At 66.3% G+C, this 55,003-nt stretch carries 56 protein-coding genes, 3 pseudogenes and 1 riboswitch (1 of these 60 cut by a window edge); of the genes and pseudogenes, 41 read left to right on the top strand and 18 right to left on the bottom strand.

The features are described from left to right. Positions 1-115 precede the first annotated feature (115 nt). The 28 genes from ACK8CO_RS00005 to ACK8CO_RS00140 all read left to right on the top strand — a co-directional run bounded on the left by ACK8CO_RS00005 (position 116) and on the right by ACK8CO_RS00140 (position 22,565). Positions 116-499, top strand: a complete 384-nt coding sequence (locus ACK8CO_RS00005; protein WP_414897696.1) for an HNH endonuclease — start codon at positions 116-118, stop codon at positions 497-499. Between the two features lie 119 nt (positions 500-618). Continuing rightward, positions 619-1,056: a P27 family phage terminase small subunit gene (locus tag ACK8CO_RS00010; protein WP_414896837.1), complete on the top strand. Its 438-nt coding sequence runs from the start codon at positions 619-621 to the stop codon at positions 1,054-1,056. Further along, complete coding sequence (locus ACK8CO_RS00015; RefSeq protein ID WP_414896838.1) at positions 1,043-2,704, top strand: terminase large subunit; 1,662 nt, start codon at positions 1,043-1,045, stop codon at positions 2,702-2,704. The genes ACK8CO_RS00010 and ACK8CO_RS00015 overlap by 14 nt, the downstream gene beginning before the upstream one ends. Then, positions 2,701-3,993, top strand: coding sequence for a phage portal protein (locus ACK8CO_RS00020; protein ID WP_414897697.1), 1,293 nt, complete (start codon positions 2,701-2,703; stop codon positions 3,991-3,993). The genes ACK8CO_RS00015 and ACK8CO_RS00020 overlap by 4 nt, the downstream gene beginning before the upstream one ends. Next, positions 3,993-4,913: a S49 family peptidase gene (locus ACK8CO_RS00025; RefSeq protein WP_414897698.1), complete on the top strand. Its 921-nt coding sequence runs from the start codon at positions 3,993-3,995 to the stop codon at positions 4,911-4,913. Before ACK8CO_RS00020 ends, ACK8CO_RS00025 begins: the two co-directional genes overlap by 1 nt. Before the next feature lie 83 nt (positions 4,914-4,996). Then, a complete protein-coding gene (locus tag ACK8CO_RS00030) occupies positions 4,997-6,325 on the top strand; it encodes a phage major capsid protein (RefSeq protein WP_414897699.1) in 1,329 nt (442 codons plus the stop codon). Positions 6,326-6,348: 23 nt separating this feature from the next. Next, the gene (locus tag ACK8CO_RS00035) at positions 6,349-6,681 is read left to right on the top strand and encodes a hypothetical protein (RefSeq protein WP_414896842.1); all 333 of its coding nucleotides are present in this window, start codon (positions 6,349-6,351) and stop codon (positions 6,679-6,681) included. Next, entirely contained in the window at positions 6,678-7,238 is a 561-nt protein-coding gene (locus tag ACK8CO_RS00040; RefSeq protein ID WP_414897700.1) for a hypothetical protein, read from the top strand. Before ACK8CO_RS00035 ends, ACK8CO_RS00040 begins: the two co-directional genes overlap by 4 nt. A 28-nt stretch (positions 7,239-7,266) precedes the next feature. Further along, positions 7,267-7,596, top strand: coding sequence for a phage head closure protein (locus tag ACK8CO_RS00045; RefSeq protein WP_414897701.1), 330 nt, complete (start codon positions 7,267-7,269; stop codon positions 7,594-7,596). Beyond that, a complete protein-coding gene (locus ACK8CO_RS00050; protein WP_414897702.1) occupies positions 7,593-8,102 on the top strand; it encodes an HK97-gp10 family putative phage morphogenesis protein in 510 nt (169 codons plus the stop codon). Before ACK8CO_RS00045 ends, ACK8CO_RS00050 begins: the two co-directional genes overlap by 4 nt. Next, complete coding sequence (gene gp17, locus ACK8CO_RS00055) at positions 8,099-8,518, top strand: tail completion protein gp17 (RefSeq protein WP_414897703.1); 420 nt, start codon at positions 8,099-8,101, stop codon at positions 8,516-8,518. Before ACK8CO_RS00050 ends, gp17 begins: the two co-directional genes overlap by 4 nt. Continuing rightward, positions 8,515-8,943, top strand: coding sequence for a phage tail tube protein (locus ACK8CO_RS00060; protein WP_414897704.1), 429 nt, complete (start codon positions 8,515-8,517; stop codon positions 8,941-8,943). Before gp17 ends, ACK8CO_RS00060 begins: the two co-directional genes overlap by 4 nt. 3 nt (positions 8,944-8,946) lie before the next feature. Then, on the top strand, positions 8,947-9,303 hold the full coding sequence (locus ACK8CO_RS00065) for a hypothetical protein (RefSeq protein ID WP_414896848.1): 357 nt from the start codon (positions 8,947-8,949) through the stop codon (positions 9,301-9,303). 98 nt (positions 9,304-9,401) lie between these two features. Beyond that, on the top strand, positions 9,402-9,611 hold the full coding sequence (locus ACK8CO_RS00070; protein WP_414897705.1) for a hypothetical protein: 210 nt from the start codon (positions 9,402-9,404) through the stop codon (positions 9,609-9,611). 3 nt (positions 9,612-9,614) lie between these two features. Then, positions 9,615-11,666, top strand: a complete 2,052-nt coding sequence (locus ACK8CO_RS00075) for a phage tail tape measure protein (RefSeq protein ID WP_414897706.1) — start codon at positions 9,615-9,617, stop codon at positions 11,664-11,666. Then, positions 11,666-12,262 carry a hypothetical protein gene (locus ACK8CO_RS00080; protein WP_414897707.1) on the top strand — a complete coding sequence of 199 codons (597 nt, stop codon included), beginning with the start codon at positions 11,666-11,668 and terminating at the stop codon, positions 12,260-12,262. The genes ACK8CO_RS00075 and ACK8CO_RS00080 overlap by 1 nt, the downstream gene beginning before the upstream one ends. Further along, a complete protein-coding gene (locus ACK8CO_RS00085; protein ID WP_414897708.1) occupies positions 12,262-12,786 on the top strand; it encodes a hypothetical protein in 525 nt (174 codons plus the stop codon). Before ACK8CO_RS00080 ends, ACK8CO_RS00085 begins: the two co-directional genes overlap by 1 nt. After that, entirely contained in the window at positions 12,786-13,196 is a 411-nt protein-coding gene (locus ACK8CO_RS00090; protein WP_414897709.1) for a DUF6950 family protein, read from the top strand. The genes ACK8CO_RS00085 and ACK8CO_RS00090 overlap by 1 nt, the downstream gene beginning before the upstream one ends. Beyond that, positions 13,181-16,339 carry a hypothetical protein gene (locus ACK8CO_RS00095; RefSeq protein WP_414897710.1) on the top strand — a complete coding sequence of 1,053 codons (3,159 nt, stop codon included), beginning with the start codon at positions 13,181-13,183 and terminating at the stop codon, positions 16,337-16,339. Before ACK8CO_RS00090 ends, ACK8CO_RS00095 begins: the two co-directional genes overlap by 16 nt. A gap of 7 nt (positions 16,340-16,346) precedes the next feature. Further along, the gene (locus ACK8CO_RS00100) at positions 16,347-17,171 is read left to right on the top strand and encodes a hypothetical protein (protein ID WP_414897711.1); all 825 of its coding nucleotides are present in this window, start codon (positions 16,347-16,349) and stop codon (positions 17,169-17,171) included. Positions 17,172-17,220: 49 nt separating this feature from the next. After that, complete coding sequence (locus tag ACK8CO_RS00105; protein WP_414897712.1) at positions 17,221-17,508, top strand: hypothetical protein; 288 nt, start codon at positions 17,221-17,223, stop codon at positions 17,506-17,508. Between the two features lie 25 nt (positions 17,509-17,533). Further along, on the top strand, positions 17,534-17,746 hold the full coding sequence (locus ACK8CO_RS00110; RefSeq protein ID WP_414897713.1) for a hypothetical protein: 213 nt from the start codon (positions 17,534-17,536) through the stop codon (positions 17,744-17,746). 4 nt (positions 17,747-17,750) lie between these two features. Next, positions 17,751-18,260: a lysozyme gene (locus ACK8CO_RS00115; protein ID WP_414897714.1), complete on the top strand. Its 510-nt coding sequence runs from the start codon at positions 17,751-17,753 to the stop codon at positions 18,258-18,260. Then, on the top strand, positions 18,257-18,583 hold the full coding sequence (locus tag ACK8CO_RS00120; RefSeq protein WP_414897715.1) for a bacteriophage spanin2 family protein: 327 nt from the start codon (positions 18,257-18,259) through the stop codon (positions 18,581-18,583). The genes ACK8CO_RS00115 and ACK8CO_RS00120 overlap by 4 nt, the downstream gene beginning before the upstream one ends. A 374-nt stretch (positions 18,584-18,957) precedes the next feature. Then, positions 18,958-19,764: a DNA adenine methylase gene (locus ACK8CO_RS00125; protein ID WP_414897716.1), complete on the top strand. Its 807-nt coding sequence runs from the start codon at positions 18,958-18,960 to the stop codon at positions 19,762-19,764. Beyond that, positions 19,761-20,018: a hypothetical protein gene (locus ACK8CO_RS00130; protein ID WP_414897717.1), complete on the top strand. Its 258-nt coding sequence runs from the start codon at positions 19,761-19,763 to the stop codon at positions 20,016-20,018. The genes ACK8CO_RS00125 and ACK8CO_RS00130 overlap by 4 nt, the downstream gene beginning before the upstream one ends. Before the next feature lie 607 nt (positions 20,019-20,625). Beyond that, positions 20,626-21,222, top strand: coding sequence for an SLATT domain-containing protein (locus ACK8CO_RS00135; RefSeq protein ID WP_414897718.1), 597 nt, complete (start codon positions 20,626-20,628; stop codon positions 21,220-21,222). A 182-nt stretch (positions 21,223-21,404) separates the two neighbouring features. Beyond that, on the top strand, positions 21,405-22,565 hold the full coding sequence (locus tag ACK8CO_RS00140; protein ID WP_414899052.1) for a reverse transcriptase domain-containing protein: 1,161 nt from the start codon (positions 21,405-21,407) through the stop codon (positions 22,563-22,565). Positions 22,566-22,636: 71 nt separating this feature from the next. On the opposite strand, the pseudogene ACK8CO_RS00145 reads toward ACK8CO_RS00140, so the two are convergent. Together ACK8CO_RS00145 and ACK8CO_RS00150 are read right to left on the bottom strand one after the other, a co-directional pair. Further along, a pseudogene (locus ACK8CO_RS00145) lies at positions 22,637-23,636 on the bottom strand (IS481 family transposase). A gap of 140 nt (positions 23,637-23,776) precedes the next feature. Further along, positions 23,777-25,213: a P-loop ATPase, Sll1717 family gene (locus tag ACK8CO_RS00150; RefSeq protein ID WP_414897719.1), complete on the bottom strand. Its 1,437-nt coding sequence runs from the start codon at positions 25,211-25,213 to the stop codon at positions 23,777-23,779. A gap of 284 nt (positions 25,214-25,497) precedes the next feature. Here ACK8CO_RS00150 and ACK8CO_RS00155 point away from each other — a divergent pair. Then, positions 25,498-25,937 (top strand): annotated as a pseudogene (locus ACK8CO_RS00155) (ParB/RepB/Spo0J family partition protein); the annotation flags it as partial. Positions 25,938-26,183: 246 nt separating this feature from the next. Here the strand turns inward: ACK8CO_RS00155 and ACK8CO_RS00160 are convergent. The 4 genes and pseudogenes from ACK8CO_RS00160 to ACK8CO_RS00175 all read right to left on the bottom strand — a co-directional run bounded on the left by ACK8CO_RS00160 (position 26,184) and on the right by ACK8CO_RS00175 (position 30,732). Continuing rightward, complete coding sequence (locus ACK8CO_RS00160) at positions 26,184-26,741, bottom strand: manganese efflux pump MntP family protein (RefSeq protein WP_414897720.1); 558 nt, start codon at positions 26,739-26,741, stop codon at positions 26,184-26,186. A 4-nt stretch (positions 26,742-26,745) separates the two neighbouring features. Next, positions 26,746-26,908, bottom strand: a riboswitch (yybP-ykoY riboswitch). A 346-nt stretch (positions 26,909-27,254) separates the two neighbouring features. Beyond that, positions 27,255-28,011 (bottom strand): annotated as a pseudogene (locus ACK8CO_RS00165) (IS5 family transposase). A gap of 349 nt (positions 28,012-28,360) precedes the next feature. Further along, positions 28,361-29,521, bottom strand: coding sequence for an acetylornithine deacetylase (gene argE / locus ACK8CO_RS00170; protein WP_414897721.1), 1,161 nt, complete (start codon positions 29,519-29,521; stop codon positions 28,361-28,363). Further along, complete coding sequence (locus ACK8CO_RS00175; protein ID WP_414897722.1) at positions 29,521-30,732, bottom strand: M24 family metallopeptidase; 1,212 nt, start codon at positions 30,730-30,732, stop codon at positions 29,521-29,523. Before ACK8CO_RS00175 ends, argE begins: the two co-directional genes overlap by 1 nt. Before the next feature lie 320 nt (positions 30,733-31,052). Between ACK8CO_RS00175 and ACK8CO_RS00180 the strand changes: the two genes are divergently transcribed. Then, entirely contained in the window at positions 31,053-32,423 is a 1,371-nt protein-coding gene (locus ACK8CO_RS00180) for an aspartate aminotransferase family protein (protein WP_414897723.1), read from the top strand. Positions 32,424-32,460: 37 nt separating this feature from the next. Here ACK8CO_RS00180 and ACK8CO_RS00185 read toward each other — a convergent pair whose 3' ends face one another. Further along, entirely contained in the window at positions 32,461-33,195 is a 735-nt protein-coding gene (locus tag ACK8CO_RS00185; protein WP_414897724.1) for a YrbL family protein, read from the bottom strand. A gap of 148 nt (positions 33,196-33,343) precedes the next feature. Beyond that, on the bottom strand, positions 33,344-34,351 hold the full coding sequence (moaA, locus tag ACK8CO_RS00190) for a GTP 3',8-cyclase MoaA (protein WP_414898980.1): 1,008 nt from the start codon (positions 34,349-34,351) through the stop codon (positions 33,344-33,346). 393 nt (positions 34,352-34,744) lie between these two features. Between moaA and ACK8CO_RS00195 the strand changes: the two genes are divergently transcribed. Continuing rightward, positions 34,745-35,113 (top strand): D-galactarate dehydratase, encoded by a 369-nt coding sequence (locus tag ACK8CO_RS00195; protein WP_414897725.1) that lies wholly within the window; start codon positions 34,745-34,747, stop codon positions 35,111-35,113. Positions 35,114-35,485: 372 nt separating this feature from the next. Next, complete coding sequence (locus ACK8CO_RS00200; RefSeq protein WP_080616370.1) at positions 35,486-35,917, top strand: hypothetical protein; 432 nt, start codon at positions 35,486-35,488, stop codon at positions 35,915-35,917. Positions 35,918-36,144: 227 nt separating this feature from the next. On the opposite strand, the gene ACK8CO_RS00205 is transcribed toward ACK8CO_RS00200, so the two are convergent. From ACK8CO_RS00205 to ACK8CO_RS00240, 8 genes are all read right to left on the bottom strand, one after another. Beyond that, entirely contained in the window at positions 36,145-36,747 is a 603-nt protein-coding gene (locus ACK8CO_RS00205) for a nucleotidyltransferase family protein (protein ID WP_414897726.1), read from the bottom strand. Positions 36,748-37,178: 431 nt separating this feature from the next. Beyond that, the gene (locus tag ACK8CO_RS00210; protein WP_414897727.1) at positions 37,179-38,477 is read right to left on the bottom strand and encodes a branched-chain amino acid ABC transporter permease; all 1,299 of its coding nucleotides are present in this window, start codon (positions 38,475-38,477) and stop codon (positions 37,179-37,181) included. Next, on the bottom strand, positions 38,474-39,484 hold the full coding sequence (locus ACK8CO_RS00215) for a branched-chain amino acid ABC transporter permease (RefSeq protein WP_414897728.1): 1,011 nt from the start codon (positions 39,482-39,484) through the stop codon (positions 38,474-38,476). The genes ACK8CO_RS00210 and ACK8CO_RS00215 overlap by 4 nt, the downstream gene beginning before the upstream one ends. A 208-nt stretch (positions 39,485-39,692) precedes the next feature. Further along, a complete protein-coding gene (locus ACK8CO_RS00220) occupies positions 39,693-40,130 on the bottom strand; it encodes a hypothetical protein (RefSeq protein WP_080616366.1) in 438 nt (145 codons plus the stop codon). 2 nt (positions 40,131-40,132) lie between these two features. Then, positions 40,133-40,843 carry an ABC transporter ATP-binding protein gene (locus tag ACK8CO_RS00225; RefSeq protein ID WP_414897729.1) on the bottom strand — a complete coding sequence of 237 codons (711 nt, stop codon included), beginning with the start codon at positions 40,841-40,843 and terminating at the stop codon, positions 40,133-40,135. 103 nt (positions 40,844-40,946) lie between these two features. Then, a complete protein-coding gene (locus tag ACK8CO_RS00230; protein WP_080616364.1) occupies positions 40,947-41,747 on the bottom strand; it encodes an ABC transporter ATP-binding protein in 801 nt (266 codons plus the stop codon). Positions 41,748-41,876: 129 nt separating this feature from the next. After that, positions 41,877-43,058 carry an ABC transporter substrate-binding protein gene (locus ACK8CO_RS00235; RefSeq protein WP_080616363.1) on the bottom strand — a complete coding sequence of 394 codons (1,182 nt, stop codon included), beginning with the start codon at positions 43,056-43,058 and terminating at the stop codon, positions 41,877-41,879. 150 nt (positions 43,059-43,208) lie between these two features. Then, positions 43,209-44,189, bottom strand: a complete 981-nt coding sequence (locus ACK8CO_RS00240) for a GlxA family transcriptional regulator (RefSeq protein ID WP_414897730.1) — start codon at positions 44,187-44,189, stop codon at positions 43,209-43,211. Positions 44,190-44,439: 250 nt separating this feature from the next. Here ACK8CO_RS00240 and ACK8CO_RS00245 point away from each other — a divergent pair, with 250 nt between their 5' ends. After that, positions 44,440-45,810, top strand: coding sequence for a class II 3-deoxy-7-phosphoheptulonate synthase (locus ACK8CO_RS00245; RefSeq protein WP_080616362.1), 1,371 nt, complete (start codon positions 44,440-44,442; stop codon positions 45,808-45,810). A gap of 185 nt (positions 45,811-45,995) precedes the next feature. Here the strand turns inward: ACK8CO_RS00245 and ACK8CO_RS00250 are convergent, their stop codons facing one another. Beyond that, positions 45,996-46,634 (bottom strand): PAS domain-containing protein, encoded by a 639-nt coding sequence (locus ACK8CO_RS00250; RefSeq protein ID WP_196774226.1) that lies wholly within the window; start codon positions 46,632-46,634, stop codon positions 45,996-45,998. 158 nt (positions 46,635-46,792) lie between these two features. Here ACK8CO_RS00250 and ACK8CO_RS00255 point away from each other — a divergent pair, with 158 nt between their 5' ends. From ACK8CO_RS00255 to ACK8CO_RS00265, 3 genes are read left to right on the top strand one after another with little or no spacing between them, the layout of a single operon-like run. Next, entirely contained in the window at positions 46,793-47,686 is an 894-nt protein-coding gene (locus ACK8CO_RS00255) for a YicC/YloC family endoribonuclease (protein WP_414897731.1), read from the top strand. A gap of 6 nt (positions 47,687-47,692) precedes the next feature. Then, a complete protein-coding gene (gmk, locus tag ACK8CO_RS00260) occupies positions 47,693-48,334 on the top strand; it encodes a guanylate kinase (protein ID WP_155774004.1) in 642 nt (213 codons plus the stop codon). Further along, positions 48,331-48,858 carry a gamma carbonic anhydrase family protein gene (locus ACK8CO_RS00265; protein ID WP_414897732.1) on the top strand — a complete coding sequence of 176 codons (528 nt, stop codon included), beginning with the start codon at positions 48,331-48,333 and terminating at the stop codon, positions 48,856-48,858. Before gmk ends, ACK8CO_RS00265 begins: the two co-directional genes overlap by 4 nt. 67 nt (positions 48,859-48,925) lie before the next feature. Here ACK8CO_RS00265 and ACK8CO_RS00270 read toward each other — a convergent pair whose 3' ends face one another. Then, a complete protein-coding gene (locus tag ACK8CO_RS00270) occupies positions 48,926-49,306 on the bottom strand; it encodes a hypothetical protein (protein ID WP_080616359.1) in 381 nt (126 codons plus the stop codon). Between the two features lie 208 nt (positions 49,307-49,514). Between ACK8CO_RS00270 and ACK8CO_RS00275 the strand changes: the two genes are divergently transcribed. From ACK8CO_RS00275 to pstB, 5 genes are all read left to right on the top strand, one after another. Then, the gene (locus ACK8CO_RS00275) at positions 49,515-50,555 is read left to right on the top strand and encodes an ATP-binding protein (protein WP_414897733.1); all 1,041 of its coding nucleotides are present in this window, start codon (positions 49,515-49,517) and stop codon (positions 50,553-50,555) included. 164 nt (positions 50,556-50,719) lie between these two features. Then, complete coding sequence (locus ACK8CO_RS00280) at positions 50,720-51,754, top strand: PstS family phosphate ABC transporter substrate-binding protein (protein WP_080618002.1); 1,035 nt, start codon at positions 50,720-50,722, stop codon at positions 51,752-51,754. A gap of 78 nt (positions 51,755-51,832) precedes the next feature. After that, positions 51,833-53,296, top strand: a complete 1,464-nt coding sequence (gene pstC / locus ACK8CO_RS00285; protein WP_414897734.1) for a phosphate ABC transporter permease subunit PstC — start codon at positions 51,833-51,835, stop codon at positions 53,294-53,296. Then, positions 53,293-54,678: a phosphate ABC transporter permease PstA gene (pstA, locus tag ACK8CO_RS00290; protein ID WP_414897735.1), complete on the top strand. Its 1,386-nt coding sequence runs from the start codon at positions 53,293-53,295 to the stop codon at positions 54,676-54,678. Before pstC ends, pstA begins: the two co-directional genes overlap by 4 nt. A gap of 23 nt (positions 54,679-54,701) precedes the next feature. Next, on the top strand, positions 54,702-55,003 hold the start of the coding sequence (gene pstB / locus ACK8CO_RS00295; RefSeq protein ID WP_080616356.1) for a phosphate ABC transporter ATP-binding protein PstB. 496 nt of this gene lie beyond the right edge of the window; 302 of the gene's 798 nt are visible here — the first part of the coding sequence; the start codon lies at positions 54,702-54,704; its stop codon lies beyond the right edge, outside the window.

Raw genomic sequence — 55,003 nt, forward strand, 5'->3', positions numbered from 1 at the left:
TCCGGAAACTTTTTTCTTGACGTTTCTCTAGCCCGGTTGACATAGTGCCGTCACCCAAGCTGCGCCCGGAGCGGACCCCCGCTGCGGGCGCTTTGCGTTCCGGGAGGCCTCACCCATGACGATCCGCAAGCTCTGCGCGGCCTCTGGCTGCGACGACCTCGCTGTGCCTGGCGCCGCGCTCTGCGAAGAGCATGAGGCGGAACGGATCGACCGGGGTCGCGCGCGGCGGGCGAAGGTGAAGGCGGCCGAGGAGATCCGGCGCCGCTCGAAGCTCTATGCCAGCCCCGCCTGGAAGAGAGCGCGGGCGGCCTTCCTCGAGGCCCATCCGCTCTGCACCGATTGCGCGGGGCTCGGGCTGGTGACCCCGGCGACCGAGGTCGATCACATCGCCCGGCACGAGGGCGACCGCGCAAAGTTCTGGGACCGCTCGAACTGGCAGGCGCTCTGCAAGAGCTGCCACAGCCGCAAGACCGCCCGCGAGGTGCTCGGGCGCAACTGACACCGGGGGGTGTCCAAAAATCGACGGCCCCCCTCGGGAACCGCGCATGGGAGCTTTCCTGTTGCGCGGGCCGAATTGGCAAAAAAAGCCCACGAACATAAGCCCCTGATGGAGGTCCGATGCGCGGTCAGAAGCCGAAGCTCGACAATGTCGTGCCGATGAAGGCCGACCAGACAGCGCCCGTGCCCGAGGCGCCCGACTGGATGAGCGCCGAGGGCCGCGACGCCTGGGACCGGCTCGCGCCGGTGCTGGCGGGCAAGCGGCGGCTCGATCCGGCCTATCACGATCCCTTTGCCGTCTATTGCGAGGCGGTGGCCGATGTCATCCGCTTCACCGGCGACATCGCGGCCTTCGGCAGCTGGTACGAGGTCGAGACCCGGAACGGGCGGCAGCAGAAGAAGCGCGCGGTCTGGGGCCAGCGCCAGGACGCGATTGCCACCATGAACCAGCTCGCCGCGCGCTTCGGGATGACGCCGGTCGACGAGGCGCGGATGAGCGCGGGCGGGCAGGGCGATCTCTTCGGCGAGATCATGAGGACACTCGATGGACCCGATTGACCACCCGGTCTCGCGCTATGCGCTCGATGTGATCGAGGGGCGCGAGGTGGCGGGCGCGCTGGTGCGGCTCGCCTGCGAACGCCATCTGATGGATCTGGAGACGGGCCGCGACCGCGGGCTCTGGTTCGACTGCAAGCTGGCAAGCCGCGTGCTGAACTTCGCGCGGCTGATCCAGCACACCACGGGTCCGGCGGCGGGCCGCCCGCTGGAGCTGACGCCCTGGCAGGCCTTCCGCCATGGCTCGGTCTTCGGCTGGAAGCAGGCCGATGGGTTGCGCCGCTTCCGCACCACCTATCATCAGGTCGCGAAGAAGAACGGCAAGACCACCGACACGGCGGTGCCGATGCTCTTCACCCAGCTCTTCGACGGCGAGGCCGCACCCCAGGGCTTCTGCACCGCGACGACGCGCGATCAGGCGGGGCTTCTGTTCCGCGAGCTCCGGCGGATGATCAAGGCCGCGCCCGCGCTCTCGGCCTTCATGGATACGGGCAACAAGCACCTGATCTCGACCGCGATCACCAATGGCACGATCCGGACGCTCAGCCGCGACGGCAACTCGGCCGATGGCATCAATCCGAGCTTCGTCGCCCGCGACGAGGTGCACCGCTGGACCGACCGCGAACTGGCCGAGGTGGTGGTCAATTCGATGATCGCCCGCGCCCAGCCCATCGACTGGGCGATCACCACGGCGGGCGCCGACATGGCCTCGATCTGCGGCGAGCTTCGCGCCTATTCCGAGACCGTGCTGCGCGGCGATGTCGCCGATGACAGCTTCTTTGCCTATGTCGCCGAGCCGCCGGCCGACTGCGATCCGGGCGATCCGGTGGCCTGGAAGATGGCCAATCCGAACCTCGGCGTGGCCTTCAGCGAGGAGCGCTTTGCCGAGCTTTACCGCGAGGCCACGGTGATCTCGGGCAAGATGCCGAACTTCCGGCGGCTGCACATGAACCTCTGGACCGAGGGCGCGCAGTCCTGGATCGGGCGCGAGATCTGGGACACGGGCGCCGAGCCCTTCGCGCTTGAGGCGCTCTATGGCCGCCCCGCCTGGGTCGGGCTGGACCTCTCGAAGACCACCGACCTGACCTCGATCTGCGTCGCGATCCCGAAGGACGGGCTGGTCTATCTGATCAGCTATTCCTTCCTGCCCTCGGGGCCGAAGGGCTTCATCGCGCGGGCGCAGAGCGAGAAGCGGGAATATGTGGCCTGGCGCGACGAGGGCTGGCTGGAGGTGCATGGCGGTGGCGTGATCGACGAGGACCGGGTGATCGAGCGGCTGGAATGGATCCGGGGCCACTTCGATCTGCGCGAGCTCTCCTATGACCGCTGGGGCATGAAGTATGTGGCGAAGGAGCTGGTGAAGCGGCGCTTTCCGCTGGTCGAGCATGGCCAGGGCTATGCCTCGATGTCCTCGCCGATGAAGCGCTTCGAGCGCGCGGTGGCACAGGGGCGGATCCGGCATGGCGGCAATCCGGTGCTGGCCTGGGCGGTCGGCAATGTCCATCGCGACGAGGATGCGGCCGAGAACATCAAGCCCAACAAGGCGCGCTCGAAGGGGCGGATCGATCCGGCGGTGGCCGCGATCATGGCGCTCGGCCGCGCCGAGGCCGAGGCGGGCAAACGCAGGGCACGGGACGTGGCAACGGTATGATCGGACTTCCTTTCCTCACGCGCGGCCGGAGGGCCGATGTCTCCGAACCCGTCCCCCGGCGCGAGCCGCCGGTCACGGCCGCCATGGCTTCGGTCGAGCCCTCGGGCACGCGCGCGCCGTCACCCTGGTTCGGCGATCTCTGGGCGGGCGGGCAGTCCCGCGTGCGCTCGCTGCCGGTGGTGACGCCGCTGGCGGCACAGCGTCATGCCACGGTCTTTGCCTGCTGCAACGTGATCGCGGGCGATCTCGCCAAGGTGCCGCTCCGGCTCTACCAGCGGATGGGGCCGAGCCGCGCCGAGCCGGTGGTCGAGCATGCCGCGACCTATCTGCTGAACACCGAATCCGCGCCGGGGGTGGCGGCCCGGGTCGCGCGCTTTGCGCTGGTCTATGCCTTCGCGCTGCGCGGCCGGGGCTATGCCTATGCGCCGCGCGACGGGGCGGGCGAACTGACGCTTCTGGATGTGATCCGCCCCGATCTCTGCGCCGAGCTGCGCGACGGCCGGGCGCGCTTCTATGCCTTCGAGGACGGGGCAGGGGTGCAGCGCCGGGCGCCGTCCCGGGCCATGGTGCATCTGCGCTACATGGCCGAGGATGGCTGGACCGGCCGCAGCCCGCTTCAGGTCGCGGCGGAATCCGTGGGCCTGGCGCTCGCCGGTCAGGAGGCCGCGGCGCGGGCGGCTTCGGGCGTGCAGATGCGCGCGGTCCTGAAGATGGAGGATGTCTACGAGGATGACGAGGCCTGGCATCGCAATGCCCGCCGCGTGCGCAATGCGCTGACCGATCCCGAGGCCAACGGCATCCCGATCATCGGCGCGACCGAAGACATCAAGTCGCTCGATCTCTCGGCCGCCGATCAGCAGCTCCTGGAAAGCCGCAAGTTCGACCGCGAGCAGATCGCCGCGATCTACCGGGTGCCGCCCTCCAAGCTGCAGATGCTGGAACACGGGGTGAAGGCCAACGGCCAGCAGCAGGCCATCGATTACAAGACCGACTGCCTGCTGCACTGGGGCGGCTTCGTCGAGGCGCAGCTGGCGCTCGGCGTGCTGACCGAGGCCGAGCGTCGCGCCGGGCTCTTCTTCCGGCATGACTATGACGCGCTGATGCAGGCGACGACGAAGGAGCGTTACGACGCGCTGAAGGCGGCGGTGGGCGGCCCGTTCCTGACCGCCAACGAGGCCCGGGCCGAGGATGGCCGCGCGCCGGTCGCGGACGGCGACCGCCTCAACCCCGCCGCCAACATGACCCGCGATGACGACAGCAAGACCGGGACCGAAGAGGACGACGACTGATGGAGATGACGATTGCGAGCCTTCTGGGCGCCGCCCCCCTGGCGCTCGACCGCGCCTTCGGCGCGGGGCTTCTGGGCCTGCCGCTGCCCGCCGCGCCTGCTGCCGGTCCCGCGCTTTCCGGGCCGGTCGAGGTGGCCCGCGGCGAGCGCTTCGCGGTGGCGCGCGGCGTGGCGGTGATGCCGGTGCGGGGCGTGCTGACGCCCAATACCGAGATCCTCGAACGCTTCCTCGGCTGGGCGACCTTCGCGGGGATCGAGGCGTCCTGTGCCACGCTGGCCGCCCAGGACGATGTGGCGGCGGTGGTGATCGAGTTCGACACGCCCGGCGGGCTGGTGCTGGGGGGCGCGGCCGCGGCGGGCGCCATCGCGGCGCTGGCGGCGGTCAAGCCGGTTCATGCGCTGGTCAATCCGTTGGCGGCCTCGATGGGCTATCACCTGGCCAGCCAGTGTTCCGACATCGCGATGACGCCCGGCAGCCTTGCGGGCTCGATTGGCGTCATGCGCCAGGCGGGCTGGCCGGTCGGCCCCGATGGGGCGGGCAACCAGTGGCAGATCTTCACCTCGACCCATGCCCGCGCCAAGCTGCCGAACCCCGAGACCGAGGCGGGCCGGGCCGAGATCCAGCGCGATCTCGATGCCCATGAGGCGGCCTTCCATGCCGATGTCGCCCGCGGCCGGGGCATCGCGCCCGGGGATCTGGCCGCGCGGCTTTCCGTGACCGACGACCCGGCCGATGGCGGTGCGACCTTCGGGCCGGAGGCGGCCATCGCCCGCGGCCTTGCCGACCGGGCCGAGACCCGCGCGGCCTTCTATGATAGGATCTTTGCCGCGCACTCGCCGCGGCCTGCCGCGCCCCGCCGCAATTCCGGGCGGGGGTCTCTGGCGCGCGCTGCGGCCGCGCAGGCCCGCGCGGCTCTCTGACCGATCACTCACTGAACCCAACCCACCGCCCCGTCCGGATCGCTCCGGGCGGGGCTTCTGCTTTTGCCAATCAGGAGAATGACATGCCCAAGGATCTGAACGACCTGCGCCGGGAGCGCCGCGCGGCGGCCGCGCAGATGCAGGAGCGCGCCGATGCGCTGGCTGCGCTCGAAGGCGCCGAGACCCCCGATGCCGAGGCCATCGCCGCTGCCGAGACCGCCTTTGCCGAGGCCCAGGCGGGCTTCGAGACGCTGAATGCCCGGGTCGGCCGGGCCGAGGCCACCGAGGCCGCCCGCGCCGCCGCCGCCTCCGGGGGCGACGATCCGGTGCCCGCCCGGTCTCCGGGGCAGACCCCGGCACCGCAGGCCGCGACCCCGCGCGACCCGGCGCACCGGGGCGTCGAGGTGGGGTTCATGCTGCATGCGCTGGCGGCCTGCCGGGGCGACCGCGCGCGTGCGGTGGAGCGGCTTGAGAGCGATGGCCATTCCGGCGTTGCCGCGATCATGTCGGGCGCCTCGGAAGCCGCGGGCGGCATCACCATTCCCGCCGCGCAATCCGAGGAGCTGATCGCGCTGCTGCGCCCGCGCGTCACCGTCCGGGCCTCGGGCGCGCGCACCGTGCCGATGCCGGCCGGTGAGCTGCGCACCGCGCGCCAGAGCGCGGGCGCGACCGCCGGTTACGGCGCCGAGACCTCGGCCATTGCCGAAAGCGAGATGAGCTTCGATGCGGTCGACAAGTCCTTCAAGCTGCTGCGCGCGCTGGTGCCGCTCTCGAACAGCCTCCTCAGGCATTCCTCGGTCGCCATGGCCCAGCATGCCCGGGACGATCTCCTGAAGGCGATGGCGCTGCGCGAGGATCTGGCCTTCCTGCGCGGCGACGGCGCGAACGACACGCCGAAGGGGCTGCGCAACTGGGCGCTGGCCGCGAACTGGCGCGACGGCATCGCGGGCACGGCGGCGGCGGCCGAGGCGGCGGTTCGCTGGGCGGTCTCGACGGTCGAGGATGCCAATGTCGGCATGGTCCGCCCCGGCTGGATCATGCGCGCTTCGGCCAAGAACTGGCTCGCGAGCCTGCGCGATGATCGCGGCAACCCGGTCTTCCCCTCGATCGATGCCAGCGGGACGCTGAAGGGCTACCCGATCCGCACCACCTCGCAGGTGCCCGACAATCTGGGCGCGGAGGGCGACGGCACCGAGATCACCTTCGCCGATTTCGACGAGGTGGTGATCGGGGACGCGATGCAGATCGCCATCGCCGCCTCGACCGAGGCCGCCTTCGTCGATGCCAATGGCGAGACGATCTCGGCCTTCCAGCGCGATCTCACGCTGATGCGCGCGGTATCCGAACACGATCTCGCGCCCAGCCATGATGAGGCCATCGCGGGCTTCACCGCGACCGGCTGGTCGCTCTGATCACTCAGCAGAAGGACAAGACCATGACCAAGGTGATCCTCAAGTTCCGCCGCGCCCATGGGCGTTACAACCGTGGCGAGGTGGCGGGGTTTGCGCCCACGCTGGCCGCCAGGCTCACCCGGGGCGAGGACCCGGTGGCGACGGTCTTCGACCGGGCGGCCGAGGCCCAGCTCGCCGCGGCGGCCGATCCGGTCGGGCTGGAGGCGAAAGCCGCCGATCTGGCCACGCGCGAGGCGGCGCTGGCCGAGCGCGAGGCTGCCCTGGCGGCGGCCGAGGCGAAGGCCCGGACGGGCGCGCCGCCGAAGCAGGGCAAGGCCGCTGACAAAGCCGCGGACAAGGATGCGGCGACGGCATGATCCTGGACGAGAACCCGCCGCTCGGTGTCAGTGTCGAGGCGTATAAACGCGCCTCGCATTGGGAGGGCGATGCGGACAATTCCCGGATCGAGGCCTGTCTGGCGGCGGCGCAATCGGCGGTCGAGACCGCCACGCGCCGCCCGCTGACCCCGCGCCGGGTCCGCTTCGAGACCGCGGCCGGGCAGGGGCGGCGCTGGTGGGTGCCCGTCGCACCCGCCCGCGAGTTGCTGGGCGTGACCTGGTCGGACGCGGCGGGCGATACCGTCCTCGATGCCGGGGCCGCCCGGCTTCTCTTTGCCGATAGCGAACCGCAGATCCTGGTCTCGGACGGGGCCTTCGCGGGCGTGCCGGATGGCGCGCCCCTCTCCATCACGCTTTCCGTGGGGCCGGACATCGTCCCGCCGACGCTGGCCCAGGCGGTGATCCTGATCGCGCGGGACTGGCTCGATGCGGGGATCGCCATCGAGACGGTGGAAACCCCCCGCATTGCCTTCGGCGCGCGCGCCCTGATCCGGCAGATGCGCTATCGGCGCCCCGGGATCTGGTGCCGCCGATGACCTGGCCGCCGATGACCCGGTGCCGCCAATGAGCCTGCGTCTCGACCGCCGCATCACCTTCGAGCGCCAGGGGCAGGGCCGCAACGCGCTGAACGAACCCACGGGCGCCTGGGCGGAAATTGCCACGCTCTGGGCCGCGCGCGCGGATCTGGCCGAGACCGAACGCGCGGCGGCGGGCCAGATCGGCGCGGTGCGCGCCGCGCGCTTCACCCTGCGCCGCTCGGTCCTGACCCGCAGCCTGACCGGGGCCGACCGGCTCCGGGACGAGGGAATGATCTGGAACATCACCGGGGTCGCCGCGCGCGGCCGCTGGGTCGACGTCTCGGCCGTCAGCAACGGCCGGAAGGAGGAGGCATGAGCAAGCAACCCGTCTCGGTCGAGGGCCTGGCCGACCTGGAAAAGATGATGGTGGAACACCTGCCCAAATCGACCGGCCGGGGCGTGCTGCGCCGGGTCGGCAAGGCCGCGCTCGGGATATTCGTCGAGCGCGCCCGCGACCTGGCGCCGCGCGCCAGCGGCGATCTGGCCGAGAGCCTCGCGGTCTCGACCCGGCTCGACCCGAAGCAGCGCCGCGATCACCGCCGCCTCGTGCGCGACGACAAGGCGGCGGTCGAGATCTTCGGCGGCGCCGCGGCGCTGCCCCATGCCCATCTGGTCGAGTTCGGCACCGTCGAGCGGCATCTGGAAAGCGGCGGCTCGACCGGCACCATGCCCGCCCAGCCCTTCATGCGCCCGGCCTGGGACGCGACCCGCGAGGCGGTGCTGGACGATATCGCCAAGGGGCTCGGGCGCGAGATCGAGAAGACCGTCGCTCGCCGCGCCAAACGGCTGGCGAAGAAGCGCGGGCAGGGGGGCGGCCGATGAGCCTCAAGGCCGATCTGACCGACCTGCTTCTGAGCGATCCGGCCCTCGCCGATCTGCTCGGCGCCCGCATCACCTGGGGCCGCCGCGCCCCGGGCGAGGGGCTCCCGGCCGTGGTGCTGATGCGGGTCGGCGCGACGCGCGACTATCACATGAAGGGCGTCACCACGCTGCGCCGGACCCGGATCCAGGCCGACATCCTGGCCACGACGCTGGCCGGGGCGGGCGAGGTCGAGGCGGCGCTGACCGCCCGGCTCGACCGGATCCGCGGCCCCCATGGCGGCACCGACTTCAGGGGCATCTTCGTCGAGGCGCTCCGCGACGGGCTCGACACCGACCGGGACGGCAGCGGGATCCACAGGATCCTGGCCGACCTGATCATCCATCACAGGCTTCACAACGAGGAGAACGAGAGATGAGCGAGGCGGATATCGCCTGGGGCTATGGCGTGGAAGTGGCCGAGGACGCCGCCGCCACGACCTTCCTGGAGCTGGCCGAGGTCAAGTCGGTGTCGCTGCCCGACCAGCAGCGCGACGAACATGAGGCGACCCATATGAAGTCGCCGAACCGGACCAAGGAGTTCCGCCCGGGGCTGCTCGATCCCGGCGAATGCTCGGTCACCATGAACTGGGTCGAAGGCTCGGCCACCGACACTCTGCTGATCGGGCTGAAGGCCAGCGGCAATGTGCGCCAGATCCGGGTGACCTTCCCGGGCGGCACGGTCTGGACCTTCGAGGGCTGGCTAAAATCCTATGTGCCCCCCGCCACCGTGGGCGAGTTCCAGGAGATCACCGCGGCCTTCCGGGTCACCGGCAGCCTGTCCATCACCGGGCCGGAGGGCTGATCCATGGCCAATCCGATGAAGGGCGAGATCGATGTCGAGGCTTGCGGCGAACAGCTCCGGCTGATCCTGAGCTTCAATGCCATTGCCGAGCTGGAAGAGGAGGCGGGGCAGACGCTGGCCGAGATCATGGCCGCGCTGAAGGCGGGCTCGGTCCGGACCATGCGGCTCATCCTCTGGGCCGCGATGCGCGATCACCGCCCCGGCACGACGCTGCGCCAGGCGGGCGAGGTGGCCGAAGATCTGGGCGCCGGGCTCGGCCCGGTGCTGGGCCGGGTGATCGCGGCCTGCGGCTTTTTGGCGGCGGAGGACGATCCCGCGCCGGGAAAGCCGGACCCGGGAAAGGGGCCGGACATGGCCTGAGCCCGGCGGGCTGGCTCGATCTTCTGAAAGACTACTGCGCGGCCGGGTTCGATCCGGCCGCCTTCTGGTCCCTGACCCCGGGGCTCTACCGCGCCCAGATGGCGGGCGCCGCGGCCCGGGCGAAGGTCGGCCAGCACCGCGACCGCTGGCTGGCCTGGCATGTCGCGGCACTTACCCGGACGCCCGACTTCCCCCGGGCCGAAGAGTTCCTCCTGCCGCCCGATCCCAAACGCGCGGCGGCGGCGATGATCCTGCGCGCCCGCGTGATGCATGCGCGCTTCCAGCAGCAAGAACAGACGAAGAGGTGACCCATGGCCCTGAAGGCGGTGATCGGCGCGCTGCGCGTCAATCTCGGGCTCGATTCGGCCGAGTTCCGGTCGGGGCTCAAATCGGCCGATGACCGCTCGAAGCAGTTCTCGCGCAATGTGAAGATCGGGCTCGCGGGCGCGGTCACCGCCGCGACCGGCGCGCTCAGCCTGATGACCCGGCAGGCCATGGGCGCAATCGATGCCCAGGCCAAGCTCGCGCAATCGCTCGGCACCACCGTCAAATCGGTGCAGGTGCTCTCGCGCGCGGGCGATCTCTCGGGCGTCGCCATGGGCACGGTCGAGCAGGCGACCAAGGATCTGACGCGGCGCCTCAGCCAGGCCGCCGCCGGGACCGGCCCGGCCGTCAAGGCGCTCGGGCAGCTGAACCTCACCGCGGCCGAGCTGCAGAAGCTGCCCCTCGATGAACGGATCGCGACCATCAACGCGGCGATTGCCGACTTCGTGCCCGCGGCGCAGCGGGCGGCGGTGGCGGGCCAGCTCTTCGGCGAGGAGGGCTCGATTGCCATGGGGCGCATGGATCCGGCCACGCTGCGCCAGGCTGCGCGCGATGTGGAAGACTTCGGCGTCGTGGTCTCCGAGATCGATGCCGAGAATATCGAGACGGCCAATGACGCGGTCTCGCGGCTGGGGCTGGTGGCGACCGGGCTTGGCAACAAGCTGGCTGCAGCCGCGGCCCCCGGCATCGAGCGGCTGGCGACGGGCTTTGCCGATCTCTGGCGCAAGGGCGGGCCGCTCGCGACCGCGCTCGATCTGGTGCTGTCGAATCTCGACCGGGTCGCGGCCTATGCCGGCACGGCGGCGACGCTGATCGGGGGGCGGCTTGCGGTGAGCCTCGGAGGGGCGGCGCTGGCGGCGGCGGCGCTCAACGCAAAGCTCCTGCTGACCCGGGCGGCCCTGATGCGCACCGGGATCGGCGCGCTGGTGGTCGGCGCGGGCGAGCTGGTGCTCTGGTTCGGGCGGCTGGTGACGGCGGCGGGCGGCTTCGGCGGGGCGCTGGATCTGATGAAGGACGTCGCGGCCGAGGTCTGGGAGCGGATCGTGATGGGGCCCGAGCTGATGCGGCTCAGGATGGACGAGCTCGGCGCCCGGATGAAGGCGACCTGGGGCGAGGTGATGGTCTATCTGCAGGAGAAGTGGACCGACTTCCTCGGCAAGTTTGCCGATCTGCCTGACTACATTCCCGGGGCGAAAGCCATGAAGGCGGCGGCGGACGGCGCGGCCGATGGGCTGAAGGCGGCGAAGGAGGCCGCGGCGGCGGCGGGCGAGGAGGCCAAAAGGCTGAAGCTTGAGGCCAATGGCATTGCCGATGCGATGATCCGCACGCCGCTGGCCTCGATGAAGGCCCTGAAGGAGACGCTGGCCGGGGTGTCCGAGGAGGCGGGCAACACCGCCACCAGCCTCGCCCGGATCGGCGAGGCGGCCGAGGACGGGGATGGCGGCACCAGTGACGTGGCTCAGGCAACCGGGCAACTGGCCGATACGGCGAAGACGGCCAGCGACAGCTTCAAGACCTTCTTCAAGGATGTGGCGAAGGGGGCTGCGGATGCGGGTGACGCGATCTCGGCGCTCGCCGACCGGATGCTCGACGATCTGCTCGACCGGGCGCTCTCGCCGGTTTCCAGCGCTCTGGGCTCGCTGTTCGACGGACTGTTCTCGGGGATGTTCGGGGGCGCGGGTGCGGGTGCGAGTGGCGGCACCACAAAAAGCGCGCTCGGCAATATCTTCGAGGGCGGCCGGGTCCGGGCCTTTGCCGCGGGCGGCGTGGTCGACCGGCCGACCTTCTTTCCGATGCGTGGTGGCTCGACCGGGCTCATGGGCGAGGCCGGTCCCGAGGCGATCCTGCCGCTGACGCGGCTTGGCAATGGCAAGCTCGGGGTCGCCAGTGTCGGCGGCGGGTCGGTGCGGATGGGCGACATCCATGTCAGCGTGCAGGGCTCCAATGCCAGCCCGGAACAGATCGCGGCAGTGGTGCGGCAGGTGTCGCAGGAGCAGGCCGAGAAGGTCTATGCCCGCAGGCGTCGGGAGGGTCTGTGATGGCGTTTCCGCCCGACGCGGTGCGCGTGGCCTCGCTGACCTTGCGCCAGATCACCTCCTCGATCCGCGTGCAGTCGCCCTACAGCTTTGCCCAGACCGCCTATGACTTCATGGGCGGCATGTGGGCGGCCGAACTGGTGCTGGCCGCATTCGATTCCCGCGAGAGCGCGGCGATCTCGGCCTGGATCGCCAGCCTCAACGGTCCCGCGGGCACCTTCGAGCTCGACATGGCGGCGATGGACCATGACGGCCCGCACGGGACGATCTCGGCCGATCCTGTCGTCGCGGTCGCGGCCAATACCCGGGCGCAAGAGCTGGTTCTGCAACTGGCCGTCGCGGGCGACCGGGCGCTGCCGGGCGATTACCTGACCCTCGGCGGGCATCTGCATATCGTGACCGCGACTGAGGCCCCCACGGCGGCCTTCCGGCAGGGCGTCACCCTCTGGCCCCGGCTGCGCCGCCCCGTCGCCCCGGGCGCTGCGGTGGCGATGCGCGCGCCTTACGGCAGCTGGGCGCTGGCCGGTTCCGAAACCGGGTTCTCCGTCAGCCAGGCCCGGGTCCGGACAAGAACATTGCAGATCATGGAGGCGCTCTGATGGACGCAGGCGGAGACCGGATCCTCGGGCTGCTGGTGCGCTGCCGGTTCGACAGCGGCGAGCTGAACATGTTCACCGGCCATGGCGAGGTCGAGTGGGAGGGTGTCACCTATCTCGGCGCGGCCGGGCAGATGCTGCAGATCGGCGAGACGCAGGAGACCTCGGGCGGCGAGATGCCGGGGCTGACGCTCACGCTTTCGGGGCTCGATCCCGAGGTGGTCGCGCTGGCCGAGCTCGAGGAGTTCCAGCGCCGCCGGGTGACGGTCCTGCTCGCGCTGTTCGGTCCCGAGGGGCAGATCGAGACGGCCGATGTGCTCTGGGACGGGCTGGCCGACACGCTCGACAGCGATGACGGCCCCGAAGCCGCGACCGCGACGCTCGCCTGCGAGGAACGCGCCATGGATCTGGGCCGCAAGCGCCCGTTCTACTACCTGCCCGAGGATCAGCAGCGCCGCTTTCCCGGCGACCGCCTCTTCGACCTCGTCCAGGCCATCCAGAACCGGGAGGACATATGGGGCAAGTGATGACACGGCTGCCGCTCTGGGAACGGCGGCTCTCGGCCGAGCTCGGCGCCTGGGAGGGCCGGACCTTCGTCTGGGGGCAGGCCGATTGCCTCGGCCTCTGCCGGGCGAGCGCGCGCGCGATGACGGGCCGCGATCCGATCCCGGATCTGCCCGCCTATGCCAGCGAGATGCAGGCCGCGAAGGGTCTGGTCTCGCTGGGCTTTGCCTCCATCGCCGATCTGATCGACGCGCATCTGGAGCGGCTGCCGGTCGCGATGGCGCGCCGCGGCGACTGGGTGATGGGCGATGCCGCGGGCGCGCTGCCGGGCGCCATGGGCGTCGTCACCGGCCGCCATGCGCTGCATCTGGCCGGGCATGGCCTCGTCCGCCGCCCGGTGCTCGACGCGGAGGCGGCATGGCGTATCGGCTGATCCTTCCCGCGCTGCTGATCGTCGCGCTGGCCCTGCCGGCCGCTCCCGCGCAGGCCATGCCCCCGGTCGCCGCGGCCCTGGCCACGGCGGCGGGCGGCTGGATCGCGGGGCTGACCGCGACCGCCATCATGGGCCAGGCGGCGCTGGCCTTCGTGCTCTCGGGCGTGCAGATGGCGCTGACGAAGACGCCGAAGGCCAAGACCCGCGACGAGATCACGCTGAACAAGATCCAGCCGGTGACCGCGGGGCTGATCCTCTATGGCGAGCGCACCCTCGGCGGCACGATCGTCGCCCGCTCGACCACCGAGGCCGGGGGCAAGCCGCACCGGCGCTATCACTCGGTCATGCCGCTCGCCTGCCACGAGATCGATGGCGCGGTCGAGATCTGGCTGGGCGAGACGCTGGTCTGGACCGAGGCGCAATACCGCCGCGACGCGGCCGAAGGCACGGGCGATCCGTACCATTGGGGCCAGGTCGAGAGCGATTACCGGGGCCGCGTCCGGCTTCGCGTCCATGATGGCGGCGCGGATCAGGCGGCCGAGGCCCGCTATGTCGCGGCCGCCAGCGAATGGACCGAGGCCCATCGCGGCCGTGGCGTGGCCTATCTTTACTTCGAGGCCGATTACGACCGCGATCTCTTCCCCGGCGGCGCGCCCCAGATCCGGGTCCGCGCCCGCGGCAAGCGCGTCTTCGACCCGCGCGAATGGACCAGCTCGGCGCTCGCCTCCGCCCGGGCCGCGCGCCCCATTCCGGTCTGGGCGGGCCATGATGTCGGGGCAATCGGCAGGACTGCGGGCGGCAGATACCCGCTGGGCGAGTCCTCCGCGCCCTGGAATGGCGGGGCCATCGCCGCACGCTTCTACTTCGGGCGCCGCTATCCCGGCGGGCTTGAGCCCGAGGCCGGGCTAAGCCCGGATCTGACCGCAATCGATGGCGAAACCCTCGAATATGAGAAAATGCGAGGGTTCGACGATCTCTTCGCAGCCTTCGATGTCACCTTCCCGGACACCCCCGAGGGCGTGATCTGGGAACAGGGCGACTCGGTCCATGGATCGTATCTTGGCGTGACTGGCGGGGATCTCGTCTTCCGCACCGGATCGGGCAAGGTCTCCGCGCCGGAGCTGGCCCGGGCCACCCTGCCGGTCTCGACCGTCGCCGGTCGGCGCGGCACGATCTATGTCGAGATCGACATGAGCGCGGACACGGTCGCGCTCTGGTTCCGGGGGCGGCGCTATTCCACCAACCCGGCGCTCTGCCTCAGGGATTACGCGCTGACGCCCGAGCTCGCGGGCGGCATCGGCTGGCGCGAGGAGGATCTCGACGCGACCGCCATCGTGGCACTGGCCAATATCTGCGAGGAGCAGGTGCCTCTGGCCTCGGGCGCGACCGAGGATCGCTATGCCTTCAACGGCGTGCTCGATACCGACGCGGCCCCGCGCGAGAACCTGAACGATCTCTCCACCGCCTGGGGCGGCTGGTGGGCCTGCGAGCGCGGCCGCCTGACGGTCGGCGGCGGCGCCTGGGAAGAGCCGGGCCTGACGATCACCGAGGACATGCTGGTGGGCGGGATCAAGGTGAATGCGCGGCGCCCCTTCGAGGCGCAGTTCAACACCGTCAAGGCGCAGTTCGCCGATGCCACGGCCGAGCATGTCGTCACCGACCTGCCGGTGCTGGCCTCCGAGACCTACCGCGCCGCCGATCATGGCGAGCGGCTGGTGCGCGATCTGGGCGAGCTGCCGGGCGAGACCGGGCATGCGCGCGGCCAGCGGCTGATGAAGCTCGCGCTTTTGAAGGGGCGGCGGCAACGCCAGGTGATCCTGCCCTGTTCGCTCGCCGCCTGGGGCGTGCGGCTCGGCGACACTATCCGCGTGACCCTGCCGCGCCGGGGCTGGGAGGCCAAGACCTTCGAGGTCACCGGCCGCGCGGTACGGATCGGCCCCGAGGGCGTCGAGGTGCGGCTGAGCTGCCTCGAGACCGGCCCCGCCATCTTCGACTGGCGCAGCTCCGAGGAAACGCCGAAGCCCGCGGGCGGTGTGCCGACGCTGCCCTCGCCGACCGCAAAACCGGTGGTGAGCGCGCCGACCATGACCGAGGAATTGTACGAGACCCGCGGCGGCGGCGGGATCAAGACGCGGGTGCGGCTGGCGGCCACCACCGACAATCCCTTCATTGACGCCTGGCAGTTCGCCTGGCGTCCGGTCTCGGCCCCAGAGCCCACGCTGCGGCCGCTGACCGACAGCCCCGAGGACATGATCGACGATGTCGCGCCGGGCCCCTATGCCTTCGGCGCGCGGGGCCGGAATGCGCGCGGCATCTGGTCGGACTGGGCCTGGGCGGGCGCGACGGCGGTGCAGGGCGAGAACGCCCCGCCGGGCGCGATCACCGGGCTCTCGGTGCAGGCCTCGGGTGGTGCCGTCGCCATGCTGCGCTGGGACCGGCATCCCTCGCTCGACGTGCGCCAGGGCGGCCGGATCGAGTTCCGCCATGCGGGCGCGCTCTCGGGCGCGACCTGGCAGAGCTCGACCGGCATCGGCAAGGCGGTCTCGGGCGGCGTCACCGAGGCGACCCTGCCGCTCAAGACCGGCACCTATCTCGCCCGCCCCCATGACGCGATGGGCACGCCCGGTCCGGTCTCGGGGATCGCGATCCGTGCCGCCTCGATCATCCCGACCACGACCGTCGCCACCCTGGCCGAGGCCCCGGACTTCGCGGGGGCGGCCGAGGGCTGCCGCGCGGCGGGGGGCGTGCTGGCGATGGCACCGGGAGAGACCAGCGCAAGCTATGCCTTCGCGGGCCGGATCGATCTGGGCGCGGTCCAGCCGGTGCGGCTGATCACCGATATCGAGCTCCTGATCTCGGAGGCCGAGGATCTGTTCTGGCGACCCTCCGGCACGGCGATGTGGACGCCGCCCGACGCGCGGCTCTGGCAGGGTTCGACCGATGCCTATGGCGATGTCGACCTGCAGGTCTCGCTCACCGATGACGATCCGGCGGCCGATCCCGCCTGGGGCCCCTGGCAGAGCTTCGATGCCGCCGACTTCCCGGCCCGCGCCTTCCGCTTCCGCGCGATCCTGAGCGTCGAGAGCCCCGATTACACCATCGGCATCACGGGCCTGACCGTGACCGCCCTCCAGGCCGCATGAGGATGACATGAGCCAAGGCAGCTATCTGCTCGACAACACCCATACCAAGGCCCAGGCCTTCGCCATGCTGCAGGGCGCGCTTTCCGCGATCCAGAGCGGCAATGCGGGCGCGACCCCGCCCGCCGAGACCGCGGCCGGCATGCTCTGGGTCGATACCGCCGAGCGCGCCCTGAAGATGCGCAATATCCCCAATAACGGCTGGATCACGCTCGGCAGCTTCGCCTCCGGCAGCTTCATCCCGGCCGGGGTCCGGGAGCTGACCGAGGTCCAGGCCACCGACCCGACTGGCACCGAGTTCGGCGCGCTGTCGGGGGCGGTTCTCAGGGCTGCGGTCCAGGCCTTCGCCCCGCCGCAGATCCGCCCGCGCGTCTACAGCTATCACCTGAGCGACACCTCGGCGCCCACCGGGATCATGGATCTGACCGATGCCACCTGCGCCGTGATCCGCTTCACGATGAACCCGAACCGGCTCGGGATGGGCGAAGGGTTGCAGATCCGGCTGAGCGTCGATGGCGGCAGCTCCTGGAGCGCCTGGACCGAGATCGCCTATCATTCCTGGGCCAACGGCGCCTCGATGCAGGGGCAGGTCCATATCGGCTTCGACGATATCGAGGCCACGTGGCGCCGGACCATGATGGTCTTCCACGGCAGCTCCACCGCGAGCTGGGGCCACGCGGTCTCGTCGGTCTCGGGCAGCATCGCCCTGGCCGGCCGTCCGACCGGCCTGCAACTCCGCCTCGGCCGGAACAGAAGGGGATCCTTCGCGGCCGGTACGGCCGAGATCTTCTCGGGGCCGACCGAGAGCTTCGTGATCGGCGACGATATCAGATGACCGCCGCGCGCTGTTCCCATCCGCCCTGTTCCCATCCGGCGGAGGCCCCATGCAGGAGCTGACCACGCAGATCCGGGACTGGTGGGGGGTGATGCTCTCGCTGCTCGGACTGGCCGTCTGGTCGGTCCGGCTCGAGGCGCGCGCCCGCACCAATACCGCCGCGCTCGAGCGCGAGACCGCCCGGCTGGCCGAGGAGATCCGCGCCCTCGAGGCCCGCTGGCAGCGGCAGCGCGCCGAGGATCTCGCCGCTCGCCAGCGCGACCGCGCGGAGACCAACGCGCTGCTCCGCGAGCTTCGCGCCGACATCAAGACCGTCCTGCAGCGCGTTCCGCGCTGAGCCATTCCCCCGAAAGGAGCCCCCAATGCACCTCGTGCCCCACTGGCGCGCGCTGATCCGGCGTGCCTGGTCTATCCGTCTCATCCTGCTCGCGGGCCTGCTGTCAGGGCTCGAGGCCGGGCTCTCGCTGGCCTCGCCCGATGCGCTGGGGATCCCGCGCGGGCTCTTTGCCGGGCTCTCGGCGCTGGTCACCGCGGCCGCTTTCGCCGCCCGGCTGATCGCCCAGAGGATGGAGTGAGCCCATGCGCAGGATCCTGAAACGCGGCGCGGCCGCGACTGCCCTCGCGCTCAGCTTCATCGGCGGCAATGAGGGCCTGAAGACAGAGGCCTATCTCGACATCGTGGGCGTGCCGACCGTCTGCTTCGGCGAGACCCGCGATGTGGCGCTCGGCGACAGCTACACGCCCGCCGAGTGCCGGGCCATGTTCGCCGGGCGGCTCGCCGGGTTCGAGGCCGGGCTCGACCGGCTGATCGCGGATCCCGTCGAGGCCCGCATCCCCGACCGGAGCTATGTCGCGATCCTCGACTGGGCCTATAACGTGGGCCTCGGCGCGGCCGCGCGCTCGACCCTGATCCGCAAGCTGAATGCGGGCGACCTGCGCGGCGCCTGCAATGAGCTTCCGCGCTGGCGCTTTGCAGGCGGCAAGGGCGTGCGCGGCCTTCTGATCCGCCGCAACAAGGCCCGCCAGCTCTGCCATGAGGGGCTCGACGGCGTGTCGGCCGATGCCCCGTTCCGCTGGGACGGCGCATGAGGGCGCTCCTCCTCGTGCTGCTGCTGGCAGGCTGCGGCGGGCTGCCGGTCCCGCTCGGGACCAACGTGGCCGCCAATGTCCAGGCCGGGGCCGAGAACGTCCAGGGCCAGAAGGTCGAGAATGCCCCCAGCATCGTGCGGCCGCGCGCCCGCGAGATCCGCCAGGAGCAGTCCGAAAACCGCCTCCGCGCCGAGCGAGTCGAGACGGTCATCGTCAACGTCATCCCACCCTGGATCGTCCTCCTCGCCCTGATCGGATGGATCGCCCCCTCGCCCGGCGAGATCGCGCGAAGGGTCAGGGAGGCGGTCAGGGGGCGGCGTTAACGAAAAACACAATCATAAGGAGAGTGTATGGCGGATAACTCAACTAACTGTTAGCAGTTTGTTCCTATCCACAGAATTGGACAGGCAAGAGCCCACTAAACTTATCAAAGAACTGAAATCAAATCATCAGACCCCTGCTGGACCTGGCTCCAGTGGGGGTCGCCCCCTTGCCTGAGGCGCCGCTTCGAGCCGCCTCCCCATTTGCCTCATGGATCAGAGTTCCCCCGCTTCCGGGCGGGGGCAAGGCGGTGCGCCAACACCGCCTCACCACGCAGCCTGCGTCAACAGACGCTGCGCCGACACCCACGAGGGAATCTGTCGCCCGGCTCTCGCGAGAGCGGGCGGACCTAGAACAGGTTCCTGACATGAACGAAATGCGAAAAACCGTCCCCGCCACCCCCGTCGCCCCCTGGATGGGCGGCAAGCGCGCCCTGCACCGGCGGATCATCGAGCGGATCGAGGCGATCCCGCACCGCACCTATGTCGAGCCCTTCCTCGGCATGGGCGGGGTCTTCCTGCGCCGGAGCTGGCGCCCGCGTCTCGAGGTCGCGAACGATCTGAACGGCGAGATCACCAATCTCTTCCGCGTGTTGCAGCGCCATTATCCGCAGCTGATGGAGGTGATGCGGTTCCAGATCACCTCGCGCCGCGAGTTCGAGCGGCTCCGCGCCTGCGATCCGGCCACGCTGACCGATCTGGAACGCGCCGCGCGCTTCCTCTATCTGCAGCGGCTGGCCTTCGGCGGCCAGCTCGGCGGGGTCTTCGGGGTCGCGCCCGATCAGAGCGCCCGGTTCAGCCTGGCCAAGCTCGGCCCGCTGCTGGACGCCGCCCATGACCGGCTCGATGGCGTGATCTTCGAGAACCTGCCCTGGCAGGAGGTGCTGGCCCGCTATGACGGACCGCAGGCGCTGTTCTATCTCGATCCGCCCTATTGGGGCGGCGAGGACGATTACGGCAAGGGGCTCTTCGACCGCGACCAGTTCGCCGAGCTGGCCGACCGCCTGGGCCGGATCAAGGGCGCCTTCGTGCTGTCGATCAACGACCGGCCCGAGATTCGCGCGCTGTTCGGCGCCTTCCGGATCGAGGAGGTGCGGCTGACTTACTCGGTCTCGAAGAGCGGCGCGACTGCGGCCCGGGAGTTGATCATCGCCAATTGCGAGGTCAGGGTGGGGCTCGTATGAGTTCCCCCGGCCCGGTCGGCGTTCAACCGGATCTTGGGGGCGCCCGCGATCCGGTCAACCTGCTGCCCGTCAGCGCGTCGACGGACCGCTCGAAAGGCGCGCGCGGGCCACTGGACTGGTTGCCGCCGGATCCGAGCTTCCGCTGTCAGTATGTCCTGCGGTTCCGCCGGATCGCCGCGAGTTACGGGCTTGTGCATTCAGCTGCGGAGGAGCGGGAGCTGGTCGCGCTGACCGGGCGGCTGTGTGGGGCGTGATGGGCGGAGACCGGACGTTCGGCCCCGTTCCGAGGCGTCGGCCGAGCTTCCCCAAAGCAAACTCCACCGATTCTCAATGCCGAGTCGGCCGGGTCTCGTAGCTTGGGCGGGAGCTGCCGTTCGCTTCGAATGCGAAACCTAGTTTGGGAAGCTGAAAATCAGCTATACGAGACAGGGCGCCCCACTCGATTTGCTGCCTTGGAGATTGCAAATCCTCGAGTAGGTGGCTCGACTCCGCCTCCGGGGGCAACGTTCATTCATGAAGTCAATGACTTGAGGGGCGATGTTAAAATTCTACCCTTATGACATCCCAGGCGACTGCCCGGGGATTGCTTGTTTAGACCGATGGCTGACGTTGACGCCTACGTCAGCACCGACTTGAGCCACCAAGGTTGGTGATCCGCAGACCCAACGTTGGTGGCTCAAGGTTAAGTTGCAAAAAGCGATGCCACAGCCTAAATTAAGCAAGTGCGGGCGTGAGCCGCGTGCTCGGTTGCTTCGGCGGCCTTTGTAAGTAACAGGCGTAAGCCTGGCGTTGGAAATAAAGCGCCCATCCTCGTGAGAGGATCAAGAACCATGAAAAAATACGTCCGCACACCATTACCCCATGACAGAACAAGATAACCTTAAGCAGCTTCATGACCGCATCTGGACCACTGAGCGGTGTCACATGAATGCAGAGAAGCGAAGCCGCTTTTTAGAGCTGTACTTTCACATTGTTCTCGCATTATTCGCGCTTTCTTCGATCTGCATTTCTGTGGTTGGGGGTGCTCAAAACGTGCGCCTCAGTGATAGTATTTTAAGCTTCGCCTCAATTACAACACTTTGCCTATCTCTGTTGATCTTCGGCTTCAAATTCGGAGAAACTGCCGCTAACCATCGGTCGTGCTATCTCGCACTGCAGAAGCTTCGAGCCAACGGCGAACAGACAACCCAAAAACAGGAAGAGGCTTATATAGAAGTGTTGGGCCACTATCCGAACCATACTACCGGCGACTACATGCGCCTCGCGGTCGGCAACATTTTCCAAGCTGAGCAGAGCCTAAAATTACCTAACGGTGAGGCAGTGCAGTTGGGATGCTGGCGACGCCTTAGCTACGCAATATCTTGGCTTACAGCCCGGCTTTTTCTTGTAGCCTTTGCGGCTCTTCCCTTTGTTGTCGTATTTTACGGAATTGACTTCAATGGAGTCGTAACACCTTGAGGTTGTCCTTTAGTTCGGCAGAAGCTTTTGCTCGCCATTTTTCAGAGCGCGATCTAAACGAGGTCATTGATCTCCATTTGAGGGAGGGCGTTGCGCGAGGTGTGGATGGAACCAGCTACGAAAAGTTTTTGGCTTCCCGCGATCGAGAAGTGGATCTCATAAGGCATCGCGCCCTGTCTGGCGTGTATAGATTTTCTCCATACCGTCAGAAGCTCATACTGAAAAATTCTTTCAGCCCTCCAAGGCAAGTTTCGATACCGACCTTGCGAGATAGGGTTACGCTTCGAGCTCTAAACAATTTTCTGACTTCAATGTTTCCCGATTGCAGACCACAGCACGCTCACCCGGTGATCAGCTCTGTTTTACATTCGGTAGAAACTATGCGCGATGATGACTGCTTTATCAAACTCGACATCCAGTCTTTCTATGATTCAGTTTTCCACGACATCTTGATGCGAAATCTGCGTACAAAGATTCGTACAGCCCCACCCCTCACCTTGATTTCGGCGGCGCTCAAAACCCCCACCGGAACTACGGTTGCCGAGAATGCATCAAATGATCTCGGCATACCTCAAGGCTTGAGCATCTCGAACATGCTGTCCTCGATTTACCTCAAGAGCGTGGATGCTCAGTACGAGCAGGAACTGGGCCTAAAATATCATCGTTACGTGGATGACATATTGTGCATCGCTTCAGAAGGCGAAGCACAATTGATGGCGGCGGATATCATTAAAACCTTGAGGTCAAAGAAAAAGCTAACCTGCCACCCGCTCGGAACGGGAAAATCTCAGATCACGGAGGCAAATTCCAGCGTTTCATATTTGGGATACGAAATCAGCCGTCAGAAAATATCAGTTCGAACGGCCACTGAGAAAAATCTAATGTCCAGCATCATGGAGATCATCTACGGCACCAATCCGGCCGAGTGGCAAAGAGCCATGTGGCGAGTCAACCTTAGGATCACAGGCTGCAAAATTTCCGGAGTGAACGTCGGCTGGATTTTTTACTTTTCTCAGATCAATGATCTCAACCTGCTTGCCAAAATGGACGCGCAGATCAGGTCAGCAGTGATTGCGCGGCTTGGCGGACAGGCCGCGTCTCAACTTAAGCGTTTGCTAAAGGCTTATCACCAAGCGAAGTTCAATCACCGGGAAAGCAATTATTATCCGAATTTCGGCACGTACACGCGCGAAGAAATGTTGACACACCTTGAGCTTCTTGCACCTCAACGCTACCGAAACTTAGCGGAGAAGACCGACGCAGAGATAATGAGAATATTCAGCGCTTCGGTGTGGCGAGAGGTGAAGCGGATGGAGCGCGATACGTTGGGCAGCTTTTCGTAACCAAATAAGGGTGGAGGCATGTTCGCCAATATCGATCGCACCCCATCGAAAGGCGTGGAAAACCTGGCGATCTAGGTGTTCAGTCCCGGCATCTGGTGGATCGGATCGAGGATGAATCGATCTGGCTCGGAAGTCCAGTTTTTGCAGACATACTCGTATGGTGTGAGGCCGCTGAGTGTCTTGAGGCGTCGGGCGAAGTCGTAGGCATCGAGGAAGTCAGCGAGATGGCTTTGTAGCTGTCCGTGGCTGTCGTAGTGGTACCTTTTGACGGTCGCGTCCTTGATCGTCCGGTTCATCCTCTCGACTTGGCCATTGGTCCACGGATGGTTCGGCTTTGTGAGCCGATGCTCTATCCCGTTCGCCTCGCAGATCATGTCGAACCGCATAGGCCGAGAGATGATGGTGTTCCGGTTTCGCGGCTGTTCGGCGAACTGGATGCCGTTTTCGGTCAGGATCGTGTGGATCCGGTAGGGGACAGCGTCGAGAAGAAGCACCAGAAACTCCCAGGCCGTCTTCCTGTCCGCTTTCTCGACCAGCTACGCAATGGCGAATTTGCTGGTTCGGTCAATGGCCACGAAGAGATAGAGCTTGCCTTCGGCTGTCCGCAGCTCGGCGATGTCGATGTGGATCGAGCCTGCGTGGTCGCCATCGGTTCGAGACCCGCTGGCGAGGGCCGATCGGGTAGCGCTTGAACTTCTGTCTCTTGGGCTTGTCGCCGTCCATGTCCGGCAGCCGTGAGATGCCATGCCGCTGCAGACAGCGATGCAAGGAGGACCGCGTGAGGTGCGGAATAGTCGGCTGCAAGGCATAGAGGCAGTCGTCCAACGGCAGCAGTGTGTACCGGCGAAAGGCGACCACGACCGCTTCCTCGTCTTCGCTCAAGACGGTTGAGCGCGGCTCCTTCGGACCGGTCTTCCGATCCTCGACCGGCTGCCGCTTGCGCCACTTTGCGACCGTCTTCGGATTGATTCCCAGTTCTCGGCTTAGCTCCGCGTTCGAAGCTTGCGATCGCTGTATTGCTGCTCTGACAGCGTGCGTGGTCGTGGCGTAGCCATGACGAACTTGTCCCATAGTGCTTCCTTCTATTCCAACGAATGGATCGCACCATCAAACCCTGGGATCAAACACCTAGACTACCAAGTTTTGCTTCGAACCCGTATATATCAAGTTTCTGAAATAACCCGCATCTTTGAACGAAATCCGAATCTTATCTAGTGGTTGAAATTTATGGCCATTCGTAGACCTGGATGAAGTTCCAGGTTATTTTGCCCAATGAACCTTGATCCTGGCCGCTCACATTTATAAATGATATTTGCATTGCCGACTACACCTATAACTGAAAAGTAATAGAGGATCGCCAATATCTTCAACAATTGAGAATCTGATTTTTGGATGGTTCCGACCGCCCGTCCCACCAATGACATAAGCTCCTCTTTTTTGAACCTGACTCTGCCTGAATAAGAAATAGCATCAAAAATTTCGGAAATCTCGGGCAGGACTGAATGGATTTCATCGACGAGCTCTTGCTTAAGTCGTTCAGAGTATTTTCGCTCAGATTCGGGAATAATAAACGCATCAATAGTGGGCTTCTTTTCTTGCAACGCAATAGAAGAAATTTCACGTAAGAACATAATCACATCTCTGGGTCGTCGCTGGGTGCACTCAAAGAAGTATTCGGACAGCCGTACATGTGACTTGCCGCCTTTGCCAACAACCATTTTCGACTGGCGGATTGATCGATCGAAGAGCGCTTCAAAATCACAGCTGCGTCCCGTTGAGCTAGATAGCAAATGCTCAACCATTTTCTTAAGTTCGGTCCGAGTCCATTCCAGCTTCGCCGCATCGTCAAGCCATTTGTTCTTGTCAGGGTCTACAAGGACGTCAAAAATATCGTCCCGGATCAAAACCAGAGTATGTAGTCTAACAGGTCCTTCGGAATATCTCCCGTTAATCTCATAAGACGCCCGCAGAAGGCTACTGAGTATTGAAGGGTAGTCTGAGTTAGAAAACTCTGTCCCCAAAAACGAAAAGCCCAAGTCGAGCTCATCAAAAATCAGGGTAAATTCAATATTTCGTTGCGTTGCTCGTGCAACAATCTCCTCCAAGCACTCAACTTTCTCGCTCAAACTCAATTCGGAATAATTTTCTCGTCTCCCTGATACAGCGCCTTCGACACCCAATGCTGAGAGAGAGAATTCAAGATTGTTCCATCTTCGAGCGGCGGGCTCCAATGCCAAATTTGGATCAATCTTTAGGAGCTTCTTTAGTTTCCTTTCATATAATGGATCAAAGCCCTCAGCCTCTGCGAGAAACTCGATAAACGCGTTCAAAATGATTGTCTTCCAAGTGTTCACAAACGAAAAGTTATCAATGATCCCCTCTTCTCTGTTTTGTTTCATGTCGGAAAATGGGAACTTTCCAAAATTTATTAGGCGGGTAGCACTGGGGGACTTGTCAATAAGGTGTTGCGCAAATGCGGTTTTTCCTGTTCCCTTGCGCCCAATGAGTAACCCGAAACGCTGAAGAATTGCTCTCTCTAAGGCGGCTGTTGGGTAGAAGAGCTTGTCCATTTTTCCGGGAGTAGGATAAATCTTCCACTGTGATGCTGTTGAAAAGAATAGTCGATTTATCTCAGAGTTTTCGTTCATTAAACAACTTTCTCGGTTTCTGTAACATCAAATGGGTGGCTTCACATAGAGTGCGTGACCGCCACATCAAATGTCAATAACATCGTCCCCGGCTTCGCATTTGTTGGAGTTTTCACGATCGCGAGCAAACGGTAAGATCTGCGATCTGAAGGCAACGATCCGCATAGCGGATGGCGAAAGGTCGGTGCCCTGGTTTCCCAGAGCAAGAGGTGGGCCGGGTTTTCCCTGACGGGTTTGGAGGTCGGGAGAGAGGCTCCCGGCTGACCCGTCGCGGAGATATCCCGATGACCAAGCAACAGAGGATCACCCTCAGCGCCTCGCGCGACATCCCCTTCAACAAGCTGATGCTCAGCCAGTCGAACCTGCGCTACGTCAAGGCGGGCGTGTCAATCGAGGAACTGGCCGAGGACATCGCGCAGCGGACGCTGCTCAGCTCCATCACCGTGCGGCCCATGCTGGACGACAATGGCGCCAAGACCGGCATGTACACGATTCCCGCCAGCGGGCGGCGGTTCCGGGCGCTGGAACTGCTCGTCAGCTCGAGGCGCATGAACAAGACAGCACTTGTGCCTTGCATCGTCCGAACCGACTGCCTTGCATCGTCCGAACCGACGGGCTCGCCGAGGAAGACAGCCTCGCCGAGAACGTTCAGCGCGCGCCGCTGCATCCGCTCGACCAGTTCCGCGCGTTTCAGGCGATGCGCGAGAAGGGCCACATCGAGGAATTCGGAATGCTGCCATTCGTTCAACGGCAGCAAAGTCCCGCTCTCCGGGCTTTAGCGGCTCCAGGGCATGCCGCAGCGGGGATGAACGGCCGCTTCCGTGATCCGCTACCGGATCGGGCTTGGGGCATCGAACGTCGGCTATCGGCAGGGCAGAGACGTTTTCCTTCCTCGCTTCACCTGACGGTTCAGTTTTAGAGGCTCGGAGTTCTCAGCTGAGAAGACTTCAGGCAGGCAACTGCTCCCGGGCTATGCAGCCGATAGATGCTCCCACAGGATCAACGCTCCGAGGCCGATCAAAGCCACGCCGCCAATCTTCTCGGCGATGCGCCCGATCCGCTGTCCGATGAACCGGCCCAACAGCAGCCCGGTCGAGCTCATCAGCATCGTGGTGATACCAACCGCGAGCGCAATCATGAGGATGTTAACCTGCAGAAACGCCAGCGAGACACCAACCGCCATCGCGTCGATGGAGGTTCCGACCGCGGTGGCAATCGTACTCCAGAGCGAGCTGGAGGAAGCCTTTCCCTCGGGGCCGTTGTCGGCATGCAGCGCCATGTGCAGTCCGACCCCGGCAAGAAGAGCGAACGCGATCCAGTGATCGACTGCAGACACATATTGCGAAGCGGCGACCCCGGCAGCCCATCCGATCAAAGGCGTCAGCGCCTCGATCACTCCGAAGATGAGCCCTGTCCGCAAGGTCTTTCCAAGGCTTGGCCTGGGGCCAGCTGCGCCCTTGCCAACGGAGGCGATGAACGCATCGAGCGACATGGAGACGGCAAGTACGCCGATGGAGATCGGTGACATGAGAGGTCCTCGGGGCTGATCCGGGCGATGCACCGACCCCGCCAGCAGAGTCGTCTCGCCACGGTCTTGCGAAGTCCTTTCGAACCGGACACGCCACGCGGATATGCCGCGAGTATGTTGACTTGCCCCGCCATCTCTGGCGAACGCTACTCCCCGATGCGCAGCTACATATGCGGACACGATGAAGCGGCCAACGCGGGTATTCCCTCCATGCCGGGGACGCAATTAATGCCACCTCTGCGACAGGAACAGGCCGACCGCTCTCGGCCGCGAGTGCCTGGTAGCAGCGAATCATGACAGGACATTTTGGCGGGACTGCAAGTCATTGCGGGCTGAGGAAATTGTGGAACAGATATTCCGCTCGGCCCCACATATTACCCAGAAGTTAGAAAGTTCACTTGAAACCAGCATGATACGTTGCAGACCACCCGCACCATTTCTAAGTCGAGATAAAACTCCGGGGCGGTCTTTGCTCGGCCTGCCAAGCGATCAGGCCGGTGTTAGGGGCAGGATTCATAACCAATAGATGACGACCGCCGCGAGAGCGATGGCTGATAGGAACACCTTTGGGCATCGGTCATAGCGGGTCGCGACGCGCCTGCAATCCTTGAGCCTGCCGAACATGATCTCGATCCGGTTGCGCCGCTTGTAGCGTCGCTTATCGTATTTGGCGGGCGTCTTCCGTTGTTTCCGGCCGGGGATGCAGGCGCGTATGCCCTTGTCCTGCAAAGCTTCTCCGAACCAGTCGGCATCGTAGCCGAGATTCCCGAGCCGCCATTCGACGTTTGGCTGGCCGCTGAGCAATGCGCGCGCGCCGATGTAATCGCTCACCTGTCCGGCGGTGACGAACAGGTCGATCGGTCGTCCCTGACTGTCGCAGATGGCGTGCAGCTTGGCGTTCATGCCGCCTTTGGTTCGACCGATCAGACGACCACGCCCCCCTTTTGGGCGGCCATGCTGGTCGCCGTTCGATGGGCCTTTAGATATGTCGCGGCGATCATCACGGTCTTCTCTTCGCCGTGCTCAGCGGCCAGACCTGCCATCATCCGGGCGAAGATGCCTTTCTCGCTCCACCGCTTCCACCGGCTGTAAAGCGTCTTATGCGGACCATACTCCCTCGGCGCATCCCGCCAACGTAAGCTATTGCGATTGATGATGATAATCCCACCCAACACGCGCCTGTCGTCCCCCCGGGGCTTACCATGAGACTTCGGGAAAAAGGGGCCACACGTGCCATCTGCGCCTCGGTCAGCCAGAAGAGATCGCTCATCTCGCCGCTCCGTTTTCGGAGCCGTGAAGCATGCTGCGCGACCGAAATAAATGCATCCTGACCCCAGAATCGCGAGGCAGGCTCGGTGCCATGCATCGCATTGACCCCATAGAAGACTTCTAAGGCCGTGTACCCCGCTGCGCGGAAGCCTGAACCAGAAGGAAATCGATCAGTCCGGGCAGCGCCTCGGCGACGATTGCACCACGACGCGACAGGACTGGATGAAGGATCGGCGCGGGTATTGCGACAGATCAACCGCAGGCCCTGATGGCCGCTGATCGGCCGGTGCCACGCAGTCTGCGTAGGAACTGGGCGATCCGGGCCAGGCCGAGCGCGCCGAGATGCGGCCTCAGGCAGTCAGCACTCCGGCCAGCCCCTCCAGCATCGTAAGGCATTGGGCCAGCTGGTCGCGGCTGACATATTCGTCGGGTTTGTGGGCCTGCGCGATGGCGCCGGGGCCGCAGACGGCGGCGGCGCAGCCGAGGCTCTGGAACAGCCCGGCCTCGGTCGAGAACGGCACCGTCTCGGCGCGCTCCTGTCCGGTGAGCTCGGCCAGGAGCCTGCGCGCGGCGTTCCCTGCCAGGGGCTCGAGCCCGACCACCTCGCCGATCACATGGGTCAGGATGCGGGCCTCGGGTGCCACAGCCTGCATGTCGGGCAGAAGCTCGGCCACATGGCGCGCCATCGCCTCCTTGACGAAGGCGATATCGTCCGAGCGCACCGGGCGCATTTCCCAAGCGACCTCGGCCTTGCCCGGGATCACGTTATGGACATGCCCGCCCGAGATCCGCCCGAGATTGACCGTGGTCCAGGGCGGCTCGAACGGACTGTCCTCCGGCGCACGGGCCTTGAGGTCGTCGGCCAGCCGCATCAGGCGGGTGACATAGCGCACGGCGGCTTCGGCCGCGTTCGCGCCCGCATCCGGGTTCGAGCCATGGCCTTCGCGGCCGTGGAATTCGACGGTGTATTCGCAGCAGCCCTTGTGGGCTTCGACGATGCGCATCTCGGTCGGCTCGCCGATCAGCGCGATGGCGGGACGCAGTCCGCGGGCCGAAAGCTCGGCCACCAGCGCCTGCCCGCCGAGACAACCGACCTCCTCGTCATGGGTGAAGGCGAAATGGAGCGGGCGGGTGAGCTCGAGCCCGGCATAGAGCGGCGCCATGGCGAGGCAGGCGGCGATGAACCCCTTCATGTCGCAGGTGCCGCGCCCGTAAAGCCGCCCGTCGGCCTCGTGCAGCGTAAACGGGTCGGTCGACCAGTCCTGATCGGCGACCGGTACCACGTCGGTATGGCCCGACAACACGATCCCGCCATCGGTGTTGCGCGGCCCCAGCGTCGCGAAGAGGTTCGCCTTGTGCCCGGTCGCGTCGTGAAACAGATCGACCCGCGCGCCCAGATCGCCCAGAAGCGCGGCGATATGGACGATCATCTCGAGGTTCGACTCGGACGAAACGGTGGGAAAGGCCACCAGATCGGCGAGGATCGCGCAGGTGTCGTCAAGCCGGGTCATCATGGTTTCACATAGAGCTTGCGGGGGCGGTTGCACAGGGTCTCGGCCGGGCCCTCCTCGCGGATCAGGATCGATTCCGTGATCTCGAGCCCCCAGTTCTCCATCCAGAGGCCGGGCATGAAATGGAAGGTCATGCCTTCCTCCAGCAGGGTGTCGTCCTCTTCGCGCAGCGAGATCGTGCGCTCGCCCCAGTCGGGCGGATAGCTGAGCCCGACCGGATAGCCGCAGCGCGCGCCCCGCCGGATGCCCGCGCGTTCCAGCGGCGCAGCCAGCGCATTGGCGATGTCGCAGGCGCGGTTGCCGGCCTTGGCGGCCCAGAGCCCGGCCTCGATCCCCTCGATCAGCGCGGCTTCGGCGGCGCGCATGTAATCGGGCGGTTCGCCCAGGAAGATCGTCCGGCAGAAGGGCGCGTGATAGCGGCGGTAACAGCCCGAGATCTCGAAGAAGGTGGCCTCGCCGCTCTCGAAGGGCCGCCCGTCCCAGGTCAGATGCGAGGCCGAGGCATCCTTGCCCGAGGGCAGAAGCGGCACGATTGCCGGATAATCGCCCCAGTCGCCATTGCCCGCCAGCGCGTCGCGGTAGAGATCGGCCACCAGCTCATTCTTGGGCAGGCCCGGCTCGATCCGGTCCAGAACCCCGTCGATCATCCGTTCAGAGATCGAGGCGGCACGGCGCATGAAGTCGAGCTCTTCGTCGGACTTGACCGTACGCTGCCAGTTCACCAGCGCGGTGGCATCGACCAGATGCGCTTCGGGCAGGGCGTCGCGCAGCGTCACATAGGCCTTGGCCGAGAAATAGTAATTCTCCATCTCGACCCCGATCCGCCGGGCGCCATAGCCCAGATCGTGCAGAAGCCCCGCCAGATGCTGCATCGGGTGGCGCTCGGTCGATTGCACATAGGCGTCGGAATAATGCGTGATATGGGCGCCCGCCATCCAGACCGTGCGCACTGCACCGTTTGCGTCCATCTGGCGGCCCCACCACATCGGGTCGGCATCGTGAAAGACCAGCACGCCTTGATGCACATAGAAGGACCAGCCGTCATAGCCCGTCAGCCAGGCCATGTTCGACGGGTCCTCGACAAAGAGGATGTCGATGCCCTTTTCCTCCATCGCCCGTCGCACCAGTCCAAGCCGCCGTTCGTATTCGGCCAGCGAGAAGGGCGCGCGGCCTTCGGCGGCATAGCCGAACTGGACGATTTCTTCGGTCATGGGCAGAGGGCTCCTTGCGGCAGGCCGCCGCCGGGCGGACCGGGACGGAAAGGGGGTAAAGGGGGCGATGCGGCCGATGAGACAGAAGCCGCCCTGCCACGTCAAGGGGGCGGGCAGGGGCGGGATGCCGATGGCCCGGCCTTGCCCGCCCGGCTGCCGCCTTTCCGGGCGATGGGGTGGGAAGAACGGGCGTTCCGGGCTAGGTGTGAGGGGCAGGGGGCCCATGCCCCGGACCGAAACGCATCATGTCCCGCCGTCTGGACCAGTCGTCTGGCCCGGTCTTGCGGCCGGGCGCGATGCCGGAAGAAAGGACACGGCGGATGCTGAAGAACGACATGCTGGAACAGTGGGACCGGGAGAGCTTCTTCCACCCCTCGACCCATCTGGCGCAATTCGCCCGCGGCGAGGCGCCCGAGCGGGTGATCTCGGGCGGGCAGGGCGTCTTTATCGAGGATCGCGAGGGCACCCGGCTGCTCGATGCCTTTGCCGGGCTTTATTGCGTGAATGTGGGCTACGGGCGGAGCGAGATCGCCGAGGCCATCGCCGAACAGGCGCGCCAGCTGTCCTATTACCATGCCTATGTGGGGCACGGCACCGAAGCCTCGATCACGCTGGCCAAGATGGTCATGGACCGCGCGCCCGATCACATGTCCAAGGTCTATTTCGGTCTTGGCGGCTCGGACGCGAACGAGACCAACATCAAGCTTGTCTGGTATTACAACAACGTGCGCGGCCGGCCCGCGAAGAAGAAGATCATCAGCCGCTGGCGGGGCTATCACGGCTCGGGGCTGATGACGGGCTCGCTGACCGGGCTTGCGGGGTTCCACAACAAGTTCGACCTGCCGCTGGCACCGATCCTTCATACCGAGGCGCCCTATTACTACCGCCGCCCCGATCTCGACATGACCGAGGCCGATTTCGTGGCCCATTGCGCGGCCGAGCTCGAGGCGCTGATCGCGCGCGAAGGGGCCGACACCATCGCGGCCTTCATCGGCGAGCCGGTGCTGGGCACGGGCGGGATCGTGCCGCCGCCCGCGGGCTATTGGGACGCGATCCAGCCGATCCTTGAAAAGCACGATATCCTGCTGATCGTCGATGAGGTCGTCACCGGCTTCGGCCGTCTGGGCGAGATGTTCGGGTCCTCGAAATACGGGCTGAAACCCGATCTCATCACCATCGCCAAGGGGCTGACCTCGGCCTATGCACCGCTCTCGGGGTCCATCGTGTCGGAGCGGATGTGGAAGGTTCTGGAAGAGGGCACCGACGAATTCGGCCCCATCGGCCATGGCTGGACCTATTCGGCGCATCCCATCGGGGCGGCGGCGGGCATCGCCAATCTCAGGCTCATCGACGATCTGGGGCTGGTGAAGAACGCGGCCGAAACGGGCGGCTATTTCGTCACTGCGATGAAGACCGCGCTGAGCGAGCACGCCCATGTCGGCGACATTCGCGGCGAGGGCATGCTTTGCGCGGTCGAGCTGGTCGAGGACAAGGGCTCGCGCAGCTTCTACGACCCGGCGGGCAAGGTCGCAGGCGCGGTGGTGGCTGCGATGCTGAAAGAGGGCGTGATCGCCCGGGCGATGCCGCAGGGCGACATCATCGGCTTCGCGCCGCCGCTCTGCCTGACCCGGGACGAGGCCGACCGGGTGGTCGATGTCACGGCGAGGGCCGTCAGGGCGGTGCTGGGCTGATCCCGGGGGCAGGGGCGCGCCGCAAGGGCGCGCCCGCTCAGGTGATCAGGCGGTAGCCGTCCTCGAATTCGAACTGGCGCGCGTCGGAGCACCAGCGCAGGCCACGGACCTTCTTGCCCTTGCGGAACCGGCTGTCCATGCCGCGCAGCCGGATCCGGCGGGAATAGGTGCGGGCGGTGATGGCATAGCGGTCGCCGAACCCGTCGACCAGAACCCATTGCGGGGCGCCATTGCTGCCGGGCCGGCCGCTGCCGCGATGACCATAGACGAAATTCGCAGGCCCCATATCGGCGGCGCAGATGCTGATGTCGTAAAGCCGCTCGACAAACCGGTTCAGGCCCTTGCGGTCTGCTTCGGTGAAGGTGCCGGCCTCGATCCGCTGTTGCAGGTTGAGCGCGGTGCCGCCGCTTCCGTCGGTGATATGCTCGGTCAGGCTGCCATAGCCGAGGCTCGTCTTCACGAAGCCGTAAAGATGCGCGACCGGCAGCTCGAAATCCGGATCGAAGATGTTCTCCATCACCAGACGGCGGTATTCGTCATATTGCTTTGCGGTCGAGCGGTAGCGCGAAGCGGGCAGGAAACGCTGCGACAGATGGCCGAAGGTCCACCAGCGGTCGAACATCTCGGTCTTGCGGGGCTTCAGAACCTTGATCAGGACCTGCGGGTAGTCGGGATGCAGGAAGACCCAACGCTCACCGCCTTCGGCAATGCTGTCCTTCGGGTCGAGAGCGATGATGTCTTCGTCAGGGGAGCTCGGCGCGGTCTTGGTCATTCGGTCGTAACTTCGGCAAATCGTGAAACGCGCCAAGAACAGTGGCTGCGGTTGAAACGACCCCTGCCTAAGATGTTTTCCGTTTGATTTCCATACAAATTTCCGAGCCGGCCGCGGCCTGCGCTGCACCGTCGCAAGAGCCCCGGGGTCAGCCGCCGGTATGGCTCATGTGGCGGCTGACCTGACCGTCGGCGCGCTGGCGCGAATAGTCGAAGTCATGGCCCTCGGGCTTGGCCGCGATGGCGGCGCGGATCGCCTCGTGAAGCGGTGCGTCGCTGTCGGGATGGTCGCGCAGCGGCGCGCGCAGATCGGCGCGGTCCTCCTGGCCGAGGCACATGTACAGCTCGCCCGTGCAGGTCAGCCGCACCCGGTTGCAGCTTTCGCAGAAATTATGCGACAGCGGGGTGATGAAGCCGATCTTCTGGCCGGTCTCGGCCAGCCGCACATAGCGCGCGGGGCCGCCGGTACGCTCGGCCAGATCGACGGCCGTGAAGCGCTCCTCGAGCTGCGTGCGCACACCGCGCACGGACCAGTACTGGCCGACCCGGTAATCATTGCCCAGATCGCCCATCGGCATGACCTCGATGAAGGTCAGGTCCATGTCGCGCGCGGCGCACCAGTCGACCAGGTCGAACAGCTCGTCCTCGTTGAACCCCTTCAGCGCGACGGTGTTGATCTTGATCCGAAGCCCGGCCGCCTGCGCCGCATCGATCCCGCGCATCACCTGGGCCAGCCGGCCCCAGCGGGTGACGCGGGCGAATTTCTCGTCGTTCAGCGTGTCGAGGCTGATATTCACGCGGCGCACCCCGGCGGCATGAAGCGCGGCGGCGTGTTTTTCGAGCTGCGAGCCGTTGGTGGTCACGGTCAGCTCGTCCAGCGCGCCGCTGTCGAGATGGCGGCCCATGGCGCGGAAGAAGGTGAGGATGTCGCGCCGGACCAGAGGCTCGCCGCCGGTGATGCGAAGCTTCTTCACCCCGAGCCCGATGAAGGCCGAACAGAGCCGGTCCAGCTCTTCCAGCGTCAGCAGCTCGCGCTTTGGCAGGAAGGTCATGTTCTCGGCCATGCAATAGACACAGCGGAAGTCGCAGCGGTCGGTGACCGAGACCCTGAGATAGGTGATCGCGCGGGCGAAGGGGTCGACAAGGGGCGGCTGCAGCATCATGTCGCAGACCCTAAGGCCTGGGGGAAGCTGCGGCAAGCGCCTTTCGGCTCCGGTTCGAAGCCGTTAGGCTGGCAGGCGACATTGCCAACAGGGAGACCGCCCATGCCGCGCGAGATCGTGCGCCCCCGGGCCGGGGGAAGAGCGCCGGGAACAGCCCTCCGGGACGACGGAAGAGCCGGCCTTTTCCGGGGCCGGGGCCAGCGGCCGGGACCCGAGGCCGGGCTTGATGCCGGAGCCGGGGACAAACCGGGGACGGGTCCGGTCCTGCGCCTTTCGGGGGCGGGCCTTTTCGTCATGCTGGCCGGGTGCAACGGCCTGGGCGGGCTCTCCGGCGGCGCCGCGTCGTCGCAACAGCCGGACGAAGCCGTCGCGGGACCGCCTCTGTCGGTGATCGAAGCGCTTCCGCCCGAGCCGGGCGCGCTTGCCTCTGGTGCCCAAGATGCGACCGGCGCCACCGCGCCTGCCGGGCTCGAAGAGGCCACGGCCCCGGTGCTGGGCTTCGAGCGCGAGCTCGGCGTGACCACGGCCTCGCTCGGCGATCCGACCGATCCCGGTTTCTGGGCGCTGACCCCGCTCACCGACGAGATCCGCAGGGGCCGGCTGGCCGATCCGGTATCGGGCAAGAGCGTGCAGGTCGAACTGCGCCCGAGCGGCGGGGCGTCCGGAGCGGGAACGCGGGTATCGCTTTCCGCGATGCAGGCGCTGGAGGTTCCGTTGATCTCGCTGACGAATCTCAAGGTCTACGCCTCCGAATGACCTCTCGCGGCGCGAAGGCAGCCGCTCCCGCCAGACCTGTCCGGCACCGGATCGGGACCGGAGCGGCCGGGCCGCAGTCCTTGCCTCATCCCGGTATTGCCGTCCCGAGACCAGACGCGGGTCCCGTCGCCCCGGCCTTCCGAACGCGATCGGAACCGGCGATGAGCTTCGCCGCGCCTTTGCGCCCGCTGCGCGCTTTGCAGGCAATCGCGCCCCGAGAACGGGCAGGAACCGCCCGTCCGGAGGCGAATGGCCGAAGACCGGGTCTTGCGCCCGGCGCGCAGCTTTTGCATAACGTCGCACCCGCTGGACAGGATCAGCCCCAGGCGGCACGATCCAACCGCGCGCGCGTCTGAAAACAGAGGAAGGAAGATGTCCGACGAGACCGAGGCCTGGCACATGATGCCGGTGGCGATCCTGGCAGTCCTCTGGAACCTTGCCGGATGTGCCGATTACGTGATGACGCAATATGGCGTTGCCCCCTATCTGCAGCTTTTCACCCAGACCCAGGCCGCCTATTTCACCTCGGTTCCGGCCTTTGTCGACGGGGCCTGGGCGGTCGCGGTCTGGGGCGGGCTGCTCGGCGGGGTTCTGCTGTTTCTCAGGGTCGGCGCGGCACCCTGGGTACTGGGCTTCTCGGCGCTGGGAATGACCGTCGCGGCGGTCTGGCTGATCGTCTTCCAGACACCCGGCCTGACCGAGGTCGCGGGCTATTTCGGCGATGCGATGATCGCGGGCGCGGCGGCGATGGCGATCCTGTTCTATGCCTATGCAAGACAGATGCGGGTCGCCGGAGAGATCTGAAGGAGCGCACCTGTCCCTGGCGCGCCGGCAGGGCCGTGTGCCCGCTGGCTTTGGCACCGATCCTGGCTCTGGAATGAAGCACGGGGTCGTAACTGCGGCGTCCCTGCGGTGGCCATGATCCTCTTGGGCATCCCCCTGCCGAGATCTCGGCGGCTGAGGCCCGCACGCCCGCAGGGCCCCGGATGATGGGAACAGAGCCGCAAGATCCCTCTGCCGGGGGCGGACAGCTAGAGACCGGTTTGCGCGCACCACACCGCCCAGGCCTCGGGCGTATCGAGATCGGTAACGGCGCGCGCGCCCTCTAGAACGACGGGGCGGACGGTCTCGGCAGCAAGCAGGTCGTGCCCGCCGGTATCGTCCGCGACTGCGGCCAAGGCCGGAAACAGCCGCGCCGGAAACAGCACCGGATGCCCTGGGCGGCCATCTTCGGTCATGGCGCGCAGGCAGAGATCGGGCGCCTCGGCGAAGGCATCGATCATCCGGAGCAGATCGCCGGTCTCGATCCCGGGCAGATCCGGCAGAAACAGCATCAGCCCGCGCGCGCCCGCAGCCCCGGCCGCCGCAGCACCCGCGCGGAGCGAGGCGGCCATCTCATCGGACGGATCGACATAGGCGACCCTGAGATGGGGCAGGGCGTCAAGCTGTTCGGCCCGGGGCCCCGCCGCATGGCGGGGCAAGGTCACCAGCACCTCTGCGCCGCTCGCGCCCGCCACCCGCACCTGACGGCGCAACAACGCCTCGCCCCCAACGCATTCCAGAAGCTTGTCGCGGCCATGTGTCCGCGACGGAGCCCCTGCGGCAGGAACCAGGATCAGAATGTCGGTCTTCACGGCCGTTCCCCCTTTCGAACGGTCTGTGGCGATCGTCGTGCGCGTTCCGGTCCGCTTGTTGCTTTCTGCGCAAAGCCGTACTTGCGTCACATATTTGCCCGACAGCGGCGAAAAGCATTGAACATTTCTTACAAGGAGGACTGTCGGATGATCAGACAACTAAGGCCGGCGCTTCGCGGTCTTTGCCTTATCCTATGGGCAGGAAGCGCCGTCGCGCAACCCCAGGTACAGGGGCAGGGGCCGATGCTGTCGGCCGCGCCATCGCCTGTCGAGCGGCTGCTTTCGGTCGGAAGGCCGCCTGAGGCAACCATCCATCAGGCCGCCTGCTGCAGGGTCTGCCGCAAGGGCAAGGCTTGCGGCGACAGCTGCATCAGCCGCGACCGGACGTGCCACAAGGGAGCCGGTTGCGCCTGTAACGGTTGATTTTCGGCCTAGCGTTCCGGGATCAGACCGCGCGGGCTGAACCGCAGCACCACCAGAAGCACCACGCCCATGGTCAGCAGCCGCATATGCGCCACACTGTCAAGAAGATGGGTCTTCAGCGCAGAGCCATCGGCCATGCCAGAGGTGATCGCGCCCATGAACCAGGCGCTCAGGGGCTCGACCTGGACCCAGAGGAACCAGATCAGGAAGCCGCCCAGCACTGCGCCCCAGTTGTTGCCCGAGCCGCCGACGATCACCATCACCCAGATCAGGAAGGTGAAGCGCAGCGGCTGGAACGAGCCCGGGGTCAGCTGGCTGTCATAGGTGATCATCATCGCCCCCGCGAGCCCGCAGATCGCCGAGCCGAGGACGAAGACCTGAAGATGGCGACGGGTGACATCCTTGCCCATGGCGGCGGCGGCGGTCTCGTTGTCGCGGATCGCCCGCATCATCCGGCCCCAGGGCGATTTCAGCGCCTTCTCGCACAGCCAGATCAGCGCGATCAGGACCGCCGCGAAAAGCCCGGCATAAAGCAGCTTGACGAAGATGGTCGAGGCGGTCGTCGGATCGAGCCCCAGCGCTTCGGCCCTCGCGACGAAGGCGGCATTGGCCTGAAGATCGACCTCATAGGGCACCGGGCGCGGAATGCCGTTCACGTTCTTGACGCCGCGGCTCAGCCAGTCCTCGTTCTTCAGGACCGCGATGATGATCTCGGCGATCCCGAGCGTGGCGATGGCCAGATAATCGGCCCGCAGCCCCAGCGCGGTCTTGCCGATCACCCAGGCCGCCCCCGCCGCAAACAGCGCACCGACCGGCCAGGCCAGAAGCACCGGCAATCCGAGCCCGCCGAGATAGCCGGTGGCGGCCGGGTCGATCGCCTCGATCGCCGATACGGCCGGGTCGAAGACGGCGCGGTAGAGGAAGAACCCGGCGACCAGCCAGACCACCATCGCCAGTCCGCGCAGCGTGCCGCGGCCGATACGCCGCCAGATCTGGATCGCGCCGAGGATCACCCCCAGCCCGACCGCCAGCGCCAGCAGGACGCGGGGGCCGCCGGCCGACCAGGCCTCGCCGACCGGCGCCATGGAGACGATCACCACCGCCAGCCCGCCAAGCGCGCTGAAGCCCATGACGCCGATATTGAAGAGCCCGGCATAGCCCCATTGCATATTCACGCCCAGGGCCATGACCGCCGAGATCAGGCCGTAATTCAGGATGTAGAGAGCCGCGTTCCAGCTTTGCAGCATGCCGGTTCCGGCGATCAGAAGAGCCACCAGGGCGAAAAGCCCGATATCGCGCTTGGTCATGCCGTTTTCCCCCGGAAAAGCCCCGTCGGGCGGAACAGGAGCACGATCACCAGGATCACGAAGCTGACCGCGAACTTGTAATCGGTGCTCAGAAGCTGGACCAGCCCGTCAGGCGCCAGGTCCTCGGGCAGGATATAGGTCAGCACCTTCTTCCAGGCATAGGTCACCGTGACCTCGGAAAAGGCGATGAGAAACCCGCCCGCGATGGCACCGACCGGGCTGCCGAGCCCGCCGACGATGGCCGCCGCGAAGATCGGCAGCAGAAGCTGGAAATAGGTGAAGGGCTTGAACGACTTGTCGAGCCCGTACAGCACGCCCGCGATGGTCGCGAGCGCGGCGACGATGATCCAGGTGATGGCCACCACGCGTTCGGGGTTGATCCCTGACAGCAAGGCCAGGTCCTCATTGTCGGAGAAGGCGCGCATCGACTTGCCAGTGCGGGTGCGGTTCAGGAACCAGAACAGCAGCGCCACCACGATCACCGCGGTCGCGATGGTCAGCCCCTGCGTGGTGCGGATCGCCAGCCCCTCGTCAAGCCCGGTCAGGGTCTTGAATTCGCGCGCGGTGACGATGAAGCGCTCGCCATCGGCAAACCGCTGTTCGTCCGGCCCGATCACGATCCGGACCACGCCGTTGAGGATGAACATGACCCCCATCGACACGATCACGAGGATCACGGGCTTTGCACGCTGCGCCCGGTAGAAGCGATAGACCAGCCGGTCCGTTCCCAGCACCAGAAGCGCGGTCGCGGCAATCCCTGCGGGCAGAGCCAGAAGCGCCGTCGGCAGCGGCCCGAAGGAGACGCCCGCGCCCTGCAGTGCCCAGGTTGCGAGAATGGTCATCATCGTCCCGAAGGCCATGGTGTCGCCATGGGCGAAATTCGAGAAGCGGAGGATGCCGTAGATCAGCGTGACCCCAAGCGCGCCCAGCGCCAGCTGCGCCCCGTAGGCCGTGGCCGGAACCAGAACGAAATTTGCGAAGGTCACGAGGGCGTTGAGAAATTCCATCACTGGCAGGTCCCGATATATGTCGCGGCAACCGTCCGCCCGGCCGGACAGACAGGGCGTGTCGCGCCCCGGCCCGCGCGCGCAGACCGGCCCTCCGGGCGGCAAGGATCGGATGCGGGGCGCCGCAGCCGGGCGATGCTTGCGTCATCGGTCATCGCGTCTCTCCTTCGAACGGCTCGGCGCAGCCCGGAGCGCGCCCCGACCGGTTTCATTCACTCTCGGCACAGCTGCCATAGATGTCGACCGCGATCGCCCGCACCGTGTCGCCCTCGGGCTCCGGCCGCAGGGCGCTGTGCCGGGTCAGCACGAAATCGAGCGTCTCGAACACGGTCAGCGCGCCCGCGCCCTGACCCGCCTCGAGCGCGCCGCCGCTGGCCTGCAGCAGGATGCCCTCATGCCCGGGCAGGCGGCGGAACTCGTAGAACCGTCCGGCCTGGTCGCCCTCGGGGGTCATCACCACCTTGGCGCCGGTCTTGCGCCCGACCTCGAGCCCGTAGCGCAATTCGGTCTGCTGACAGCTCGCGCGGCCCGGCTCGATATTGCTGACGCAGACCTGCCGGGCGACGCAGTCGAGCCGCAGATCCCGGGCCTCTGCCATCCCGGCCGACAGGGCCAGAAGACCCGCCAGTATGAAGACATGCCGCATGCTCAACCTCCCAGGAAGGTGCGCCGCACCTCGGGATCGTCGAGCAGGGCGCGCCCGGTATCGGTATAGGCGTTGCGGCCCTGCACCAGCACATAGCCCTTGTCGGCGATCTCCAGCGCCTGGCGCGCGTTCTGTTCCACCATCAGGATCGAGATGCCGGTGCGCGCGACCTCGATGATCCGGTCGAACAGCTCATCCATCACGATCGGGCTGACGCCCGCCGTGGGCTCGTCCAGCATCAGGACCGAGGGCCGGGTCATCAGCGCGCGGCCCACCGCGACCTGCTGGCGCTGCCCGCCCGACAGCTCGCCCGCGGCCTGACGGCGCTTTTCGCGCAGGATCGGGAAAAGCTGATAGACTTCCTCGATGGTGGCCGAAATGTCGTCGCGGCGCAGGAAGGCGCCCATCTCGAGATTTTCTTCGACCGTCATCGAGGCGAAGATGTTGTTGGTCTGCGGCACGAAGGCCATGCCCTTGGCGACCCGCGCCTGCGGGCTAAGCCGGGTGATATCCTCGCCATTCAGCCGGACCGCGCCCGAACGAAGGTCCAGCATCCCGAAGACCGCCTTCATCGCGGTGGACTTGCCGGCGCCGTTGGGGCCCACGATCACCGCGATCTCGCCCTTCTCGACCGCCACCGTGCAGCCATGCAGGATATCGGCCCCGCCATAGCCGCCGGTCATCCGGTCTCCGATCAGGAATGGGTCTTCCATCCGCGCGCCTTCTCGTCCTTCTTCCTGGTCCAAATCCCCCTGCCAAGGCCCGCCAGAGGCGCGGACGGCCGGCTTGAGATACTGGTTTCAGATATCACCGCTCTCAGATACCGGCCCCGGAAGCGGGGGCCGCCTTGATCCTGTTCTTCAGCCCGGTGCCCAGATAGGCCTCGATCACCGCCTCGTTCTGCATGATCTCATCCGCCTTGCCCTGGGCCAGCACCTTGCCCTCGGCCATCACGATCACCGGATCGCAAAGCCGGCCGATGAAATCCATGTCATGTTCGATCACGCAGAAGGTGTAGCCGCGCTCGCGATTGAGCCGCACGATGGCGTCCCCGATGGTGTTCAGCAGTGTCCGGTTCACCCCCGCGCCCACCTCGTCGAGAAACACGATCTTGGCGTCCACCATCATCGTACGCCCAAGCTCCAGAAGCTTCTTCTGTCCGCCCGAAAGATTGCCCGCCTTCTCGTCGGCGACATGCGAGATGGTCAGGAAATCCAGCACCTCGTCGGCCTTGCGGGCCAGCGCGCGTTCCTCATCGGAGATGCGGCCGCGGCGGAAGCAGGCCGACCACAGGCTTTCGCCCGACTGCCCCGCAGGCACCATCATCAGGTTCTCGCGCACCGTCATCGACGAGAATTCATGCGCGATCTGGAAGGTCCGGAGCAGCCCCTTGTGGAACAACTCATGCGGCTTCAGCCCGGTGATATCCTCGCCATTCATGATCACCCGCCCCGAGGTCGGGGGCAGCACGCCGGCAATGACGTTGAACAATGTCGACTTGCCCGCGCCATTCGGTCCGATGAGCCCGGTGATGGAGCCAGTGGCGATCTCGATCGAGGCGCCGTCCACGGCGTGGAACCCGCCGAAATGCCTGTGAAGATTGTCTACCCGGATCAAGCCCAGCCTCCCGATACGAGCCGCGTGCCTACATCATGGGAGCGGCCCGGAAAACCCCGGGCCGCCTTTTCTTCCGTCAGGCCGACACTTTGCCGCATTTAGGGGCAAAAATGCGCAATTTTATGTCGCTTAGCGATAACCGGTCGCCACGAACTCGCCGTCCTCGACCTTGACAACGCGGTAATTGCCCCGGCTCTCGCCGCCTCCGATGAACTCCAGCGCGGTGGCGCCGACATAGTCGATCTCACCGCCCTCGGCGAGGATCCGAAGCGCCTTGTCCAGCTCGCCCGGGTAGATCTCTTCGCCGGGCGCGTTGGCCACGTCCATGATCTTGTCCTTGTAGACCTGCGGATCGGTCGAGCCCGCCGCCTGCATCGCCAGCAGGAGCAGCGCCGTCGCATCATAGCTTTCGCCCGAGAAAATCGCGGTGGAATCGAAGGCCCCGTCCACGATCTCGGCGTATTTCTCGGCGCCGGGCCTGTCATTGCCAGGCAGCTGACCGGTCGAGCCGTCGATCTCGTCGCCGAATTTCTCGGTGGTGGCGTCCGAGACCATGCCGTCGGGGAAGTGGAAGCGGTCGAAGGCGCCCAGATCGAGGGCCGAGCGCACGATGCCCGCGCCGCCCCGGTCGGCATAGCCCGCGACCAGCAGCAGATCGCCCCCGGCGGCGGCCAGCGCGCCGACTTCGGCGGAATAGTCGCCCTTGTCATCCTCATGCGCGGTCGAGATCGTCACCGTGCCGCCGGCGGCGGTGAAGGCGGTCTCGAAGCTGTTGGCCAGGCCCTTGCCGTAATCGTTGTTGGTATAGGTCAGCGCGACCGAGTCGATCCCGTCATCCTTCAGGATGCTGGCCATGACCTCGCCCTGACGGGCATCGGAGGGCGCGGTGCGGAAGAACAGCCCGTCATCCTCCATGTCGGACAGCGCCGGCGAGGTCGCCGAGGGCGAGATCATCACCATGCCGTTGGGCCGCGCCACGTTCTGAAGCACCGCACCGGTCACGCCCGAACAGGCCGCGCCCATGATCCCCTTGACGCCGTCCGAGGTGATCATGCGTTCGGCCGCGGCCGTCGCTGCAGAGCTGTCGATGCAGGTCGAGTCGCCGCGCACCGCAACCACGGTCTCGCCGTTCAGAAGCCTGCCGCTGTCATTGACCTCCTTGATCGCCAGATCGGCCCCGGCGCCCATGGCGACGGACATGGATTCGATCGGCCCGGTGAATCCCAGCAGAACGCCGATCTTGATATCCTCGGCATTCGCGCCGCCCGCGCAGGCCAATGTGGCCGCGCTGGCCAGAAGCAGCTTCTTCATCCTGTCAACTCCCTTTCGGAATGAAATCCCGCAAAACGTTAATTCGCAATTTTCGCAAAGGAAAGGGTGTCTTCGGGTTCAGGTCATGTCCCGATGCGGAATGCCGCAGCGCCATGCAGGCGGCGGGGAAGGGACAACAGGGGCGGGCGCTCAGGCCTCGGCGCGTCCGCTCCGGCTGCCACGCTCGCGATAGGGCGTGGTGTCGTAATGCGCGCGGTAGCATTTCGAGAAATGGCTGGGCGAGGCGAAGCCGCAGGCCAGCGCCACGTTGATGACGCTCATGTCGGTCTGCATCAGAAGGTTGCGCGCCTTCGACAGTCTCAGCTCCATGTAATAGCGCTTGGGGCTGCGGTTCAGATAGCGCCGGAACAGCCGTTCCAGCTGACGCGTCGACATGCCGACATCGCGCGCCAGCGTCGCGGGCGAGATCGGGTCCTCGAGGTTCTTCTCCATCACCTGGATGACCTGGCTGAGCTTGGGGTGGCGCACCCCGATCCGGGTCGGGACCGACAGCCGCTGGGTGTCCTGATCGGTACGGATCGAGGAATAGATCAGCTGGTCGGCCACCGCATTGGCCAGATCCTGGCCATGGGTCCGGGCGATCAGCGTGAGCGCGAGGTCGATCGAGGCGGTTCCGCCCGCCGTCGTCATCCGGTTGCCGTCGATCACGAAGACCGAGCGGGTCAGCTCGATCTCGTGGAAATCCTCGAGAAAGCCGTCCTGGTTCTCCCAGTGGATCGTCGCGCGCCGGCCGTCGAGCAGCCCGGCCCTGGCAAGAGCATGCGCGGCGGTGCAGATCCCGGCCATCGCAAGCCCCTTGCGCGCCTCGCGCCGGAGCCATGAAACCAGCGTCCGCGTGGTCGCCGCCTGGATGTCGAGGCCGCCGCAGACGATCACCATCTCGTCGCGCCCCAGCGGATCGAGGCCGATATCGGGTCTGACCCGCGTGCCGTTCGAGCAGCTCACCTCTTCGCCGCCCTCTGCGGCCAGGCGCCAGCGGTAGAGCGTCCGGCCTGCCATCCGGTTGGCGATGCGAAAGGGCTCGATGGCACCCGCGAAGCTCATCATCGTGAAGCGGTCGAGCAGGACGAAAACGAGGTCTTGCGTCCGCCCTTCGGCAGCGGCCGCCAAGCTTGGGCCGTATCTCTCGGGAGCTGCTGGCAAAGGTCCCTCCGCGCGTCTTGTCCGATCAGCGATACAGGTTTGCCTGCCGGGATCAAGGCCCGGCGCGGTGTTGCGCAGCGTTGCCGAACCGACCGTCCGGCGCGCGCGGATTGCATGCGGATCGCGGCGTGCCCGGGCACAGGGCGAATTCCGGGTAGCCGGATGCGCCCCGACGACCTATAAGGCCGGAACTGATGACGAGCATGGAACCATGACGATGACGACCTGGCAGAAATCGGATTGGCGTGCGCGCCCGCGGGTGCAGATGCCCGATTACACCGATCCGGCGGCACTGGCCGCCGTCGAGGCGCAGCTTGCCAAGTATCCGCCTCTGGTCTTCGCGGGCGAGGCCCGGAACCTGACGGCGAAACTCGGACAGGCGGCGCAGGGCAAGGCCTTCCTGCTGCAGGGCGGCGACTGTGCCGAGAGCTTTTCCGAATTTTCCGCCGACACCATCCGCGACACCTTCAAGGTGCTTCTGCAGATGGCCATCGTGCTGACCTGGGGCGCCAAGGTGCCGGTGGTCAAGGTCGGCCGGATGGCGGGCCAGTTCGCCAAGCCGCGTTCGGCCGCGACCGAGACCCTGAACGGGACCGAACTGCCCAGCTATCGCGGCGACATCGTCAACGGCTTCGATTTCACCCCCGAGGCGCGCATCCCCGACCCGTCGCGGATGCTGCAGGCCTATACCCAGGCCGCGGCTTCGCTTAATCTGCTGCGCGCCTTCTCGAAGGGCGGCTTTGCCGATATCCACCGGGTGCATGCCTGGACGCTGGGCTTTCTCGAGCGCGACGAGGCCGAGAAATACCGCGACATGGCCAACCGGATCAGCGACACGCTGGCCTTCATGACCGCGGCGGGCGTCAATGGCGAGACCATGAACGGGCTCTCGTCGGTCGATTTCTTCACCTCGCATGAGGCGCTTCTTCTGGAATATGAAGAGGCCCTGACGCGGATCGACTCGACCTCGGGCAACTGGATCGCGGGCTCGGGCCATATGATCTGGATCGGCGACCGCACCCGTCAGATCGACGGCGCGCATGTCGAGTTCTGCCGCGGCGTGATGAACCCGATCGGGCTCAAATGCGGCCCCTCGATGGTCGAGGACGATCTCAAGGTCCTGATCGGGAAGCTGAACCCCGACAATGTGCCGGGACGGCTGACGCTGATCTCGCGCTTCGGCGCGGGCAAGGTGGGCGATCACCTGCCGCGGCTCATCCGCGTGGTGCGCGAGATGGGGGCCGAGGTGCTCTGGGTCTGCGACCCGATGCATGGCAACACCATCAAATCGGCGAGCGGGTTCAAGACCCGGCCCTTCGATGCGGTGCTGCGCGAGGTGCAGGAGTTCTTTGCCGTGCACAAGGCCGAGGGCTCGATCCCGGGCGGGGTGCATTTCGAGATGACCGGTAAGGACGTGACCGAATGCACCGGCGGCGTGCGCGCCGTGACCGACGAGGATCTGTCCTCGCGCTATCACACCGCCTGCGACCCGCGGCTCAATGCCAGCCAGGCGCTGGAGCTGGCCTTCCTCGTGGCCGAGGAACTGTCGGCGCGCAATGACGCCGCGGCCGCTGCCGCGGCGATGTGATCGGGCCTGACGGGCAGGGGCGGCTTGGCGCCGCCGCTGCCCCAGTCTTGCCGCATTGCATGAGATAACGCCTGCATCTGTCTGATTTAAAATAAAAACCCCGCGCGCCTTCCTGGCGGGTGGGTGTCTTGATCCGGACGGGCGATCCCAGTCGCCCGGGCCCCGCGCAGGACAGTTCGGAAAATTCAGCAGGCCGGTTCGGGTTCCTCGACGCCGCCCTGGATGACCGTCAGTTTCGGGCGGCCACTCTCGCCCTCGGCAAGGGCAGGGCGCTGGGCGGGATTGGCGGTCTCGCCAAGGATCTGGAAGCGCCGGGGCGTCCAGCCGACGGTGCCGACCGTTGCCAGCGCACCGAGGATCTTGGCGGGGGTGCCGTTCTCGCGCGCCAGGGGCAGCAGCAACATGCCCGCGAACAGCGCCGCCCGGTTGTAGCTGCGCGGCGAGATCAGCGTCAGCCGGAGCGCTGTGCCATCGCCGGTCATGAGCGCCTCGATCTTGTCTTCCAGCTCCGGGCGCGATTCCGGCAGGATCATCGCCGAAAGCGGCATGCCGCGCATGTCCATGCCCATCAGATCGGTCATGTGCTGGCCGGTCAGCCGCAGCCGCAGGTGGCGCGGCGCCATCGCCTCGGCCACGAAACAGTTCGACAGCGCCCGGGAGAAGCCGCGCGGGTCAAGCTGGGTCCGGCTGGGCAGACCGCCCTGATCGTCGCGCAGCTGCGTCCAGTAGCGTTCGATGTCGTCCAGGGCGGACAGGGCGCCACCGGTTCGATATCCCGACAATGCGATCACCGCAGCGCGGGGATGGGTCTCGGACTCCGCCATGGCAGTCTCCTTGCATCTCGGTATCGCCGCGGGCAGCGTGACCGCGACATTGTCGCCCCCTGCCATAAGTGCTATCGCGGGACGATCCCCGTTGAAAGGAATTTGCCACAAAATGGCCACGTATTCGCGCCTTTTCTATACCGAAGGTTAACGGCTCCATGTTGCAGTCGATGACCGCCTTTGCCGCCCGGTCCGGGCAGACGGAAACCCATGCCTGGACATGGGAATTGCGCGGCGTGAACGGCAAGGGGCTCGACCTCCGTCTGCGCCTGCCGGACTGGGTGCCCGGGCTCGAACCCGCGGTGCGCGCGGCGGTCCAGAGCCGTGTGACGCGCGGCAGCCTGACCCTGAACCTGCGCATTTCGGCCCGCGATTCGGGGCGGGGCGGGCTGCAGATCGACCCGGCGGCCCTGCGCTCGGTGCTGGCGATGCTGGGTCATGTCGAGGCCGAGGCGGCCCGTCAGGGGCTGTCGCTTGCGCCGTCGAGCGCGGTCGAGATCCTCGCCTTGCGCGGGCTGGCCGAGAGCGCCGAGCCCGAGCCCGAGACCGCCCCGCTCCTGGCCGCGCTGAGCGCCGATCTGACCCCACTTCTTGACGAATTCATGACAATGCGGGCCAGCGAGGGCGCGGCACTGGAACGGGTGCTTTGCGACCATCTCGCCACAATTTCGTCACTGACCGACCGCGCAGCCGAGGCCGCCGAGGCCCGACGCGACCAGATCGGGGAAACGCTGCGGGCGAGCCTCGCCCGGGTGATGGAGGCGGCCGCGGGGGCCGATCCCGACCGGGTGGCGCAGGAACTGGCGCTGATCGCGGTCAAGGCCGATGTCACCGAAGAGCTCGACCGGCTCCGCGCCCATGTCGCCGCCGCCAGGGCGCTTCTGGCCTCCGGCGAGCCGGTCGGTCGCAGGCTCGACTTCCTGATGCAGGAATTCAACCGCGAGGCCAACACGGTCTGTTCCAAGGCCCAGTCGGCCGGGCTGACCCGGGTCGGGCTTGACCTCAAGGCGGCCATCGATCAGATGCGCGAACAGGTCCAGAACGTGGAGTAAGAACCGATGGCGGCACGGCGCGGATTGCTGATCATCCTGTCCTCGCCCTCGGGCGCGGGCAAATCGACCCTGGCCCGCAGGCTGCGCGCCTGGGACCCCGAAATCGCGTTCTCGGTCTCGGCCACGACCCGGGCGCCGCGGCCCGGCGAGATCGACGGCAAGGATTACCATTTCCTGACCGAGCCTGCCTTCAAGGCCCAGGTGGCGCGGGGCGCGATGCTGGAACATGCCCATGTCTTCGGCAATTTCTACGGCTCGCCCGAGGCGCCGGTGCGGGCCGCCATCGAGGCCGGGCAGGACGTGCTGTTCGATATCGACTGGCAGGGGGCGCAACAGATCCGCGCCTCGGCGCTCGGCCCGAACACGCTGTCGGTCTTCCTGCTGCCGCCCTCGATCGCCGAGCTGCGCCGGCGTCTGGTCGACCGAGGCCAGGACACAGCCGAGACCATCGCCGGACGGATGCAGAAAAGCTGGGACGAGATCAGCCACTGGGACGGCTACGATTTCGTGCTGGTGAACGACGATCTCGACGCCACCGAAGAGAAGCTCAAGACCATCCTGACCGCCACCCGCCTGAGACGCAGCCAACAGCCCGGCCTGACCGGGCATGTGCGCGCGCTTCAGGCCGAATTCGAGGCCCTGCCATGACCCTCTACACGCTTGACGGAGTTGCGCCGACCCTGCCCGAGGACGGCGATGTCTGGATCGCGCCCGATGCCAATGTGATCGGCAAGGTGATCCTCGGGACGGGCGCCTCGGTCTGGTTCGGCGCCACGCTGCGCGGCGACAACGAGCCGATCACGGTGGGCGAGGGGACCAATATCCAGGAAAACACCGTCTGCCATACCGATATGGGCTATCCGCTGACCATCGGCGCGGGCTGTACCATCGGCCACAAGGCGATGCTGCATGGCTGCACCATTGGCGAGAATACCCTGATCGGGATGGGCGCGACGGTGCTGAACGGGGCCAGGATCGGGCGGAACTGTCTGATCGGCGCGGGGGCGCTGGTGACCGAGGGCAAGGAAATCCCCGATAACAGCCTGGTGATGGGCGCGCCTGCCAAATTCGTGCGCCAGCTCGATGCCGATGCGATCGAAGGGCTGCGCCGGTCCGCGCGTCACTATCGCGAGAATGCCGCGCGCTACCGCACCGGTCTGACGGCCGGGTGAGCGCGAAGGTGCCGCTGGGCGGCAGCGCCGTCTTGCGCCGATCCTGTCGACCGCGGCGGAAGCCCTGCTAATGCCGCGCGCGCGGGATCATATGCACCGTCAGCTTCGGACAATGCGCGGCGATTTCCCGCCGGATGATCTCGGTATCGGGCAGAACCGGGGTCACCACGACGTAAAGCCCGCGATAGCCGCCGAGCTGAAGCTGCTGGGCCAGGTCCATCGCGTCGAACTCGTCGGTCAGCAGCGGCGAGACGATCATGTCGACGCATTGGATCGACGACAGCGCGGCCTGCACCAGGGCATAGGGCAGATGTTCGCAACGCGCTCCGGCGAAAGGCATTCCCAGTTGCGGTTGTTCGAGCTGATCGAATCCGATCAGAAGCACCATTCCGGTGCTGGTGATCGCGGAGGCCATCTGCGCGGATCGGTCTGTGCTGGTGTTTCCCATAGTCGCACTCCCTTTGGCGACTGGCCGTGATGGCCCAATGTCTGAACAAACTCGGTTAACCAAACTGTCAACATGTCTGTTACGCCATGCACACTTGTCAGCCTATAGCGCGAGACCGTCCAATCTGGCAATTGCCTAAAGGTCGGTTCCGTCGCGTTTGGCCGTCACGTCAGGGGCGACCGGGGTCATTGCTGCAATGGGGTGAAAGGTGAACGAATCTCTCGGATTGTCGATCATCGCCGGGGTGCCGGTTCCGGTTCTGCTGATCGGGGCGGACGAGCGGATCAGCGGCATGAACGGCGCCGCCGAGGCGCTGTTCGGGGCGGCCGGCGCCGGGCGGCATTACATCACCGTCCTGCGCCATCCGGCGCTGCTCGACTGCGTCGAGGAGGCCCTGCGGCTGCGTCAGCCCCGCCGGGCGCGCTATCCGCGCAGCGCGCTTGGCCGCGACACGACCTATGACGTCACCGCCAGCCCGCTCGTCGGGGTCGCTGCGGGCGGCGTGGTGCTCAGCTTTACCGACATTTCCGATCTCGAGCAGGCCGGGCAGATCCGTCGCGATTTCGTCGCCAATGTCAGTCACGAACTGAAGACGCCGCTGACCGCACTGATGGGGTTCATCGAGACGCTGCGCGGGCCTGCGCGCGATGACGAGGCGGCGCGCGAGCGGTTTCTCGGCATCATGGCGCGCGAGGCCGAGCGCATGAACCGGCTGGTGGCCGACCTTCTGTCGCTCAGCCGGGTCGAGGCCGAGGAACGGATGCGGCCCGGGGCGCGGGTCGATGTGGCGGCGCTGTTGCGCAGCGCGGTGCAGACCCTGCGCCCGCTTGCCGAGGAGGCCGGGGTCGCGCTGACGCTGAGCGGGGCCGAGGCGGAGGCGCCTGTGCTGGGCGACGAGGACCAGCTGACCCAGGTGTTTCACAACCTCATCGAGAACGGCATCAAATATGGCGGCTCGGGCGGCGTGCTGCGGCTGGAGATGACCCGCTCGGAACGCGAGCTGGCCTTTCGCGGCCCCGGCCTCAGGGTCGACGTGATCGACGAGGGCGAGGGTTTCGACCCGGTGCATATCCCGCGCCTGACCGAGCGGTTCTACCGTGTCGACAACCACCGCTCGCGCGAGATGGGCGGCACCGGTCTGGGGCTTGCGATCGTCAAGCATATCGTCAACCGGCATCGCGGCCGTTTCCGCATCGACAGCACGCCCGGCAAGGGAAGCACGTTTTCGGTGACGCTTCCAACGATTTAGCAACCTGAGGCGGCAGAATTGCGTATCGACACAAGATGTCGCGGCCGGGCCGGGCGCTTGTCATGAAACCGTTACGCATTTGTCACAAAAGATTGGCGACGCAGGATTACGACCCGCCCGAGGCCGCCGGAAACCGGGTGGCCAGAACCAATCAGGAGCTTTCCATGTCCCTTGCGAAACTGACCGCCTCGGCACTGGCCATCGCCGCCGTTTCCGCGACCGCCGCCGCCGCGCGCGACAATGTGCAGGTGGCCGGGTCCTCGACCGTGCTGCCCTATGCCTCGATCGTCGCCGAGGCCTTCGGCGAGAATTTCGACTTTCCGACCCCGGTGGTGGAATCGGGCGGCTCCTCGGCCGGCCTGAAACGCTTCTGCGAAGGCGTCGGCGAAACCTCGATCGACATCGCGAACGCGTCGCGCGCGATCAAGGACAAGGAAGTCGAGGCCTGCAAGGCCAATGGCGTCTCGGACATCATCGAGGTCCGGATCGGCTATGACGGCATCGTCTTCGCGAGCCAGCTGAACGGCCCCGCCTTCACCGCCTTCACGCCCGCCGACATCTATCGCGCGCTGGCCGCCGAGCTGCCGGTCGACGGCAAGATGGTCGCCAATCCGAACGCGACCTGGGCCGATGCCAATCCCGAGCTGCCCGCCGTCGACATCGCCGCCTTCATCCCCGGCACCAAGCATGGCACCCGTGAAGTGTTCGAGGAAAAGGTCCTGATCCAGGGCTGCGAAGAGACCGGCGCGATGGCCGAGATGGAAGCCATGGGGCTGGACGAGAAAGCCGCCGAGAAGGCCTGCAAGACCGTCCGCACCGATGGCCGCTCGGTCGATATCGACGGCGACTATACCGAGACGCTGGCCCGGATCGATTCCAACCCGAACGGCATCGGCGTGTTCGGACTGGCCTTCTACGAGAACAACACCGACACGCTGAAAGTGGCGACCATGTCGGGTGTCGCGCCCTCGACCGAGACCATCGCCTCGGGCGATTACCCGGTGTCGCGCCCGCTCTACTTCTACATCAAGAAGGCCCATATCGGCGTGATCCCCGGCCTGAAGGAATTCGCCGAATTCTTCGTCTCTGACGAGATGGCCGGCCCCGACGGCCCGCTGGCGGCCTATGGGCTCGTGTCCGACCCCGAGCTGGCCGCGACCCAGGCGAAGGTTGCCAACGAAGAAACCATGAGCAACTAAGCCCTCGGCTTCGGGGCGGGCGGCGGACCGGCTGCCCGCCCCGGTTCGAGGGATTGTCATTTCAAAGACGGAGCGGTCATGCCTGTTTTCTGGCTCGTCCTCATCCTGCTCGCCCTGGGCGCGCTCGGCTTCGTGCTGGGACGGCGCCGGGCGCTTGGCGGGGCGGGGGGCGACATACGCCTGCTGCATTCGCTGCCGGCCTATTACGGCACCAATGTGGCGCTTGTGACCATGGTTCCGGCCTTCCTGATGCTGGGGGTCTGGCTGCTGGTTCAGCCCGTCGCCATCGATGCGCGGGTTTCGGCGCTGCTGCCCGAGGCCGCCATCACCGGGGGCACGACACGCGGTCTGGTGATGAGCGATGTGCGCCGGGTGGCCGAGGGGCTCGACAAGGCGGTGGCCGAGGGCGAGATGACCCGCCGCGAGGCGCGCGACATCCGCGCCGGCTTTACCGATATCCGCAACCGGCTGGGCGCGGTCGGCGTGGCGCTGGGATCGAATGTCGGCGCGCCCGAGCTTTACGCCGCTCAGCGCTATCGCACGCTGTCGGGCGAGGGCCGGATCGCGATGACAGTGGCGGTGCTGGCGCTGGCGATGGGCGGCTTCGCGCTGTCGCTGATCCGCACCACGCCGACCTTCCGCGCCCGCAATTCGGTCGAGACAGGCATCCGCTATGCCCTGATCTTCGCCGCGACCGTCGCCATCCTGACCACCATCGGCATCGTGCTGTCGCTGATCTTCAACACCATCGATTTCTTCCGGCTCTATCCCGCGCGGGAGTTCTTCTTCGGCACCACCTGGAGCCCCAGCTTCGGCGGCGGCTCCGAGCTTGGCATCCTGCCGCTTCTGTGGGGCACCTTCTACATCTCGGTCATCGCGCTGGCGGTGTCGGTGCCGATCGGGCTTTTCGCGGCACTTTACCTGTCGGAATACGCCTCCTCCCATGTCCGCGCCGTCGCCAAGCCCATGCTCGAGGTGCTGGCGGGCATTCCCACCATCGTCTACGGGCTGTTCGCGCTCTTGACGGTCGGGCCGCTGCTGCTGAAGGTCTTCGGCCAGGACGGGATCGGGCTGATGCAGGCCGGAACGGCGGTGATTACGGCGGGGCTGGTGATGGGCATCATGCTGATCCCCTTCGTCAGCTCGCTGTCCGATGACATCATCAACGCGGTGCCGCAATCGATGCGCGACGGCTCGCTCGGGCTGGGCGCGACCCGGTCCGAGACCGTCAAGCAGGTGGTGCTTCCGGCAGCGCTGCCGGGCATCGTGGGCGCGATCCTGCTGGCCGCGAGCCGGGCCATCGGCGAGACCATGATCGTGGTGCTGGGGGCAGGGGCCGCGGCCAAGCTGTCGATGAACCCCTTCGATGCGATGACGACCGTGACCGCCAAGATCGTCAGCCAGCTGACCGGCGATGCCGATTTCGCAAGCCCCGAGGCGCTGGTCGCCTTCGCGCTGGGGATGACGCTTTTCGTCATCACGCTGGGGCTGAACATCTTTGCCCTTTATATCGTGCGCAAGTACCGGGAGCAGTACGAATGACCGACATCCCCGTCTCGGATGTGCGCCCGGTTCCGGCCGCACCCGCCCGCACAGGCTCGCTTTTGACGGCCGATGCCCGCACCCGCCGCCGCAACGCCGCCGAGACCCGGTTCCGGCTTTACGGGATCGTGGCGGTCGGCATCGGGCTCTTCTTCCTCGCGGCGCTGCTTTACGCCATCGTCACCAACGGGATCGGCGCCTTCCAGCAGACCGGCTACACGCTGCAGATCGAATTCCGCGAGGATGTGCTGGACAAGACCGGCACTCGCAATCTGGACGATATCAAGTCGGTCAAGACCTTCGCCTATTCGCCGCTGCTGCGCGAGGCGATGCTGCGCGAGATCGAGGCCCATGGCATCGAGACGCCGCTGGCCGATGCCAAGACCAAGGGCTTTTCCTCGCCGCTCGACAAGCTGTTCTCGGACGGGGCACGCTCGACCCTGCGCGACATGGTGCTGGCCGATCCAAGCCTGATCGGCCAGACCGTGACGGTGCGCATCCTCGCCTCGTCGCGGGTCGACGGCTATCTCAAGGGGCGCGTCAGCCGCGCCTCGATCGAGCGCGACAAGAACCTCGACGCGGCCCATCTGGATCTGATCGACAAGCTGCGCGAGGCGGGCATCGCGACCAAGGCCTTCAACCTTGCCTTCATCACCGGGCCCGACGCCTCGGATGCGCGGCCGGAACAGGCCGGGATCGGCGTCGCCATGCTGGGGTCGTTCTACATGATGATCGTGGTGCTGGCGTTGGCGCTGCCGATCGGGGTCGGGGCCTCGATCTATCTCGAGGAATTCGCGCCGCAGAACCGCATCACCGACCTGATCGAGGTGAATATCTCGAATCTCGCCGCCGTGCCCTCGATCGTCTTCGGGATCCTCGGGCTCGCGGTCTTCATCCAGTTCGTGCATCTGCCGCAATCCGCGCCGCTGGTCGGCGGGCTGGTGCTGTCGCTGATGACGCTGCCGACCATCATCATCTCGACCCGCGCCGCGCTGAAGGCGGTGCCGCCCTCGATCCGCGATGCGGCCCTGGGGGTAGGGGCCTCGAAGATGCAGGCGGTGTTCCACCATGTGCTGCCGCTGGCGATGCCCGGCATCCTGACCGGCACCATCCTCGGGCTGGCCCAGGCGCTGGGCGAAACCGCGCCGCTTCTGCTGATCGGGATGGTGGGCTTTGTCGCCTCGAACTATCCCGACGGCGTCGCCTCGGGCTTCATGGCGCCGAACTCGGCCATGCCGGCCCAGATCTACGAATGGGCCAAGCGCGCCGATCCGGCCTTCTATGAACGGGCCTGGGGCGGCATCATCCTGCTGCTCGTTTTCCTGATGACAATGAACATCATCGCCATCCTGCTGCGCCGCCGCTTCGAGCGCCGGTGGTGATCGGCTGCGAAAGGACCTCCGACATGTATGACAATTCCGATCTTGCGCGGGCGACGGTGACCGGAGAGACCAAGATCGCGGCCCATGGCTGCCAGGTCTATTACGGCAACAGCCAGGCCATCCGCGATGTCGATATCGATATCGCGGACAAGACCGTGACCGCCTTCATCGGCCCCTCGGGCTGCGGCAAATCCACCTTCCTGCGCTGCCTGAACCGGATGAACGACACCATCGACATCTGCCGGGTCGAGGGCGACATCCGTCTGGACGGCGAGGACATCTACGATCCGCGCGTCGATCCGGTGCAGCTGCGCGCCAAGGTCGG

The sequence above is a fragment of the Rhodovulum sp. HP10 genome (assembly GCF_047553435.1).
Classification (GTDB): Bacteria; Pseudomonadota; Alphaproteobacteria; order Rhodobacterales; family Rhodobacteraceae; genus Rhodovulum.

Bases quoted from the DNA above. Each gene is read 5' to 3' on its own strand.
- ACK8CO_RS00180 (WP_414897723.1), top strand. From the start codon at position 31,053: ATGCTGAAGAACGACATGCTGGAACAGTGGGACCGGGAGAGCTTCTTC.
- ACK8CO_RS00005 (WP_414897696.1), top strand. From the start codon at position 116: ATGACGATCCGCAAGCTCTGCGCGGCCTCTGGCTGCGACGACCTCGCT.
- ACK8CO_RS00070 (WP_414897705.1), top strand. From the start codon at position 9,402: ATGGCGGGCGCCGCGGCCCGGGCGAAGGTCGGCCAGCACCGCGACCGC.
- ACK8CO_RS00020 (WP_414897697.1), top strand. From the start codon at position 2,701: ATGATCGGACTTCCTTTCCTCACGCGCGGCCGGAGGGCCGATGTCTCC.
- ACK8CO_RS00150 (WP_414897719.1), bottom strand. From the start codon at position 25,213: ATGAACGAAAACTCTGAGATAAATCGACTATTCTTTTCAACAGCATCA.
- ACK8CO_RS00040 (WP_414897700.1), top strand. From the start codon at position 6,678: ATGATCCTGGACGAGAACCCGCCGCTCGGTGTCAGTGTCGAGGCGTAT.
- pstC (WP_414897734.1), top strand. From the start codon at position 51,833: ATGCCTGTTTTCTGGCTCGTCCTCATCCTGCTCGCCCTGGGCGCGCTC.
- ACK8CO_RS00090 (WP_414897709.1), top strand. From the start codon at position 12,786: ATGACACGGCTGCCGCTCTGGGAACGGCGGCTCTCGGCCGAGCTCGGC.
- ACK8CO_RS00015 (WP_414896838.1), top strand. From the start codon at position 1,043: ATGGACCCGATTGACCACCCGGTCTCGCGCTATGCGCTCGATGTGATC.
- pstA (WP_414897735.1), top strand. From the start codon at position 53,293: ATGACCGACATCCCCGTCTCGGATGTGCGCCCGGTTCCGGCCGCACCC.
- ACK8CO_RS00245 (WP_080616362.1), top strand. From the start codon at position 44,440: ATGACGACCTGGCAGAAATCGGATTGGCGTGCGCGCCCGCGGGTGCAG.
- ACK8CO_RS00050 (WP_414897702.1), top strand. From the start codon at position 7,593: ATGAGCAAGCAACCCGTCTCGGTCGAGGGCCTGGCCGACCTGGAAAAG.
- ACK8CO_RS00105 (WP_414897712.1), top strand. From the start codon at position 17,221: ATGCAGGAGCTGACCACGCAGATCCGGGACTGGTGGGGGGTGATGCTC.
- ACK8CO_RS00185 (WP_414897724.1), bottom strand. From the start codon at position 33,195: ATGACCAAGACCGCGCCGAGCTCCCCTGACGAAGACATCATCGCTCTC.
- ACK8CO_RS00210 (WP_414897727.1), bottom strand. From the start codon at position 38,477: ATGACCAAGCGCGATATCGGGCTTTTCGCCCTGGTGGCTCTTCTGATC.
- ACK8CO_RS00060 (WP_414897704.1), top strand. From the start codon at position 8,515: ATGAGCGAGGCGGATATCGCCTGGGGCTATGGCGTGGAAGTGGCCGAG.
- argE (WP_414897721.1), bottom strand. From the start codon at position 29,521: ATGACCCGGCTTGACGACACCTGCGCGATCCTCGCCGATCTGGTGGCC.
- ACK8CO_RS00200 (WP_080616370.1), top strand. From the start codon at position 35,486: ATGTCCGACGAGACCGAGGCCTGGCACATGATGCCGGTGGCGATCCTG.
- ACK8CO_RS00100 (WP_414897711.1), top strand. From the start codon at position 16,347: ATGAGCCAAGGCAGCTATCTGCTCGACAACACCCATACCAAGGCCCAG.
- ACK8CO_RS00175 (WP_414897722.1), bottom strand. From the start codon at position 30,732: ATGACCGAAGAAATCGTCCAGTTCGGCTATGCCGCCGAAGGCCGCGCG.
- ACK8CO_RS00250 (WP_196774226.1), bottom strand. From the start codon at position 46,634: ATGGCGGAGTCCGAGACCCATCCCCGCGCTGCGGTGATCGCATTGTCG.
- gmk (WP_155774004.1), top strand. From the start codon at position 47,693: ATGGCGGCACGGCGCGGATTGCTGATCATCCTGTCCTCGCCCTCGGGC.
- ACK8CO_RS00130 (WP_414897717.1), top strand. From the start codon at position 19,761: ATGAGTTCCCCCGGCCCGGTCGGCGTTCAACCGGATCTTGGGGGCGCC.
- ACK8CO_RS00045 (WP_414897701.1), top strand. From the start codon at position 7,267: ATGAGCCTGCGTCTCGACCGCCGCATCACCTTCGAGCGCCAGGGGCAG.
- ACK8CO_RS00110 (WP_414897713.1), top strand. From the start codon at position 17,534: ATGCACCTCGTGCCCCACTGGCGCGCGCTGATCCGGCGTGCCTGGTCT.
- ACK8CO_RS00025 (WP_414897698.1), top strand. From the start codon at position 3,993: ATGGAGATGACGATTGCGAGCCTTCTGGGCGCCGCCCCCCTGGCGCTC.
- ACK8CO_RS00120 (WP_414897715.1), top strand. From the start codon at position 18,257: ATGAGGGCGCTCCTCCTCGTGCTGCTGCTGGCAGGCTGCGGCGGGCTG.
- ACK8CO_RS00030 (WP_414897699.1), top strand. From the start codon at position 4,997: ATGCCCAAGGATCTGAACGACCTGCGCCGGGAGCGCCGCGCGGCGGCC.
- ACK8CO_RS00235 (WP_080616363.1), bottom strand. From the start codon at position 43,058: ATGAAGAAGCTGCTTCTGGCCAGCGCGGCCACATTGGCCTGCGCGGGC.
- gp17 (WP_414897703.1), top strand. From the start codon at position 8,099: ATGAGCCTCAAGGCCGATCTGACCGACCTGCTTCTGAGCGATCCGGCC.
- ACK8CO_RS00280 (WP_080618002.1), top strand. From the start codon at position 50,720: ATGTCCCTTGCGAAACTGACCGCCTCGGCACTGGCCATCGCCGCCGTT.
- ACK8CO_RS00265 (WP_414897732.1), top strand. From the start codon at position 48,331: ATGACCCTCTACACGCTTGACGGAGTTGCGCCGACCCTGCCCGAGGAC.
- ACK8CO_RS00075 (WP_414897706.1), top strand. From the start codon at position 9,615: ATGGCCCTGAAGGCGGTGATCGGCGCGCTGCGCGTCAATCTCGGGCTC.
- ACK8CO_RS00115 (WP_414897714.1), top strand. From the start codon at position 17,751: ATGCGCAGGATCCTGAAACGCGGCGCGGCCGCGACTGCCCTCGCGCTC.
- ACK8CO_RS00225 (WP_414897729.1), bottom strand. From the start codon at position 40,843: ATGGAAGACCCATTCCTGATCGGAGACCGGATGACCGGCGGCTATGGC.
- ACK8CO_RS00220 (WP_080616366.1), bottom strand. From the start codon at position 40,130: ATGCGGCATGTCTTCATACTGGCGGGTCTTCTGGCCCTGTCGGCCGGG.
- ACK8CO_RS00135 (WP_414897718.1), top strand. From the start codon at position 20,626: ATGACAGAACAAGATAACCTTAAGCAGCTTCATGACCGCATCTGGACC.
- ACK8CO_RS00160 (WP_414897720.1), bottom strand. From the start codon at position 26,741: ATGTCACCGATCTCCATCGGCGTACTTGCCGTCTCCATGTCGCTCGAT.
- ACK8CO_RS00255 (WP_414897731.1), top strand. From the start codon at position 46,793: ATGTTGCAGTCGATGACCGCCTTTGCCGCCCGGTCCGGGCAGACGGAA.
- ACK8CO_RS00085 (WP_414897708.1), top strand. From the start codon at position 12,262: ATGGACGCAGGCGGAGACCGGATCCTCGGGCTGCTGGTGCGCTGCCGG.
- ACK8CO_RS00080 (WP_414897707.1), top strand. From the start codon at position 11,666: ATGGCGTTTCCGCCCGACGCGGTGCGCGTGGCCTCGCTGACCTTGCGC.
- ACK8CO_RS00010 (WP_414896837.1), top strand. From the start codon at position 619: ATGCGCGGTCAGAAGCCGAAGCTCGACAATGTCGTGCCGATGAAGGCC.
- ACK8CO_RS00125 (WP_414897716.1), top strand. From the start codon at position 18,958: ATGCGAAAAACCGTCCCCGCCACCCCCGTCGCCCCCTGGATGGGCGGC.
- ACK8CO_RS00270 (WP_080616359.1), bottom strand. From the start codon at position 49,306: ATGGGAAACACCAGCACAGACCGATCCGCGCAGATGGCCTCCGCGATC.
- ACK8CO_RS00035 (WP_414896842.1), top strand. From the start codon at position 6,349: ATGACCAAGGTGATCCTCAAGTTCCGCCGCGCCCATGGGCGTTACAAC.
- ACK8CO_RS00065 (WP_414896848.1), top strand. From the start codon at position 8,947: ATGGCCAATCCGATGAAGGGCGAGATCGATGTCGAGGCTTGCGGCGAA.
- ACK8CO_RS00215 (WP_414897728.1), bottom strand. From the start codon at position 39,484: ATGGAATTTCTCAACGCCCTCGTGACCTTCGCAAATTTCGTTCTGGTT.
- ACK8CO_RS00095 (WP_414897710.1), top strand. From the start codon at position 13,181: ATGGCGTATCGGCTGATCCTTCCCGCGCTGCTGATCGTCGCGCTGGCC.